The following is a 48,365-nucleotide window of genomic DNA, read 5'->3' as shown; positions in this document are numbered from 1 at the left end:
CGCGGCAACTCCAGATACTCCCGGACATAGGCTGTGATCTCAGCGATCGTGTAACCAGCACTAATACTCATGTTGTGAACCTCCTCCTCGGAAGTGACTCACACCCAGATTGGCATACAACGGTCAACGTCGGGCAGAGCGCTGTGAACGCAGAACAGAGCGCTGTCAGTGGTGGGGAGGGCGCTGTCAGCGGTGGCGAGAGCGCTGTCAACGCAGCGGGGCGAGATCGGCAGCGGTCGCCGGGTAGAATCGCACGTCGTGACCCTGCGCCTGTATGACACCGCCACCCGAGAGGTACGCGACTTCGTTCCGTTGTCGCCCGGGCATGTGTCGATTTACCTGTGTGGCGCCACCGTTCAGGGAGTGCCGCACATCGGTCACGTTCGCAGCGGTATCGCCTTCGACATCCTGCGCCGTTGGCTGCTGCATCGCGACGACGACGTGCTCTTCATCCGCAATGTCACCGACATCGACGACAAGATCCTGCGCAAGGCCGCCGACCATGATCGTCCGTGGTGGGAGTGGGCGGCCACCCATGAGCGGGAGTTCTCCTCGGCCTACGACGCGCTCGGCGTGCTCCCGCCGTCGGGGGAACCACGCGCGACGGGCTTCGTCACACAGATGGTCGAGTACATGGAGCGCCTGATCGACCGTGGCCACGCCTACGCCGCCGACGGCAACGTCTACTTCGACGTGCGTTCACTGCCCGACTACGGGGCACTGTCCGGGCACAAGCTCGACGACGTGCACCAGGGCGAGAGCGCCGGTACCGGCAAACGTGATCCGCGGGACTTCACGCTGTGGAAGGCGGCCAAGCCCGACGAACCCTCCTGGCCGACCCCGTGGGGACGCGGCCGTCCGGGCTGGCATCTGGAATGCTCGGCGATGGCCACCTCACTGCTCGGTGCCGAGTTCGACATCCATTGCGGTGGAATGGATCTCATCTTCCCGCATCACGAGAACGAGATCGCCCAGGCGCATGGCGCCGGTGACCCGTTCGCGCGGTACTGGCTGCACAACGGCTGGGTCACCATGGGTGGGGAGAAGATGAGCAAATCGCTCGGCAACGTCGTGTCGATCCCGGCGATGCTGTCGCGGATGCGTCCGGTGGAGCTGCGCTACTACCTCGGCAGCGCACATTATCGGTCGATGCTGGAGTACTCCGACGGCGCGCTCACCGAGGCCGCCGCCGGTTACCGTCGCGTCGAATCCTTTGTGGAGCGCGTGAATTCGCGCGTCGGCGACGTCGCGATCGGCGAGATCGCCGCCGACTTCGCGACCGCCCTCGACGACGACCTCGGCGTGCCCGCCGCATTGGCCGCGATCCACAACACGGTGCGGGCCGGCAACACCGCACTCGACGGTGGCGACGGCCCCGCGGCCCTGGCCGCGGCGTCGTCGGTGCGGGCCATGATGAGCATTCTCGGCGTCGATCCTCTTGATGCGCACTGGCATTCGGACGCCGCCGACGATTCGGCCGCCACCTCGGCGCTGGATGTCCTGGTGCGGGCGGAGTTGACCCGTCGTGCTCAGGCGCGGACGGACAAGGATTGGGCGACCGCCGACGCGGTGCGAGACCGGCTGGCCGAGGCCGGTATCGAAGTGACCGACACCCCCGATGGGGCCCAGTGGAGCTTGAAAGGTCGGGAGTAGATGGCGGGCAATTCCAAACGTAAAGGCGCCGTTCGTAAGACGGGGTCGAAGAAGGGGCAGGTCGTCGGCTCCGGTGGTCAGCGTCGTCGTGGCCTGGAAGGTCGCGGCGCCACCCCGAAGGCGGTCGACCGGTCCTACCATCCGGCGCACAAGCGGGCCAAGGCTGCGTCGAAAACCGCTGCGGGACGACCGAAGTCGCGCGCCAAGGACGACGGTCCCGAGTACGTTCTCGGGCGTAACCCGGTGGTCGAGTGTCTGCGCGCCGAGGTTCCGGCGACCGCACTGTACGTCGTCACCGGCGGCGATCCCGACGACCGCGTCGCCGAGGCCGTGCAGATGGCCGGTGACCGCGGCATCACCATCCTCGAGGTCGGTAAGGGTGAACTGGATCGCTTGTCGGCGAACGGCTTACACCAGGGTGTCGCGCTGCAGGTGCCCGAGTACCGCTACGCCCATCCCGACGACCTGATGCGCGATGCCATCAACAGTGGCACCCCGCCGCTGCTGGTCGCGCTCGACAACATCACCGATCCCCGCAACCTCGGGGCGGTCATCCGTTCCGTGGCGGCCTTCGGCGGTCACGGGGTGCTGATCCCGCAACGTCGGAGTGCGTCGGTCACCGCGGTCGCGTGGCGGACCTCCGCCGGTGCCGCGGCCCGGCTCCCCGTCGCGCAGGCGCCGAATCTCACTCGCACACTCAAGGAGTGGGCCGCAACGGGCGCTCAGCTGGTCGGCCTCGACGCCGAGGGTGATGTGACCCTGGATGACTACGACGGCACCGGCCCCACCGTCATCGTCGTCGGCTCCGAGGGTAAGGGGCTGTCGCGGTTGGTGCGTGAGACCTGCGACTCGATCCTGTCCATCCCGATGGCCGGCGACGTCGAAAGCCTCAACGCGTCGGTGGCCGCGGGCGTCGTGCTCGCCGAGTTCGCGCGGCAGCGTCGGATCGGGTAGCGCCCACTCGACGCGGAACGGCGCCCACTCGACGGGAAAGGGCGCACACTCGACGGGGAACGGCGCCCACTCGACGGGAGACGGCGCACACTCGACGGGAGACGGCGCACACTCGACGGGAGACGGCGCACACTCGACGGGAAACGGCGCCCACTCGACGGGAAACGGCGCAGCCGCTCAGCCGGCGCTGATCTCGATTCCCGAGCGCCGCAACGACTCCCGCACATGACGGGCGTGCGCGACGGCACCGGGGGTGTCGCCGTGCAGACAGATGGATTCCGCCGACACCGTGACCACCGCGCCGTCGACGGCCACCAGGGAGCCCGTCTCGACCAGGCGCAGCACCCGTTCGGCGATCTCGGAGCTGTCGGTGAGCACCGCTCCCGGTTCCGAACGTGACACCAGGGTGCCCTCCGGGGTGTAGGCGCGATCGGCGAAGGCCTCGGCGATCACTGGCAGCCCGGCGTCGGTCGCCCGGCGCAGCACCGGTGAATCGGCCAGACCCATCAGCGGCAGATCGCCGCCGAACTCGCGCAGCGCGGCGATCACCGCATCCGCCTGCCGTTCGTGGTGCACGATCGTGTTGTAAAGCGCCCCATGGGGTTTGACGTAGGTGACCGACGTGCCCGCCGCCCGGGCGATGGCGTCGAGGGCGCCGATCTGATAGACGAGGTCGGCGATGAGCTCGGCGGGGGCGATGTCCATGAAGCGACGCCCGAATCCGGCGCGATCGGGATAGGAGACCTGCGCACCCACCCGCACCCCCGACGCCGCGGCGGCCCGGCACGTCGCCAGCAGCTCGGCCGGGGTGCCCGCGTGGAACCCGCAGGCGACGTTGGCGCTGGTGACGATCTCCAGCATCGCGTCGTCGTCGCCGACGCCCTCGCCGAGATCGGCGTTGAGGTCGATGCGCGACGGCGCGTCCGCGGTGTGTGAGGTCACGGCCGCAGTGTAGGTCGCGACCCGGGTCGGGCGCATACCACCGCAGCGCGTACACCGCCGGAGTACGCATCTGACCGCGCGGTAGATTCGGGGGCATGGCTCTGATCGACACCAAGGTGACCACAACCGACGGCATCGTCGGTGGCGTCCGCGGTCGCCGCACCCGCCGCGGCACCATCAGCTGGCGCGGTATCCCGTATGCGGCCCCACCGGTGGGTAGCGGACGATTCGACGCCCCGCAGCCGGTCACCCCGTGGAACGGGGTGCGCTGGTGCACCGCGTTCGGTGACGCGGCCGTCCAGGACAAGCTGCTGACCGCGACCGGTCCGGGCCGGTTCCAGCCGGTCAGCGAGGACTGCCTGACCCTCAACGTCTTCTCCCCGGAGACCGAGTCCACCACACCCCGCCCGGTGATGGTGTTCATCCATGGCGGCGCCTACATCCTCGGAACCGCCGCCACCCCGCTGTACGACGGCACGCACCTGGCACGGTCGCAGGACGTCATCGTCGTCACCATCCAGTACCGGTTCGGGCCGTTCGGGATGCTCGACTTCAGCGGATATTCGACCCCGGAGCGGCACTTCGACGAGAATCCCGGTCTCAAGGACCACATCGCCGCCCTGCACTGGGTGCAACGCAACATCGGAGCCTTCGGCGGTGACCCCGACAACGTGACGATCTTCGGGGAGAGCGCCGGCGGATCGTCGGTGCTGATGCTCCTGGCCGCCCCCGCCGCCCGGGGACTGTTCGCGCGCGGCATCGCCGAGAGCCCGGCCGCCGATCTGACCATCTCCAAGGACAGCGCGGCGGTGTTCGCCGACGAATACCTGCGGTTGCTCGCCGATCCGGCGCGTCGCCGGGCCGGCGCCGGCGCCGACGAGCAGCGTGAGCCGATCACGCCGGCCGAGGCCGCCCGCCTCCTCGACGGGGCGTCGCCGACGCAGCTGCACAAGGCGGGGATGCGGTTGATGAAGTTCGCGCGCAACGCCCCCACCCCGATGGAACCGGTGCCCTTCGGCCCGGTGTACGGGGGCGAATCGCTGCCGTATTCACCGCTCGAGGCCGCCCGTAAGGGCCAGACCGCCGCGGTGCCGCTGATCATCGGGACCAACCGGGACGAGGGCCTGCTGTTCGACAAGTTCTGGAACATGCTGCCCGAACCGGAGCAGACGCTGCTGGCGGTGCAGGACAACGCGGCCCGCGACGCCATCATGAACAGTTACGCCGGCGGTGCCGCCGATCGTGTCCGGTTGGCCGCCGACGGCATCTTCTGGGCGCCGGTCACCGGCTTTGCCGACCTGTACCGCGCCATCGCCCCCACCTACGTCTACCGATTCGACTTCCACACCAAGGCGCTGGCCAAGGTCGGCGTCGGCGCCACCCACGCCACCGAACTGTTCGCCGTGTTCGGCGCCTACCGCACCCCGACATTCGCCGGTCTGGCCGCCGGCGATTGGCGTGCGGCCGGCGCGATGATCGAGCAAGTCCAGTCACGCTGGGGCGATTTCGCCCGTGGCGGGGAGCCGGGCGAGTGGCCCCGCTACACCGAGGAACACCGCGAGGTGCTGATCCTCGACCGTCGCGTCCGCGTCGAATCCGATCCGGATGCGACGCGCCGGGAGGCCTGGGACCGAGGTCGAGCCCTCGTCCTGCTGACCGGTGACGGCGACACCGAAGCACCTGCGCCCGCCGACCTCACGGACTCCACTCCCGCGGGGGCTCTGCTGCCAGAAACGACGACACCAGCGGATTGACGAGATCGGGGGCCTCGATCGGCAGGATGTGAGTGCCCGGCAGCACCGCGAACCTGCCGTTCGGCAGGGTGCGTGCCAATGCGAGGCTGTGCTCGAGGCGCACCACCCCGCGGTCGGCGGCGAGCACCAAAGTCGGTGCCGTGACGGTGGCGAATTCGGCCAGCGGATACTCGGGCCCGTCCCGCAGCAGGGCTTCGGATTTGCGGTAGATCTCGTCGAAATGATCTGGCCTGTCCGGACTTTCGGCCTGGTATCCCTCGCGGAGGAATTCGACGAGGGCGGGATCGCGCGCGGCGAGGCGGTCGAAGAAGCCGGCCGCGGCCCGACCGTCGGAGTTCATGTAGTGGCACATCAGTACCACCCGGGAGACGAGGTCGGGGCGGGCCCGGGCCACCAGCAATGCGCGCACCGCGCCGTCGCTCCACCCGACGAGGTGCGCCGGCCGGCCGACCACCGACTCCAGGTAGGCGATGGTCTGCGCGGTCATCGCCTCCATCGACCAGTCCGCGTCGACGTCCGGGCTGTGGCCGTGACCGGTCAATTCGGGGACGTGCAGCCGTAATCCGGCGTCGCTCAGCCCGGCGATCTGGGCACCCCACGTGGCCGCCGAGGCGAACGCGCCGTGCAGCAGGACCGTCGGGGCGCCGGCGGGGTCGCCACCGCAGAAATGCCACATCAGGTTTCCGTCGACGTCGACGTAGGAGCCGCCGTCGACGGTGTCGCCGGCATGGATGGTGTGTGCGGTGCCGACGGCGTGCGCGGCGCCGGTCGATGAGGACGCCGAGCGATTCTCAGGCATCGGCGACAGCAGGATCGAGCAGAAAAACGGGCAGAACGAGGGCTTGCATGAGGCCCATGCTCCGGACCCGCAATGTCTCACCGAGAACGATTCGGACTCGAAACGGCAACACTCGCTGTGGTCTGTCACATCCCGGCGAAGACGCGATCGTAGAAGCAACGCAAGCCGAATCATTACGCGATAGCGTGAACCCACACCGTTGGTGGGGGGCCTGATCCGAAGGAAGCATGAACGTCGTCCTGCGAAGTTCTCCTTTGTTGCGTGCTCTGGCTGTGAGTCTGCTCGTCGTGGCGATGGCGGCTGCGCCCGCCGTCGGCGTCGCCGCCGCGGCACCGGGTGACCCACCGCCGCCCCTGTCGCTGGACTCGCTCGGATCGTCGTCGGCGATCACCTTTCCCGGTCAGCAGGGACAGGTCAGCCTGTCGATCCCGGTCCCGCAGAACCTCACCCCCGATGTCCTGCGCGGCGTGACGTCGGTGCCGCCGTTCGTCACCGGTGGTGAGGTCGACGTCTATCAGGGGGAGCGGCTGATCTCCCGGACCCCGGTCGATCCGGCCCCGAACTCGCCGATCACGCTGCCCCTGCGCGGCCTGACCACCGACGGCAATGCCGCCGACATCACGCTGCGGTCGTATCTGACGGTGGACGGACTGTGCCGGTTCGATCCCGACAACGCTTTCCGGCTGACCGGCACCACGGTGACCTTCACCGGACGTGAGGCGATCCCGACCACCGTGGCACAGTTCCTGCCGCCGATCCTGCGCAACCTGTCGATCATCATCCCCGACGATGTGCAGCAGGCCGAAGGCGCCGCCGCGGTGAACCTCGCCGCCGCCGTCACCTCGCACTACCGCACCGCGCAACTCGGCATCACCACCGTCGCGCGGCCGCGTTCGGACCTGACGCCGACCACCGCGCCCGGACCGCTGGAACGGCAGATCGTCGTCGACTCGTCGGCCCCGACGGGCCTGACCCTGCGGGACGGCCCGGAGGGATCGAAGTACCTGGTCATCGGTGGTTCCGGCGATGACCTGGTGACGCAGAGTGAGTTCCTGACGACCGACCTCGACGCGATCGCGCTGAGCTCGTCGGCGGTCGCCGGACCGCTCTACGACGCTCCGCAACTCACGCCGGACGTCCAGACGCTCGCCGACCTGGGGGTCAGTGACCAGAGCGTGACGTCGTCGGCGTGGCCGAGCCTCACCTTCGGTGTCGACCAGACGCGCCTGGGTCGCCCGTCGACGAACATCCGGGTGCAGTTGACGGGTACCTACGCCCCGGCCGGTGGCGACAGCGCGGTGATCTCGGTGCGGATCGGTGACCGCGTGATCGCGACGCTGCCGACCGATTCGTCGGGGACCTACAACAGCTGGGTCGACATCCCGAACGAGCTCGCCGCGCGCTACACCGAGGTCACCGTGACCCTGGAACGCAACGGCCTCCTCGAGGGCTGCGGCAACGGCACCCGCGCGAACCTCACGTTGAGTTCGACCGGGCAGATCACCTCCGACGTGGCCGATCCGCCGCAGCCGTCGGGTCTCGGATCGGTACCGCAATCGCTGATGCCGTGGACGCAGATGGCCTGGACGACCGGTGATGCCGCCGACGTCGCGCGCGGAGTGGAGATCGCTGCCGGGCTGCAGCGTATCTCGGTGGTCCCGTTGGGGATTCGTGTGGTGTCGATGTCGGAGGCCTCGTCCTCGCAGCTGCCGGCCATCCTGATCAGCGCCGAGGGCAAGGACATACCGGACATCGACCTTCCGGTCAGCGCCGACGGCGGTGAGGTCACGGTGCGGTCGTCGTCGGGTTCCACCTCCTCGGTGACGCTGGATCCGGCGCTGCGCTACGGCGTGCTGCAGGCGACGCGGTCGGGTGATCGGACGGTGTTGTTGGCCAGTTCCACCGGCGATGCGCGAGACCTCGACGAACTGCTCGACTGGTTGGACGATGAGAACCGGTGGACGTCGGTCTCCGAGGACGCGATCGTCAAGGTCCGTGATCGGCAGCCGCTCTACATCGATGCGGAGAAGGCCGCCCCGGCCCCGCCGAAGGAAACCGCGAGCATCCAGGAGACCCTCGGCCTGGTTCTCGCCGTGGCCGCCGGTGCGGGGATTCTGGCCGGAGCGGTGATCCTCGTGGAGATCGCGCGGCGCCGACGTGGAACGCGGCGGGATTCGGAGTCCGGTTCGTCGGAAGATGCTGTGTCCGAACCAGATACGGTGGACGGCGGTGCGCCGGGTAGCGCTGGACCGGACACCGACGCGCCGGACACCGACGCACCGGGCACCGCTGCACCGGATCCGGGCACGCCCGACACCGATCGGTGATCGCCGCGTCATGACGGCGATCGCACCGCCCACCGAGGCGTCGCAGGGCAGCACACCGGTCGCGTGGCTGCGCACCAACCCGGGGGTGCTCACGCTGCGGTGGGTGGCGCTCGTGGCGCTGACGTCGATCGCGTTCTGGCGCACCATCGTCGCGGTCGTGGACGAGATGCGGTCGCTGACCATCATCATCTGTGTGCCGGTGCTGATCGTGCTGGCGATCATCGCGGCGATCGGCAAATCCTGGCGCCGGGCTCCGGAGCCGCCGATCTATGACCGGCAGACCGACGTGATCGTCGGGTTGGTCATCATGCTGATCGCGGTGGCGGTACAGGTCATGGTCAACCCGCGGTACGGGCAGGCCTACCTCACCACCCACATGGATCTGCTGGCGTTGTGGCTCTTCTTCCTCGCGGCGTCGATCGTGATGTTCGGGTTGCGGCCGGTCTCCCGGTACCGCTGGGTGTGGTTGCTGGCGTTGCTGATCTGGCCGGTCCCGGTGCGGGTGGTGATCCTGACCTTCGGTGGCGGACCGGTGGTCGCCGGTGCGGTGATGGTGGTGCTGGCCGCGGTGGCCACTCTGATCACTGTCGGAAGGTCCGGGCGCCGCGGCGCGATCGGTGCAGGTGTGGCGCTGATCGTGGGAATGATCCTGCTGTTCATCGGTGATGCGCTGTTGCCCGGGACCCGTCGCGCGTGGCTGGTGGTGATCCCCGCGATCGGCTCCACCCTGGTCGCCTCGATCACCATGTACGTCGACTACCGGGTGCGGCACCGCCTCGGATGGACCCCACTGGGGCGCGGGGTGCATCCGCCGACGCTCGCCCGCGTCGGCCGCCCGGCGTTCGTACTGATCGCGGTGTCGGTGCTGCTCGCCTTCGTCCCGGTCCCGGTCAAGGTGGGCGTCTGGCCCAGCCAGACCATCCCGGGGATGCCGCTCGGGCAACCACTGGCCATACCGGCGGACTGGCGTCAGGAGAGCGTGCAGCGCTACCCGTGGGTCACCAAGCTCTACGGCAGTGCCTCGGTGATGTACCGGCAGCTGGTGATTCAGGCGCAGGGCAGCCCCGAGTTCGACAAACAGTCGCGACCGCGTCGCGTCGCCGTCGACAGCGTCGACACCGCACGTCCCCTGTCCATGCAGGTCTACCCGTACATCTTCCGTTATGACCTCGTCGGTGAACGGGCCAGCAAATCCCAGGAGATCCCGATGCCGCACGGGGTGCGCGCCTGGATGTGGTCCATCGTCGATGACGCCCGCTACCTCAGCTACACGGTGGTCTCCTGGTGGTGGAACAACGGCTCCAAGGCCCAGCAGGTGATCCTGTGGGCGGTCGACAACCACGAGGACGACGCAAACTTCGTCCAACCGCAGTTCACCATCGGCCAGAACCTGAACACGATGTTCACGGTGCTGTTCCGCGGCAACGCCTCCATCGAGGACTCCACGCCCACCTTCAAGGATCGCGACCTGCTGCAGTCGCTGGCCTGGGGCATCGTCGACGTGCAGGTGGACCTCGCACGGCAGGAGACGGGGACATGAGTGCCGGTGCGCAGCGGCGCGTGGTGACGCAGACGCCGGTGCCGGATCCCCGTGCGCGGTGCACCCGGCCGCAACGGGAAGTGCGTGACCTGCTGGTCGACGAGGCGTATCGGGCCGACGCGCTGCACGACGCCGTCGAACGACTCCGTGACGCCGATCCAACGATGTCGGCGTCGGTGGCGTTCAGCCGGCCGCAGAAGTGGGGCGGAATCGCGGCGCTCGTGCTGATCGCGATCCTGACCATCCTGTTTCCGGTGCCGACGCTGGCCACGGTGGTCGGTGCGGCGACCGTCGTCTATGTGGTCGCCCTGATCGACCGGCTGATCATCTTCCGGCGGGGACTGGTCAACGGCGCCATCCGGGTCACCGACGAGCAGGCCCGCGCGATCGCCGACGACGACCTGCCCGCCTACACCGTCCTGGTACCCGCATACGGTGAGCCGGAGGTGGTCGGCGACCTCATCGAGGCCGTCGAGGCCATCGAGTATCCCCGCGACAAACTGCAGGTGCTGCTGCTGCTCGAGGAGGACGACGAACCGACCATCGTGGCCGCGCGGGCCATGGAGGACGAACGCGGCGTGGTCACCGTGGTGCTGACGCCGCCGGCGCAGCCGCGCACCAAACCGAAGGCCTGCAACTACGGCATGCACTTCGCCACCGGCGACATCGTCACCATCTTCGACGCCGAGGACAAACCGGATCCCCTCCAATTACGCAGGGCGGTCTGGGTTTTCCAGAACATCGACGACGACTCGGTGGTGTGCGTACAGGGGAAGCTGAGTTTCCACAACGCCACCGACAACATCCTGACCCGCTGGTTCACCGCCGACTACGGCATCTGGTTCGGGTTCCTGCTGCCCGGCATGATGGTCAGCCGGGCCCCGATCCCGTTGGGCGGCACGTCGAATCACTTCAAACGCGACGAACTCGACACCATCGGCGCGTGGGATCCGTTCAACGTCACCGAGGACGCCGACCTCGGGGTGCGGATCTCCGACAGTGGTTTTCGCACCGCGGTGCTGGATTCGGTGACCTTGGAGGAGGCCAATGTCGATGCGATCAACTGGGTTCGGCAGCGGTCGCGGTGGTACAAGGGCTACATGCAGACCTGGCTGGTGCACATGCGCCGGCCGAGGCAGTTGTGGCGCATCCTCGGGCCGATCGCCTGGCTGCGGTTCACCCTGCTGATCGCCGGGACGCCGCTGATCGCATGTATGAACATGGTGTTCTGGCTCATCCTGGTGATGTGGATCGCCGGGCAGCCACCGGTCATCGGTGAACTGTTCTGGGGGCCGATCTATTACCTGTCGCTGATCTCGTTGATCTTCGGCAACGGTGCCGCCCTGTACATGAATCTGATGGCCATCCGCGAGGAGGGTCGCAGCGAGTTGCTGCTCTCCGCTCTTCTGGTGCCGGCGTACTGGTTCTTGATGAGTGTGGCCGCGATCAAAGGGATGTGGCAGATCCTGTTCAATCCGTCGTACTGGGAGAAGACCTTTCACGGATTGTCGACGGCTACCCCGAAATCGGGTGCCGAGCCGGCGGACGACGGGGAGGGGGCACCATGACCCGCAATCGGGTGATCGCGCTCTTCGTCGTCATGTTCGCGATCTACCTCGGTGTCGGTCTCTACCTGGCCGTCGGCGTGCACTTCTACTTCGGTGATGCACTCTCCCGGGTGCAGTCGGCGCAGAGCGTGTTGTTCAGTCGCTCACCGCATCTGGCCGCAATCGGCTTCATCTTCACCCCGATGACCGCGATCGTGCAACTGCCGCTCACCGCGCTCACGCCGTGGATACCGCAGATGACCACCGATGCGGTGTCGGCGGTGGTGATGTCGGCGGCGTTCATGGCCGGGTCGGTGGTTCAGGTGTCCGGCATCGCCCGCGACCGCGGTCTCGACCGGGTGGTGGCCACCCTGATCACGGTCTGCTATGCGCTCAACCCGATGATCGTGCTGTACGGCGCCAACGGGATGAGTGAGGCCCCGTACCTGTTCTTCCTCGCCTGGGCGGCGCGCCGGCTGATGCGGTGGGTCGACACCGACGACGTCCACGAACTCGCCGTCGCCGGAATCGCTTTGGCCTTCGGCTATCTCACCCGCTACGACGGTGGTGCGGCGTCACTGGCCGCGGCGCTCGTCGTCGCATGGGTGACCTATCGGCGTACCGACACCGGCAAACGGATCAGCCGGGTGATGCTCGACGTGGTGCTGGTGGTGTCGCCGTCGGCGCTGGCCTTCCTCGGCTGGGCCTTCGCCAGCTGGCTGATCACCGGAAACGCGTTCGCGCAGTTCACCTCCGAATACGGCAATGCGGCGATCATCGAGCAGTCCGGCGGTAGCGGATCGTCGACGGTCAGCGAGGCCCTGTGGTTCTCGACGGTGGAACTGGCGATCCTGGCACCGCTGTTGCCGTTGCTGGGGGCGTTGGTCATCGGCATCCGGGTGGCGCGGCGGCGCATCCAGCCGTTGTTGCCGCCGCTGCTGATGATCGGCGCGGTGCTGTTCTTCCAGGTCTACAGTTACGCACGGGGATCCACCTTCGGGTTCCTGCGGTTCTACATGACGGTGATCGTGCTCGGCGCCATCGTCGCCCTGATCTCGGTACCCGCCCGCCGGCATCCGCCGTTCCGTCGGGAGGGACTGCATGCCGCCCTACCGCCGGTACGTCGGCGGGGTTCGCGGCGCGGCGTGTACGTCTTCGCCTCGGTGTTCGCGATCATCGTGATGACCGTCGCGCTGCCGACCACCGCATACGGGATGACGTCGCCGAAGTTCGCGCCGCAGGAGTTCGCGATCGGGTCGATCGTCTGGCCGCGCCCGGACTCGGTCTCGCAGCGCCACCTCGACGAACAGGAGGTGGTGCGGACCTTCTCCACCGAACGCACGCTCGCCGAATACCTTGACTCCCTGAATCTTCCGGACGGCGCCGTACTGACCGACACCGTCTACGGCTTCGCAGTGGTGGTGCAGTCGCGGCGGCCCAAACAGTTCGTGATCCCCTCCGACGGCGATTTCGCCCTGGTCCTCAACGATCCGGCGGGCCACGGTGTTCAGTACCTGCTCGCGGTGCCCGACACCGGCCGGGGAGCCTCAGACGCCCTCAATCAGCGTTATCCGACGCTCTACGAGAATGGCGCACAGATCTCGGTGCGCGTCCTCGAGGCGCGCAATCAGGGTGCGAACTCCCCGGATTGGCGGGTGTATCGGGTCACGGGGTAGGTGGGGTCAGTTGGTCGAGGTCGAGACCACGCAACGCGATGCCGGAAACCGGTTGCAGCGCAGCATCACTCATCACCGACCAGGACGCCACCGCTCATTCGCCGGTCGAGCCTCTCATCCCGTCGGTCGAGCCGCCTCGTGCGAGCTTGCGAGCTCGTGGCGTGTCGAGACCTCGCAACATGGGGCTGGACACCGATCAGAGCGCACGTTGCGGAGGCCTCGACACGCCGCTCGCCCTTGGGGGCTCGCGACGGCTCGACCAGCGGGAAGGCCGAGAAGCGAGGAGGAACTGGGCCTTACGTTGAGCTCCGTCGAAACGACGAGCCTCGAGACCACGCAAGCCGATGCTGGAATCCGATTGCAGCGCAGCACCACCCGACGGTAGTGACCTACCGTGGATAGGTGGTGATGGTCTCCCCGGTGACGGGGTCGCGCCAGATGACAGCCCGATCCGACAGCATGGTGGGGATCAACAACCCCATGTGCTTTCTTTGGTGGTCCGGGGTGCACAGCGGCATGAGGTTGAATTCCACGGTCCAGCCACCGGTGATCGGATCCTGGTGCACGAATTTGACCAGGTGATCGATCTGGCATTCACTGGCCGGTCGCCCGCAGTGCGGGTACCGGCAGGTGCCATCCAACTCGATGATCTTCTCCCGCAACCACGCCGGTATCCGATACGTGAGAGCACCCGATGGTGGGAGGAAATGTCCGCCGTGCCCGGTCGGGTCGATCGGTGTCGCGGGGAACGGATCGTCGAGACGACGCCACGCCGCCGGTATCCGATCGAGTGAGGTGGTGGTGTTGATGCTGGGGATGTCCAGGGTGGGAAACTCGGTGACGGTGACGAGCTGTCCCGAGCTGATCAACGAACGGGCGTGGGCGTCGTCCACCACGCCGAAGTACTCCAGCCGGGCTTCCCGCTGTCCGGACGGGTCGGTGATCAACGACAGCGACAACTGCGAATCGCTGTCGGTGTCGGTGTCGGGTTGCGCTTCGACGGCATCCGTTGCCGCACAGTCAGCGTCGTCGGTGATCGTCTCGGGATCGTCGGTCACGTCGGCGTCCGCATCGACATCGTCGGACGGATCAGTTGCGACGCCGTCGACATCGATGTCGAGGTCGGTCAGGCCACTGGGCTGTTCCGGCAACGGGATCGCCCGGGAGCAGTCGGCCCGCCCGCACTCGCACGAAAGCTGCGCGCCGGGCAGGCCTTGGATTTCGGCGAATGCCGCGACCTGCACCTGCCCCTGACGACGCGGATCACGTGGGCAGATCCGCTCACTGATCATCTTCGCGATCCGCGCCGCCAGATGCGCGCCCATTTCTCCGGGGGCATAGACGGAGATGCTGCAGTGCCCGTTGGTGTCCCGGCGGACCCGCACGTTCTGATCCCGTGCGGCGGCTTCCTCACGTCGGTCGGCGGCACCGTCGGGATCCAGCGCGATCACCATCTCGACGACCTGATCCCGCAGGGTCGTATCCGCCTGATTGCGTTCGGCCAGTTGCAGTGCACGGGTTTCGGCGAAGGCACGGACGTCATCGTCGGACAGGACGACGATCTCGTCGGCGATGATGCGGATACGTTCCAACGAGTGGTCACCGTCGAGGAACGCGGCGGTGACCGTCGGGAGCGTGGACAGCAGGAAGCTCAGCGTCATCCACGCCGTCGCTTGCGGCACCGACACACCCAGCGCGGTCGATACCTTGCCGGTGACGGCTTTGTCGACGGCGCCGGTGGTGTGCACGTTGGTCCGATGACCCGAGAGCAGCATCTCGTCGTACACGGTGTGCCCGATCCGCACCGCGGACAACACCTTCCGGGCGATCACCTGTCGTTCCTGGCGTTGCAGGGAGCGGGCGAGTGCGGTGGCCGCCTCGACGGGAAGGTGATCGATCATGGCCGCGTCGGCGGCGGTCATCGACAGTTCCGGCGCCTTGCTGCTGCCAATCATGTTGGTGGCCATGATGTTCACCTCCTCTGATCGGTCGGATCAACTGAACTGAGTCAAGTGTAGCGACGACTACCGACAACTTTTCTCGGCGCGGAATCGGTTGGCGGTAGCCCGGTTTCGATGTCCAGTTGCGGGGGTGGCCTCGACCTCGACAAGCTCGGCCCGGCGGATACACCGACTCGCAAGCTCGTCGGCACTCGGCCAGCGGGGATCAAGCGCGCTCGACCAGCAGGGCTGAACCGGTTGCTTACGTGATACTTTCACCTTGCGAGGGTGGTCTCCCTACGCGACGAGCTCGCTTCGCTCGCGCGGCGCACTCGACCAGCGGGGGTTACCGAACCGGTTGATTGCGTGATGCTTTCACCTTGCGAGGGTGGTCTCGATACGCGACGAGCTCGCTTCGCTCGCGCGGCGCACTCGACCAGCGGGGGTTGCGGAACCGCCTGTTTGCGTAAGGCTTTCACCTTGCGAGGGTGGTCTCGACCTCGACAAGCGGCCCGGGGGATACGCGTCTCAGCGGTTGAGGTCGGACACCACCTGCCAGAGCGGGTCGTCGAAGCCGATGTCGTAGGTGCATTCGGTTGGTCGTGGGTCGGGCACGAACGCCCAGAACAGGATTGCTGCGACCCCGGACCGTCGTTCGGCGAGTGTCTGCTCACGCAGAGTGTCATAGCGCTCCTGCAACGTCCGACAGGATCCGGCCTTCATGCCGAGTTCGTTGACCACCAGGGGTTTTCCGAGCTGCCGTGACTGAGACAAGCGGGTGGGGAGGTCGCTTTCGGCGGGTGGGGTGCCGTCGTCGTACCGGTAATCGTGGTAGTCGAGGATGTCGACGTAGGGTGAAGCGCCGACCGTCAAGATGTCGGTACCGGCGAGCGAACACTGGTCGCCACCGGTGGTGCCGGAGAAGATCGGATGGCGATCGTCGATCTCACGTAACTGTGCACCCGCGGAGTCGAAGAAGTCCCGCAGCACCTGCGCGGCACCCGGAGCGCACAGGCGTTGCTGCCACGCGCATCCGCCGGCACCGCAGGAACTGGCCTCGGGCTCACCGACGAGCTCCCATCCGGCCAGCGAGGTCCGCCCGGCCCAGCGTTTCACCGCGATCGACAGCCACTGGGCAAAGGTGAGTCCACCGACGTGCGGCGTCGTCCGCCACCCGTCGACATACCACTGGCGGTCCTTGAACTGGTTGTCTTCGCAGTCGCCGGAGGACCCGGTGAGCACCGGCAAGACCATCTGGTGATGACGCTCCGCGGCGGCGAACACCGCGTCGAGTGGCGCGAAGTCCAGGCCACCGGTCGTCACGCTCACCGCGAAGGCGGCATAGAGGTTGAACCTCGTGAGGCTGCGCGCGGGCAACGCCGAGAAGTACCTGTCGAGATCGACCTCGGCACCGCACCCGCGGTTGACCGACCAATCGGTACCCAGTTGATAGGCGTTGAATCCGACCGGCTGCCACGGGCTTCCGTCGAGCAGCAGCGAGTTCGCGGTGGTGTCGACGCGGCCACCGAAGTCGTGGGTGACCGTCGCCGACGTGGAACTGTGCGTAGCGCAGCCGGTGAGCAGAAGCAGCACCGCGATCAGTGCGACGGGCAGCATCGTCGGCGATGTGCACCACCGCCGCGAAGACCCCACACCGCGGAGCGTACTCCGACCGCTAGTCTCGCGAGGGTGACTCATCGACGGCTCCCGGTGGCCGGCCGCGGCCGGATCGTGCTCGGCGCGGTGGCGTGCGCACTGATCGTCGGGAGCGCGACGGGTTGCGGCGAATCGTCGACGACCTCGACCTCGACCCTGACCGACTCGGCCGCTGCCCCGTCGTCGACGACGTCGGATGCACCGAGCCCGAGCGTGCCGGTGCCGACGGCGAGCGCCCCGGGCTCGTATGCGCCGCCCACCCCGGACATCGACCCGGTCAACCGCCCGCCCTACGTCGACCACGTCGAATGGGTCTCGACAGCGGTCGGTCCGAGCCTGCAGATCCATCCGACCGCCAGCGGACGCAAGACGTACTCCGACGACGGCGCCGACGTCGCCTGGGCTGAGGTCCTGGAGCTGGCCCCCGACGCCGACACCCCGGGCATGCGGGCGCAGTTCGACTGTCACTGGACCTACGCCCGTCTGGTGGCACCGGACAAGCCGAGTTGGAACATCGAGCCGCAACGGCCTGTCGTCGATGAGCAGCAGATGGTGGCCACGCGCTGCAATCCGGGCGGCCCGGAGGAGTAGGGCTGCCGCGGATGGTTCGGCCATGTGCCGGGTCCTGATTCAGCCCCGCTCGGCTACCCGTCACCCGCCGGTCGAAACGCCATACTCGTCGGGCGTCGAACGTAATTGCCCGCAGCCCAAGCAATGTCGCCGACCTCGTACTCCGGGAACCGGGCCAGGATGGCCGTGAGGGTCTCCCGCGCCGCCATCCGGGCCGCCGCCGCACCCAGGCAATGGTGATCGCCACGGCCGAAGGTGAGGATCGCCCGTGGACGCCGTGCGATGTCGAGTTCGTCGGCATCGGGGCCGAAGGCGGCCGGATCCCGGTTGGCCGCGGCATAACACAGCAACACCTTGCGTCCGGCCGGGATCTCGACCGGACCCTCGGGAGTGTCGGGGTAGTGCACGGTGCGGGTGGACTGACGGCACAGTCCCTGCACCGGGGAGGTCAGCCGCAGGAGTTCGGAGACCGCGTCGGGGATGAGGTCGGGATCGTCGGCCAGGCGGGCCCGCTGATCGGGGTGGCGCGCCAGCAGATCGAGGGAACCGCCGAGCAGTCCCGTCGTGGTGTCGTTGCCGCCGGCGATCATCGTGAACACGAACGCCAGGATCGACACCAGCCCCGCGTCGTCGTCGGCCCGGCCCGCGGCGACGAGCGCGGAGACCGTGTCCTCGCCCACGGGGGTCCCGCTGTCCATCGCGTGCCGCCGCTCGGCGATCAGGTCGGCGAAGTACCCGAGGAGTTCGCCGGTTGCCGCGCCCGCGTCGGCGCCCGCCGAACCGGGATCGCCGACGGCGCCGACGATGGCCTCGGTCCAGACGTCGAACCGCTGCCAATCCCGTTCCGGAACGCCCAGATAGTGCGCGACCACCATGCTCGGCAGTGGTTTGAGGAGAAGGTCGACGATGTCGACCTGCCCGTCGGGACCGGTGAGCCGATCGATCCGATCGAGTCGCCGGGCGACGAAATCCCGGACACGAGGGGCGAGGGCCTCCACCTGGCGAGGGGTGAAACCGCGCGCGACCAGCGAACGGAACCGGGTGTGCTCGGGCGGGTCCTGCATCACCAGCGGCGGGTTGTCGGCCATGCCGATGGCCTCGATCTCGTTGTCGGTCACCGTCAACCCGGCCGCCGAGGAGAACGTCGACGGATCGGTGGCCGCGGCGCAGACATCGGCATGACGGGTCAGTACCCAGTAATCCACCGCCGCGCCGGTGCCGTCGTCGGTGACGTGATGCACCGGCGACGTCCGGCGCAGCCGCTCGTACATGGCGAAGGGATCACGCCACGTCGACCCGGACCGCAGCGCAAAGGCGGGTGCTCGCGACAGATCTGCCACCATCCTGCGATGGTGAGACACATCACCACCAGGTGTCAACGCCCGGGCGGCCGACGGGCGCTGCCCCGGTCGACACATCCGCCACGCCTTAAGCTGGTGGGATGACTTCGTCCCGGCCACGGCGTATCGCACTGATCTCGGTGCACACCTCGCCGTTGGCGCAGCCGGGCACCGGCGACGCCGGCGGCATGAACGTCTACGTCTGGCAGACCGCGCGGCGCCTGGCCCGCCGCGGGATCAAGGTCGAGATCTTCACCCGGGCGACGTCGTCGATGGACGCACCCGCGGTGGACGCCGCCGACGGCATCGTCGTCCGTCACGTGGCCGCCGGCCCGTTCGAGGGCCTCGACAAGCGGGACCTGCCCGCGCAGTTGTGCGCCTTCAGCGCCGGGGTCCTGCGCGCCGAGGCCATGCAGCGGCCCGGCTACTACGACGTGATCCACTCGCACTACTGGCTCTCCGGGCAGGTCGGCTGGTTGGCGCGCGAACGCTGGGGCGTGCCTCTGGTGCACACCGCGCACACGCTTGCCGCGGTGAAGAATGCCTCGCTGGCCAAGGGTGATGCGGCCGAACCGCGGCTGCGGGTGATCGGGGAGCAGCAGGTGATGGCCCAGGCCGACCGGCTGATCGCCAACACCGACACCGAGCGCACCGAGTTGATCACCATGTACGGCGCCGACCCGGCGCGCATCGACGTGGTGACCCCCGGCGCCGACCTCGATTGCTACACACCGGGTTCGGCGTCGGCCGCGCGGGCCGAACTCGGCCTCGACCCGGACGCCGCGGTGGTGACCTTCGTCGGCCGCATCCAGCCGCTCAAGGCGCCCGACGTGCTGCTCGCCGCGGCGGCGCCGCTGATCGAACGTTCCCGCGAGGACGGACGCCGGCCGGTCTGCGTGCTCATCGTCGGCGGGCCGTCGGGCAGCGGGCTGGATCGTCCGACCGCGCTGATCGACCTGGCCGCCGAACTCGGCATCGCAGACGACGTGACCTTCCTGCCGCCGCAACCGGCGACCCGCCTGGCGCAGGTGTACCGGGCGTCGGATCTCGTTGCGGTGCCCAGCTATTCGGAGAGTTTCGGCTTGGTGGCCATCGAGGCGCAGGCCTGCGGAACGCCGGTCCTCGCCGCCGACGTCGGCGGTCTCGGGGTGGCCGTCGCCGACGGACGCTCGGGGATGCTCGTCGACGGACATCAGATCGGCGACTGGACGAACGCGCTGGAGAAGATGCTCAGCGACCCCGACCAGCTCACCCGGATGGGGATCGCGGCGCGTGCCCACGCCGAGCAGTTCTCCTGGGAACACACCACCGACGCGCTCGTCGCCGGTTACGGTCGCGCCATGGAATCCTTCGCGCACACCATGTCGCCGTCGACGGTCGCCACGCCACTGGTGAGGGCCACCCGCCGGTGGCGGCGTCGCCGGTCGCGCATGACCATGTGATGCCCGGTCGTCGAGATATCCTCACCGCGGTGATCTCGATCGGCGACCGGTCCGAATCACTGGGTGACGCCAGGAGTTCACCGGACGTCGCCGTGCGGCATCGACGGTGACCGGATCGACGGTGACCAGAGAGGGAGAGGGACGCAAGATGAGCCACACCGATCACATCGACTTGTTGGAGAAAGTGCTCACCGAGCACGGAATCTCGTTCAGCCGCAAGAGTTCCGGCGGAGCGCAATCCGAGCACGTGGTGCTCGAACTGCCCGGTGAACGCAAACTCAAGACCACGGTGCTGCTCACCGCGAGCAATTACGGCGTGCGTCTGGAGGCCTTCGTGTGCCGACGGCCCGACGAGGACCACGAGGGTGTCTACCGGTTTCTACTCAAACGCAACCGGCGGCTCTACGGCGTGGCGTACACGATCGACAACACCGGCGACATCTACCTCATCGGCCGGATCTCCGGTGACGCACTGACCGCCGACGAGATCGACCGCGTCCTCGGGCAGGTCCTCGAGGCCGCCGACGGCGACTTTAACACCCTGCTCGAGATCGGCTTCATCACCTCCATCCGCCGCGAATGGGCCTGGCGGGTGTCGCGCGGCGAGTCGTTGCGCAACCTGCTGGCCTTCGAGCACCTCATCGACAAGGACTCGCTGCCGCAACCCGGTGAACCGCTCGAGGGACGGTATGTGCCCGGCGAGAGTGGTGCGTCCGTCGTCGACGACGCGCAGCGCGAAGCGGATGGTGGCGACGCCGATGGCCGCGACGGGGACGGGTACGAGGGTCACGCCTGAGTTCGGCGTCACGCGGCGTCACGGTGGGGGCGGGCTGGTAGCGCGCGACGGTATCGGACAAACCGGACCGAGGTGCGCATCACACCGTGGCAATGAGTGTTGATACGATTGCTCCGATCGTCCCGCCAACGGAGGTGCCATGAGCTTCGCCAGTCCCTTTCCCGACGTCGAGATCCCCGATGTCAGCCTGTACGACCTCCTCTTCGGCGACATCGCCGAGGAGTACCTCGATAGCACCGCGCTGATCGACCCGAAGACCGGCACCGAGACCAGTTACCGGCAGCTGATCGGCCAGATCAACGCCGCCGCCGGTGCGCTGGCGGCCCGGGGCATCGGCGTGGGCGACGTCGTCGGCATCCTCTCGCCGAACATCCCGGCCTTCGCGACGGTCTTTCACGGCGTGCTGCGCGCGGGTGCCGCCGCCACCACGATCAATGCGCTGTTCACCGCGGACGAGATCGCCAAGCAACTCACCAACTCGCAGGCGAAGATGCTCATCACCATCTCGGCGCTGGCCCCGCACGCCATCGAGGCCGCCAAGCGGGTGGGCTTCGCCGACGAGCAACTGATCATCCTCGACGGTGAGGGCCAGGAGGCAACCGGCCATCCCAACGCCGCGGACCTGCTCGCCCCCAACCTGCCGGCGCCCGACGTCAGCTTCGATCCCGCCACGCACGTCGCGGCGCTGCCCTACAGCTCCGGCACCACCGGCAACCCCAAAGGTGTTGCGCTGAGCCACCGTAACCTCGTCGCCAACGTCGTACAGATCAAGCCGCTGCAGGGCATGACCCCCGACGACGTGGTGATCGCGGTACTGCCGTTCTTCCACATCTACGGCATGACCGTGCTGCTCAACGCGGCGCTCTACAACCGCGGACGACTCGTCGTCATGCCGCGGTTCGACCTCGTCGAATTCCTGGAGAACATCCAGACCTACCAGGTCACCAACGCCTACATCGCGCCCCCGGTGGCGGTGGCACTGGCCAAACACCCCATCGTCGACAACTACGATTTGTCCTCGCTGACGATGATGATGTCGGGTGCCGCACCCCTCGACGACGAACTCGGCAAGGCCGTCGCCAAGCGCCTCGACCTGCACATGCTGCAGGGCTACGGCATGAGCGAACTCTCGCCGGTCAGCCATCTCATCCCGATCGACACCGCCGCGGCCCTCGGCCGCGAGGACCCGCCGCTGTCGTCCACCGGATGGGCCATTCCGAACACCGAGAACAAGATCGTCGATCCCGGTACCGGAGAAGAGATCCCGCTGCCCACCGAGGGGCTCTCGGCACCCGGTGAACTGTGGGTCAAGGGCCCCAACGTGATGCTGGGGTACCTCGACAACGAGCAGGCCACCGCCGACACCATCGACGCCGACGGATTCCTGCACACCGGCGACATGGCGCAGGTCGACCCGACCGGATGCGTCTACATCGTCGACCGCCTCAAGGAGCTGATCAAGTACAAGGGCTATCAGGTGCCGCCGGCCGAACTCGAGGCACTGCTGCTGACCCACCCGAAGATCGCCGACACCGCCGTCATCGGCGTCAATGACGAAGACGGCGAAGAGATCCCGAAGGCCTTCGTCGTCAAGCAGGCCGACGCCGACCTCGACGAGGCGGAGGTCATCGAGTTCGTCGCCGCCAAGGTCGCCCCGCACAAGAAGGTTCGTGCGGTGGAGTTCATCGAGGCGATCCCGAAGTCGGCCTCCGGCAAGATCCTCCGAAAGGACCTGCGCCGCTAGGGTCTTCGTCGATTCTCCTCAGCACGTCGAGTGGGCGCCCATTTCCGTCGAGTGGGCGCCCTTTCGCGTTGAGTGGGCGCTCTCTCGCGTTGAGTGTGCGGCCTCTTGCGTTGAGTGGGCGCTCTTTCGCGTCGAGTGTGCGCTGGTCATTCACCCGGCCGACATCCCGGAGCGTGGTTGGTGCACAATCGCTTTGGTGATCACGCTCAGGTCTGCGGTACTGGCCGCCTCGTTGTTGGCCACGTCGGCACTCACGGTGGGGCTCGGCGTCACCGATCCTGCTGTGCCGCTGTACTATCCGACGCGATTCCTGGTATGGAATCTGTTCTTGGCGTGGATTCCGATGGTGTTCGCCATCGGATTCGCGTCGGTGTCGCGGCGCGGATGGTTGATCCCCCTCGGACTGGGATGGCTTGCGTTCCTTCCGAATGCGCCCTACCTGGTCACCGATCTCGTGCACCTGCGTGAGGGATACGACCTGTGGCGGCACGTGCTGCAATACGGATTCGCGGCGTGGACGGGCATCATGCTCGGCGTCGTGTCGCTGCTGCTGGTGCATCGTCGGCTGGAGGCGGAGTTCGGAGCGGTCGTCGGGTGGATCGCGGCCGTTGCGTCGGTCGGGCTGTGTGCGATCGGCGTCGTCATCGGACGATTCCAGCGGTGGAACTCCTGGGATCTGGTGACCCGTCCCGACGCCGTCATCCACACCACGCTCGGGTGGGTGCGAACGCCGTTCGCGCACGTCGAGTCGACGGGCGTCGGGGTGGCCGTCGCCGCGTTCTTCGGGCTGGCTTATCTGACGATCTGGGCGGTCGCGGGCTGGACGGTCGAGGGACGGGGCCCTGTTCGGCGGTCGCCGGCCCGACGACGGTGACCGCTCGGGCACGGCGCCCACTCGACGGGATACTGAGCCCACTCGACGGGAATCGACGCCCACTCGACGGGAAAGGGCGCCCACTCGACGGGAAAGGGCGCCCACTCGACGGGAAAGGGCGCCTACTCGACGTGGGGAGAGCGTCGGGGCGGTCTATGGGAGACTATCGACATGAGCAACGGCACCCTGATCCTGATGCGGCACGGCGAGAGCGAATGGAATGCGTCCAACCAGTTCACCGGTTGGGTCGACGTGGCGCTCACCGACAAGGGCAAGGCCGAGGCGGTGCGTGCCGGCGAGCTGCTCGTCGAGCACGATGTGCTGCCCGACCTGCTGTACACCTCGCTGCTGCGACGGGCGATCTCCACGGCCCAGATCGCGCTGGATGCTGCCGATCGGCACTGGATCCCGGTGATCCGGGACTGGCGTCTGAACGAACGTCACTACGGGGCGCTGCAGGGACTCAACAAGGCCGACACCCTCGAGAAGTACGGCAACGAGCAGTTCATGCTGTGGCGTCGCAGCTACGACACCCCGCCGCCGCCGATCGATCCCGAGTCGGAGTACAGCCAGACCCACGATCCGCGCTACGCCGACCTGCCCGAGGTGCCGCTCACCGAATGCCTCAAGGACGTCGTCGTGCGTCTGGTGCCGTACTTCGAGGAGACGATCGCCGCGGACCTGAAGGCGGGGAAGACCGTTCTCATTGCCGCGCACGGTAATTCGCTGCGCGCCCTGGTCAAGTATCTGGACGGGATCTCCGACGCCGACATCGCCGGCCTGAACATCCCGACCGGCAATCCGTTGCGCTACGACCTCGACGAGAACCTCAAGCCGCTCAACCCGGGCGGTACCTACCTCGATCCGGAAGCCGCCGCCGCCGGGGCCGCGGCCGTCGCAGCACAGGGGCAGAAGTAGCCACTGGTGTGATCCGTAACACAATCGTCATGGTGTCTGTCGTGTGACGCGCGCTACATTGGGTGCATGGCAGATCCGGGGCACCTGCGCATCGCACACTCACCTGCGCGAGAGCGGTACGAGGCAGTTCTCAGCAATGACGCGGACGGTGACGAGGTCACCGTCGGGTACGTGGACTACGTATCCGAGCCGTATCAGGTCGTATTGACCCACACCGTGATCCCGGACGCATACTCCGGCCGCGGTTATGCCGGCAAGCTGGTGAAGGCCGTTCTCGACGACATCCGGCCAACGGGCAAACAAGTGGTGCCGGTCTGTTCGTATGTTCGGCATTTCATCGAGCGGAATCCCGAATACGCCGACATGGCGGTGCCGGTCCCGCAATAGCCGAATACCAGGCGAATTGGTGAGGCGTATGTGCCGGTTGGGTGGCTCAGGTCACGAAATGGTGGAACAGCACGTGAACGGCAGCCGAATTGTGCCGTCGGGAATGTTCGTGGTGTTTGCGGGACCGTAAGCTGCGACTGTGACCGCTGCATTCATTGCCGGAGTCGTCGCGGCAATCGTGCTCGCGATGATCGTCGGATTCGTGCTCGGTCGCGTCGATTGGTCGACACGTGGTTCTCGAGCCTGGTCGGCGTGGCGCGAGCGTGTCGCTCGTTCCACCAACGATGCCGACCCCACCGACAATGCCCCCGCCGACGATGCCCCCGCTGACGCCGAAACGTCGCGCAGCCTCGTCGCCGAACACGATCCCGGTGATTCCGCGGCCGAGGTTCCCCGCCCGGTACCGGAGTCGGCGGCCCTGCGGGAGTTCGACGTCCCCACCGTCACCGACGACGGCCGGATGACCAAGGCCGGACTGCTCAGCCTGATCGTGCGGCATTCCGAGGTGGCCGTCGCCGTCGTCGATGAGTTCCGCGACGTCGTCCTCTACAACCAGCGGGCCGTCGAACTGGGCATGGTCGCAGAACACCTGCTCGCCGAACCGGTCTGGCAGGCGTCGCTGGTCGCTCTGGAATCCGGGGATGACGAACGATTCGACTTCGTGCCGCCCACCTCGACGCTGGGTTTCCTGTCGACCGGCCGCGCGGCCAAACGGACCGCGGAATCGGTGCGGTGCCTGGCCCGCGTCGGCGCCTATGGCGACGAGCGCTACGTGATGGTCTACGGCACCGACGACACCGAGAACTTGCGGGTGGAGGCCACCCGCCGCGACTTCGTCGCCAACGTGTCCCACGAACTCAAGACCCCGGTGGGGGCGATCGGGCTGCTCGCCGAGGCGATGCTGGAATCGGCCGACGATCCCGAATCGGTGGAGCACTTCGGCCGCCGGGTGGTCGCCGAGGCCCACCGGATGGGCAACATGGTCACCGAACTCATCGCGCTGTCGCGACTCGAGGGCGGCGAAACCCCGGAGTTCACCTGCGTCGACGTCGACGAATTGATCGCCACCGCACTCGATCACGCGGCGATCAGTGCGGAGGCGGCCGGGATCTCGCTGCGTTCCGACGACCCGATCCACGTGACCGTCCGCGGTGACCGCATGCTGCTGCTGACGGCGCTGAGCAATCTGATCGTCAACGCCATCGCCTACTCGCCGGCCAAGACGACCGTCTCGGTCAGTCGCCGGGTGACGACGATGAACGGGGTCTCGATGGTGTCGATCGCGGTCACCGATCGCGGCATCGGCATCGGCCCCGCCGATCAGCAACGGGTCTTCGAGCGGTTCTTCCGCGTCGACAAGGCCCGGTCACGCCTCACCGGCGGCACCGGTCTGGGACTGGCCATCGTCAAACACGTCGCCGCCACCCACGACGGCAACATCAATCTGTGGAGTCAGCCCGGAACCGGCTCGACCTTCACCCTGTCCATCCCCCAGTCCAACCCCCAGTCCAACCCCCGCAGTGACGCCGACGTCCACGACGCCGACGCGGGTGGCGAATCCGTGAGACGACGTGCGGATCAGATCGCATGACCCGTCAGCCCGAACAAGTGAGGAGTAATTGGTGACGCACGTACTGATCGTCGAGGACGAGGAGTCGCTGGCCGACCCGCTGGCATTCCTGCTGCGCAAGGAGGGCTTCGAGGCCAGCGTCGTCAACGACGGTGCGCAGGCGCTGTCCGTGTTCGACCGGATCAGCCCCGACATCGTGCTGCTCGACCTCATGCTTCCCGGCGTGCCCGGCACCGAGGTCTGCAAGGCGTTGCGGGCCCGATCCAGCGTTCCGGTGATCATGGTGACCGCCCGCGACAGCGAGATCGACAAGGTCGTCGGGCTCGAACTCGGCGCCGACGACTATGTGACCAAGCCGTATTCGGCACGGGAACTCATCGCCCGCATCCGGGCGGTGTTGCGCCGCGGCGGGGAGGTCTCCGACGACGATCTGGCCCTGGTGGTGCTGGAGGCCGGCCCGGTGCGGATGGACGTCGAACGGCACACGGTGGCCGTCAACGGTGAGTCGATCACGTTGCCGCTCAAGGAGTTCGACCTCCTCGAGTATCTGCTGCGCAACTCCGGACGGGTGCTCACACGCGGTCAGCTGATCGACCGGGTGTGGGGTGCGGACTACGTCGGCGACACCAAGACCCTCGACGTCCACGTCAAGCGGCTGCGCTCGAAGATCGAACCCGATCCGGCGTCGCCGAAGCATCTGGTGACCGTCCGCGGCCTGGGTTACAAGTTCGAACCCTGATCGGCGTCTGGTCCACGCGGCGGTGCCACGACGACCCGGTCGCCGCCTTCATGTTTGGCCTCGTACATGGCCCGGTCGGCGACGATGACCGCCCCGGGTAGGTCGAGGCGGACGCCGGTGCGTCTGGTGACGCCGATGCTCGCGGTCACCACTCCGCCGGTTCGGTCATTGATGGCCGCGCGGATATGTTCGGCGACAACGGCATCGGGGAATGCCGGATTGCGGGCGATGATCAGGAACTCGTCTCCACCGAACCGTGCGACGAGGTGGTCGGCGGCGGCGATGTGTCGGATCGCGCGGGCGACGTCGCCCAATACCTGATCGCCGGCGAGGTGGCCGGCGGTGTCGTTGATCCGTTTGAAGCTGTCGAGGTCGATCAGCGTCACGCTCCACGTCGTACTCCGCTCGGCGTCACCGGTCGTTGTCCGGCTCAGTGCACGTTCGAGGCCGTTGCGATTGAGGAGGCCGGTCAGTCCGTCGGTCATCGACTCGTCGGCGGTACCGCGCAGCAGTGTGTAGGCGATGTGGATGAACGGCAGCACGATGACGATGGACAGGGTGATGATGCCCTTCGACGCCGCGACCGCCATGTCCTGCGTTCCCTGATCGACTCCGGCCAGAGCCACCGCGGCGGTCGTGATGCCGACGGCGAAGGCCAGGTGCGCGCAGTTGGTCCACGCGTTGTGGAACATCGTGGCGTAGATTCCGGTGAGCGCGAATAGCGGTGTCGCGGCCACCCCGAGGATCATGTCGACGTGAAGGAAGCATGCCGTCGCGATCCCGCGATATCGGCGGCAGCCAATAGGCCAACAGATTCCGCTCGAGTCGGCCACGGGCCCAACATCCAGCGCAGGGTCCAAGCCAGTCCGCCTGCAGCAAGTGCGAACATCACCAATTTCCCGTTGTGTCGCAGGAGGTCAGGCGGTCCGATCGCCGCAAGCAGTGCGCTGACGCCGATGACCAGACCGCCGACCGCGACCACGAAGCGTGCCCACCCGGCGAGGCCCAGCGGAGTGAGGTAGGCGCGTAGCCAGCCATATTCACGTGGCGCCCACCACGTGCGCGCAGCCGCGACGGAGGCGGACCGGAAGGAGGGGGGTGCGGTGTCGCTCATTGTCATCGGCGATTCGGATCCGAAGCTTCGGTCATCAGTTCGTGATGGTGAGGTTTCGTGATCAAGAGGGTTCGATGTCGAGCAATTCGTACTTGATGTCGCTGCTGCGGCGGGTGGTCGCGGCGGTGGTGGCCGGATGCACGGCGACCAGCCCCAGTTCGCCTCGCCGTCGGCAGGCATCGGCGAGGACGCCGTAGGCGGCGGCGCCGATGAGTTCGGTGAGCTCCGGCTCGTACGACTGCCACACCTGGGTGGCGCCGATGTGCGCGTCGGGCGAACCCGAGCAGTACCACTTGAGGTCGTGGCCACCCTCACCCCAACCGCGCCGGTCGTATTCGGTGATGGTGGTCTTGAGGATCTGGGTGCCGTCGGGACGATCCACCCAGTCCTGCACCCGGCGAACCGGAAGTTGCCAGCACACATCGGGTTTGACGGTCAACGGCTCCAGTCCGCGGCGCAGTGCCATGGCGTGCAGGGCGCACCCCGGGCCGCGGTCGAAATCCGGCCGGTTCAGAAAGATGCACGCGCCCTTGTGAAGTCGTGTCTTGAGGGCGGGCTCGTCGTCGATCTCGTCCTCGATCAGATACCCGCGCGGCCCGAGGGGATCCTTGCCGGAGCCCTTTTTGTAGAACTGCCAATCCTTTTCGGTGAGCAGCGACATCCCCTTGGCCAGACGCTTGCGGTCGTCCTTGTCCGACAGGTACGCACCGTGGGTGCAGCACCCGTCGCTCTCCCGGCCGTCGACGATGCCCTGACACGCCGGGGTGCCGAACACGCAGGTCCAGTGCGAACACAGCCAAGTGAGGTCGGCGCTGATGACGTGTTCGGCATTGTCCGGATCGTTGAACTCATACCACTCGCGCGGAAAATCGAGATCGACCTCGGGCGCGGGGGTGATCCGCTGGATGGGAAGGGGCTTGGCCACGAGGACAACGGTAACCGCAGGGTGGCCACGAGTGCAGAATCGCCGCACGCCGATCGGCCACCCGCGCGTAAAACGCAGGCGGCCCACCTCTTATCGTGTAACCGTGCGTTTAGGAGTGCTCGATGTGGGCAGCAACACGGTCCACCTGCTCGTCGTCGATGCCCACCGCGGCGGGCATCCCACCCCGATGAGTTCCACCAAGGCCGTGCTGCGTCTCGCCGAACACATCGACGGCCAGGGCCGCCTCGCCGACGGTGCCGCCGAACGACTCGTCGACTCGATCGAGGAGTTCACCCTCATCGCGAAGAGTTCCGGCTGCCAGCAGATGATGGCGTTCGCCACCTCCGCGGTGCGCGATGCCACCAACTCCGACGCGGTGCTGGCCCGGGTGGCCGCCAAGACCGGCGTCACTGTCGAGGTCCTGTCGGGACGCGACGAGGCCCGCCTGACCTCGCTGGCGGTACGCCGCTGGTACGGCTGGAGCGCCGGCCGGATCCTGGCCCTCGACATCGGTGGCGGCTCGCTGGAGATGTCCAACGGCGTCGACGAGGAACCCGACGTGGCGCTGTCACTGCCGCTCGGCGCGGGCCGCGTGACCCGCGAGTGGCTGCCTGACGACCCGCCGGACCGCCGCCGCATCGGGGTACTGCGGGATTGGCTGGACGCCGAGATGCGGCCCGTCGCCAAGGAACTCCTCGAACCCGGCAAACCCGACCTCGCGGTCGGCACCTCCAAGACTTTCCGCAGCCTCGCTCGACTCACCGGTGCCGCCCCGTCGGGTGCGGGGCCGCGGGTCAAACGCAGCCTGACGGCCAGCGGTCTGCGGCAGCTCATCGCCTTCATCTCCCGGATGACCCGCGACGACCGCGCCGAACTCGAGGGGGTCAGCAGCGATCGTGCAGGTCAGCTCGTCGCCGGCGCTCTTGTTGCCGAGGCCGCTATGCGTGGCCTCGGGGTCGATACACTGGAAATCTGCCCATGGGCGTTGCGCGAGGGGGTCATCCTTCGTCGTCTCGATGCCGAGCCTACGGACGCATCCGATCCGGCTGCTTCCGGCCTCGAGGCCCGCGACGTCCGCTGACAGATGCGACACCGGTCGCGGGTGACCGGCTCGGCGAGCCGGTCGCCGAGCTGAAGGACGGAGAACGCACTCGAATGGCGAACGACAGCCAACCGAACGAACCCGGATCCTCGGACGGGGGCCCACGCGACGACGCGACGGACTCGCGGCCGATCTCGGTGTCCGAACTGCTGGCCCGCACCCAGGCGGCCGACGCGCAGTCGTCGGGGTCGGCCGGGCGGGCCCGAGAGGGCCGCGGTCGACGACGAGCCGGCCGCAGCGGTGCCGTCTCGGTGTCCGAGCTCACCGGTGAGATCCCCAAGGTGACCGGCCCGGCCGCCTACGACACCCCCGAATCCGACGCCCCGCAGTCCGGCACCCCGCGGTCCGGCACCTCACAGCCGGATGGCCCGCAGTCGGGCACCGGCGCGGCACCGGCCGCTGCGTCGACCCCGGCTCCCGCTGCGCCGTCGGCTCCTGCCGCATCGACCCCGGCTCCTGCCGCATCGACCCCGGCTCCTGCCGCGCCCGCTCCGGCATCGCCGCCCGGGCCGCCGACCGGGCCGCCGACCGCCCCGTGGTCACCGTCGCCGGAATCCCGCTCGTTCCCGCGGGCCTCCGATCCGCTGGCCCGGCGCGGGCAGGATGCGGTGCCCGCACCCGATCAGGCATCCCGCACACCGGCACCGACGGCACGCACGTCGAGCGGTATGCCCGGGTTCACCCCACCGCCGACCCGCGACTTCAGCTCCCGTGCCGTGTCGGGTCGTCTCGGAGCCGAGTCGCCGGACATCGGGGCAGCCGAGAACACCGGCAACGACGAGGTCGAACCGTCCAACGCGGTGACCGGGATCATCCCGGTGGTCGACAGCGCCGACGACGCTCTCGCCGAGGATACCGCCGCCGCGGGCACCGCGGCCGGGCAGTCGGAGAAGGCGCCCACGAGCAGCAGATTCTCCGAGGTCATCGACGACGACTTCGAGGCCTATCGGTCGTTCGCCGACGTGGAACCCGAGGCCGACGCACCGGGTGGCGGCAAGAAACGACGCTGGTTCTCCCTCCGCAAGAAGTCGGCCGCAGCCGCCGCCGCGGGAGCGGCCGGGGTGGCCGCCGCCGCAGCGGCAGCGAAATCCGGTTCTGCACAACAGGATTCAACGGACTCCGGCGTCGTGGCGCCGGAACCCGATGACCTCACCAAGGATCAACCCGACGATGTCGCCGCGGATGCGGTCACCGGCATCATCCCGATCGTCGACGGTCCGGAGATCGGCGAGGACGTCGTCATGGTCGATACCGACGACGTCGAGGGTGTCGACCTCGCGGGCCCGCAGGATCGCTTCGCCGAGATCATCGATTCCCCCGAGATCGACGTCGCAGACGACGTGACACCGGATACCGACGACGCGGCCACCTACGACGCGGCCACCTACGACGCGGACACCGATCTTCCCGACACCGCCCCGGCCACCCCGGTGGACGTCACCGAAGACCTCGACGCCGCGGCCATCGAGACGGGAACCGACGAACCCGCCGACACCGTCGCCGCCGGTGTGTCCGAGCCCGATGTGCTCGAGCCGGAATCCGACGACCTCGCCGACGATGAGGACGGTGACTCCGGGGTGAGTACCGCGGCACTCGCCGCGGGCGGACTGACCGGGGTGGCCGGCGCCGCCGCGGCTGGTCGGGCACTGCGCAGCGACGACGAAGCCGACGAGACCGCCGACACCGCCAAGAGCACCGACACCGCCAAGAGCACCGACGACACCACCGGCAAGACCGACGCCGCCACCACGAAGGCCGAGCAGCCGAAGAAGAAGAAGCGGGACAAGCGCGAGCCCGGGAAGAGTGAGTCGCACGGACACTCCCCGGCGCTGTCGTGGCTCGCGATCGTCGCCGAGGTCGTCGTGGGGCTCGTCGTCGGCGTCGGTCTGTTTTGGGGCTTCACCGAACTGTGGCGCTGGAACCCGTACTTCGCGCTGATCCTGGCCGTGATCGTCATCTTCGGCATCGTGACCTTCACCCATCTGGTGCGGCGCACCAACGACCTCGTCACGACGTTGCTCGCGCTCGCCGCCGGACTCATCGTCACGATGGGGCCGCTCGTGCTGCTGGCGACGTGACCGAGGCGTCGGGGCGCGCGCCCGTCGACCCGGTTGTTCGCCCGGAGATCGCCGTCGGGTTGTCCACGGCGTCGGTGTATCCGCAGAACACCGAGGCCGCCTTCGCCTACGCGGCCGAACTCGGATACGACGGCATCGAGCTGATGGTGTGGGGTGATCCGGTCAGCCAGGACGTCCGCCACGTCGAATACCTGTCGAACAAGTACCAGGTACCGGTCCTGTCGGTGCACGCCCCGTGCCTGCTCATCTCGCAGCGGGTGTGGGGGCGTGATCCGATCGCCAAGTTGGCGCGGTCGACCGAGGCGGCGGAGATCCTCGGCGCGGCCACGGTGGTCGTGCACCCACCGTTCCGGTGGCAGCGCGCCTACGTCGCGGCCTTCGACGACCTGGTCGGGGAACTGTCGGAGTCCTCCGGCGTGGGTGTCGCGGTGGAGAACATGTTCCCGATGCGCGCGGACCGCGCGTTCGGCGCCGGAACGCGATCGGCGCGTCGCCTCGCCCGCCGCGGCGGCACCCCCGGGCCGGCGGTCTCGGCCTTCGGCAAGTCCATCGACCCCACCGACGACGGTTACGGCCACTACACCCTGGACCTCTCGCACACCGCGACGGCGGGCGCCGACGCGGTCGGCCTCTACGAACGCATGGGTGCCAACCTGTCGCATCTGCATCTGGCCGACGGTTCGGGTGCGGCCACCGACGAACACCTGATCCCCGGCGACGGGTCCCAGCCGTGTGCCGACGTGTGCCGGCGCATCGCCGACAGCGATTTCGCGGGCGCGGTGGTGTTGGAGGTCACCACGTCGTCGGCGCGGACCAAACCCGAGCGTCAGGCGATGCTGGCCCGTTCGCTAGATTTTGCCCGGCAACATCTCAAACGGGAGTCGAGCCGCGCGCGGTGATCCGCGGTGGTGAAGAAGGTGACATGACCGACAAGCTGGCCGAACTGCTGGATCTGCGGGTGATCGGGCCCGCGGCCGATCGTGGGGACGGGGCCGGTCCGGCGATCACCTACGGCGTGACGATCGACGACGCCTTCACCGTCGGACCGAAGGTGCACGGCGGCAGCATGCAGATGATCATCGCCCGCGCCGCCCGGTTGGCCCTCGACGACCTCGCACCCGCGGGTGCACCGGACACGGCGATGCACACCGCCGACGTGGTGCCGGTGGCGATCTCCAGTGACTACCTCGCCGCACCCGACCCGGCGCAGGTCGAGCTGACCGCGACGGTCCGCAAACGGGGCCGCACCGTCACCCTGGTGCACGTCGACCTCACCCAGAACGGCCGCGTGATGGTGTCGTCGTCGGTCACGCTGGCCCGCCCCGACACCGGGGCGGCGCATCATTCGGCGCCGACGGTGCTCGACGATCTGCCGGCCGAGCCGACCGCCGACGCCATCTCGGTGGGCGAGACGCCGCTGTCGGACGTGATGCATCTGGGTCAGGCCCTGGATCTCGGCCTGGACCCGGCCACCTTCCCGGTGATCCGCGGGGAGAAGGGCGACCCGGTCATCCGGGGGTGGGCCCGCCCCCGCGACGCCGCACCCGACTCGTATTTCTCGGTGCTGGTGTGTGACATCTCGCCGCCGGTGGTGATGAACCTGGCACTGTTCGGGTGGGCGCCGACCGTCCAGTTGACCACCTACATCCGTCGGGAACCGGCGCCGGGCTGGCTGCGGTTCGCCGCGACCACCGTCGAGGTCGGTGCCGGCATGTTCGAAGAGGACCATCTGGTGGTGGACTCGACGGGTGCGGTGGTGGCGCAGTCGCGTCAGCTCGCCCTCATCCCACAGCAGCAGCGGTGACCTGTACCGATCACCGCCCCACGCCCCTCCGACCATCGGAGACGATCGGCCCGTCCACGGGCAGATCGCAAGTGCAGAAAGGCTTTCCAGCAGTGAGTGAACGTATCGCGATCATCGGCGGCGGCAAGATCGGTGAGGCCCTGCTGGCCGGCCTGATCGCCGCCGGCACGCCCGCCAAGGACCTCGTCGTCGTCGAACGGGTCGCCGACCGCGCCGCCGAGATCGCCGACGAGTACGGGGTACTCGTGACCGAGGACGTGTCGGTGGCCGCCGAGAGCGCCCAGTATGTGTTCCTCGCCGTCAAACCCGACGACGTCGAGCCGGTCATGCGCAAACTCGCCGCCGCCGAGGACAACGCCGAATCCGAACGGGTGACGGTGTCATTGGTGGCCGGTGTCCCGATCTCCAAGTTCGAGACGATCCTGCAGGCCGGATCGCCGGTCGTGCGGGTCATGCCCAACACCCCGATGCTGGTCAACGAGGCGATGTCGGCGGTGTCGGCGGGTCGGCACGTGGACGCCGGGCAGTTGCGCGCGGTCACCACGCTGCTCGGCAGCGTCGGCCGGGTGACGGTGCTGCCGGAGAAGCTGATGGACGCGGTGACCGCGGTGTCGGGTTCGGGGCCGGCGTACGTGTTCCTTCTGGCCGAGTCGATGATCGATTCGGGGGTGGCGCTGGGGCTGACCCGCGCCCAGGCAAGCGAGCTGGTGGTACAGACGATCCGCGGTGCGGGGGTGCTGCTCAGCGATTCCGGTCTGTCGCCGGTGGATCTGCGTGCCGCGGTGACCTCGCCGGGCGGCACGACCGCCGCGGCCATCCGTGAGCTGGAAACCCATGGTCTGCGTTCGGCGATGTATGCGGCCACCAAGGCGGCCTCGGATGTGAGCCGCGCGGCCGGACGCCGCGTCGAGGGCGAGGGTGTGTAGCGCGACCTCCCGGGAATCGGCGAAAGAATGCCTGGTTCACGTCGCGATGTCGAGCTGACATTGAGGGTTGGTGGAGCTGACACGCCGGGGCATGTTTCCCACAATTAGTGGTCGTCGCGCCCGAAACCCCAGTATGTTGTGGGCGAGGGCGCCCGAAATGGAATTTCCTGGCCACTCACGTCGCTTTTTTCACATCTGCCACGCTAAGCTCCTTTAAGCACGTGCGTGTCTGATGTCCGCCGGAGGGGAAGCCGGCGGCCGCGACGCGTGCTCCGGAGGTATGAGAATTTCATGACGCCTGCAGAGACTCCAGGAGACAGGTCGGCGGCCGGCAATGCCGGAGCCGGATCCCAGTTCCTCACCGTCGCAGAGGTCGCATCCCTGATGCGTGTGTCCAAGATGACCGTGTACCGCCTGGTGCACAACGGTGAACTGCCCGCGGTTCGCGTGGGCCGTTCGTTCCGTGTGCACGCCAAGGCCGTGCACGACTACCTCGAGACGTCCTACTTCGACGCCGGATAACACCGATCCCGCCCGACCGGCCACGGTGCGCGAACAGCGTCCCCGGTGGCCCCGGGCGGGCATGTTCTCCTCCGCTGTGACCCATCGGGATGCGATTTCTGTTCCGTGGGGTCGGGCCGGTAGTGTGGACAATCGGCTACCCGATCCGGCCCGCAGGCTCCCGGTGTCACCGGGGTGCTCAGCCATGTGGATGCACAGTTGTGGGTGCACCACGTGCGGTGGCCGGCCCGCAGCAACCTGCGGGGTAGGAAGAACATTGCACGTGAAGTGAGGAAGTACCCCGATGGGCTCAGTGATCAAGAAGCGCCGCAAGCGCATGTCGAAGAAGAAGCACCGCAAGCTGCTTCGCCGCACCCGCGTGCAGCGTCGCAAGCTCGGTAAATAGGCTCGGTAAATAGGCTCCGGCCCCGCGCGGCACACCCGCGCGGGGGAGACCGCCACGAGAACCCGCCCGCGTGCGGGTTCTTGTCGTCGATGGGGGCGGTAGCCCTGCAACCGGGCACTGCGGCGAGCCGACCCGGGGCGCCCCGGCTAGCCTGGTCCCATGCCCGACTCCCCAGACCAGCTGCCCCGATCGGTTCTCGTGACCGGTGCGTCGACATTTCTCGGCGGCTACCTGGTGGCCCGGCTGGCCGCCAATCCCGAGATCGAGCGGGTGATCGCGGTGGACTCGCGGGTGCCCCGTAAGGACCTGATGCGCCGGATGGGTCGGGCGGAGTTCCTGCGTCTGGACATCCGACGGCCGGCCATCGCCAAGGCGATCGCGAACTACGAGGTCGACACCGTCGTCCACGCGGCCACCTCGATCATGGACACCGCGCCGCACTCCACCGCGATCAAGGAGTTCAACGTGGTCGGGGCGATGCAGGTGTGCGCGGCCGCGCAGCGCAGCCCGTCGGTGAAACGACTGATCCTGCGGTCCACCGCCATGGTCTACGGCGCGAGTGCAAGCGATCCCTCGCACTTCTCCGAGGAAACCCGGGCACGCCGCGAACCCACCCGCAGCTACGGTCGTGACCTCCTCGACGTGGAGGGGTACGTGCGCGGGCTCGGCCGTCGACGCCAGGACATCGAGGTGACCATCCTGCGGCTGCAGGCCATGCTGGGACCGCGGATCAACACCCGGATGGGCTCGCATCTGTCGCTGCCGGTGGTGCCCACCGTGTTCGGTTTCGCGCCGCGACTGCAGTTCCTCCACGAGGAGGATGCGCTCGCGGCGATGGAGCATGTGACCCTGGTGAGCCGGCCGGGCACCTACAACGTCGCCGGTGACGGCGTCGTGACACTAGCGCAGGCGGTGCGCCGGGTGGGCCACGTCCCGCTACCGGTGCCTGGCCGGCTGCTCGCACCGATCACCGGCGTTTTGCAGGATCCTCGATCGGCCAAACTTCGAAGTTCCCAAACTGAGTTCTTGACTTATGGGCGGGTTTTGGACACCACCCGAATGCGGACCGAACTCGGGTTTGCACCGCGCTTCACCACAATGGAGACCCTGGATGACTTTATCGCCCGTGGTGGGGTGAATCCTGTTGTGAGCGCGGCGAGTTGGCGTGGACTGGAACGACGCGCGGTGTCTCTCGCGCTTGCGCTTCGGTGATTGTCGCTAACCCACGGGATGGGAATCGACTTGTGTGGCAGGAGTTGTCGGGTCGCCCAATACGGGAACGCGGCTGCGAAACGCTGCCGCGTTCCGTATCATGAAGTCTCTACGTGTCGGGGCGTCGAAGGGCTCGTTTCCGGTGCATTGTCGCGTTGAATGAGAATTTTCTCTGAAGTGGAAGAGTGGGGTGAGAGCGTGGCCGGTGGTTCGGTACCCGATACGCGCACCGCGAACGTCATTCAGCTCTACGCGAGCTCAGGGGGGCATGGTGGTCGAGGTTTCGACGCGGGCAAGGGACGCCACCCGAGTCAGCAGGTCGCCCATCCCCGGCAGCCCGGCCCGATCACCCATCCCAACACCGACGGCTTCGGCAGTTCGCCGGCCTCGGTGACACCCATCAGCGACGAGGTGGTCGTCGACGACGGCCTCGGCGTCGAGCATCAGGTGCGCTCGTCGCCACTGTTCAGCCTCGGTGGGATCCGCAGTGCCGTTGCCGATTCACTCACTGCCACAGCAGGTTTCATTCGCGAGCGGATGACCGGTGATTACGAGATCGACGATTTCGGATTCGATCCGCACTTCACCGAGGCGGTCTGGTTGCCTGCGGTGCGCCAGCTGTATCAGAAGTGGTTCCGCGTCGAGGTCACCGGCATCGAGAACCTGCCCGTCGAGGGTGGTGCGCTGCTCGTCGCCAACCACGCCGGCACCATCCCGGTCGACGCGATCATGACCTCGGTGGCCGTCCGCGACAATCATCTGACCGGTCGCCATCTTCGAGTTCTGGCCGCCGATATGGCTTTCGACACCCCCGGTGTCAGTGAGGCCGCGCGCCGCATCGGCGCCACCCTCGCCTGCACCAGCGACGCCGACCGCCTGCTCCGGCAGGGTGAACTCACCGCGGTGTGGCCGGAGGGCTACAAGGGGATCGGCAAGCTGTACAAGGACCGCTACAAATTGCAGCGGTTCGGGCGCGGCGGATTTGTCACGACGGCTTTGCGCAACGCCGTCCCGATCGTCCCGGTCTCGATCGTCGGATCCGAGGAGATCTACCCGATGATCAGCGACCTGAAGCCGCTTGCGCGGGTGCTGGGACTGCCGTACGTGCCGATCACCCCGTTGTTCCCGTGGCTCGGTCCGCTCGGCGTCATCCCGCTGCCGTCCAAGTGGCACATCCACTTTGGGCGTCCCATCGAAACCGACGGATACGATGCCTCCTCGGCCGAAGACCCGATGGTGGTCTTCGACCTCACCGACCACGTCCGCGAGGACATCCAGCAGACGCTGTTCCGGATGCTGTCGCGGCGCGGAAGCGTGTACTTCGGCTGAGCGCGTGACCCGAGCGTCGCGGTGCGCGCTACTGTGACAGGCATGAGTTTTGACGCCGATCTCGGCCCCGTCGACGTCGTCGTTGTTCGATTCCCGACCCTGCCGATTCCCGCGTCGGGATTCGATCTGCTCGACGATCGCGTCTCCTCCGGCCGGGTGAACGTCCTCGACATCGAGTTCGTCTCCCGCTCCGCCGACGGCGCGGCCATCCGGCTCGACGCCGGCACCGTCGGCCTCGAGACGCTCACCGGAGCCGACAGTTCTCTGATCGATGAGGGCGGCATTGCCACCGCCGCAACAGAACTCGCCGACGTTGAGGCCGCCGCGATCGTCGTCTACGAGGATCTGACCTTCCTTGCGGTGATCGGGGCGATGGGCCGCCGACGGCGGGTCGATCATCACCAAGGGACCTGTGCCGGTCGACGATCTGATCGGCGCGCTCGACGCCGCCGAAGGGAACCGAGCATGAGTTTGATCCGCACCGCCACCCGCGCCGCCGTCGCGAGCTCGGTTCACGACCGGGTTCAGCGTCGCCAACAGCAACGCTCGGCGCAGCAGGCACCGGCCCGGCCTGCGGTGCCGCAGCCGGCGCCGGTCCAGGCCGCCGAATCGGCCGCCGCCGCCCCCACGACGGCTCTGATGAACGACCTCACCTCGTTGCGACCGGCCGGCGTGGTCACCGACGCCGAGTTCGCCGACATCTCGTCTATCTTCGGCTGATCAGGAGGACAATGTGCGTGCAGTCATCTGTCACAAGGGCGAACTGACGGTGCAGGAGGTCGACGCACCCGAACCCGGCAAGGGGGAGGTGCTGCTGCGGGTCCGGCGGGCCGGGATCTGCGGCTCTGATCTGCACGCACGATCCGATGGCGACGAGACCGCCGACCTGGCCGCCGAGATCGGCTATCCCGGCTTCATGCGGTCGGAACAGTCGGTCATCCTGGGCCATGAATTCGTCGGTGAGGTGGTCTCCTACGGACCGGGATGCCGCAAGAAGTGGGCGCCGGGGACCGCGGTGGTGTCGCTGCCGATGCGCCGGCACGACGGCCAGCCGCATCTCACCGGTCTCGATGAACTCGCGCCCGGCGCCTTCGCCGACTTCGTCGTCGTCGCCGAGGACATGACGATGGATGTGCCGCACGATCTTTCGCTGGACGAGGCGGCGCTCACCGAACCGCTGGCGGTGGCCTACCACGCGGTGCGACGCGGGGAGGTGGGACGCCGCGACGTCGCCACCGTGATCGGTTGCGGCCCCATCGGACTCGCGGTCATCGCGATGCTCAAGGCGACCGGGGTGCGCACGGTGATCGCCAGCGACCTGACCGCCGGACGCCGCGAACTCGCCCGCCGCGTGGGTGCCGACGTCGTCGTCGACCCAGGCGTCGAGTCACCCTTCGACATCACCGCCGAGAAGGGCCGCTACGTCTCGACGGTGCCCCAACTGTTCGACGCGGCCTTCGACGGGATGCGTACCCTACGCCGGATTCCGTTGGTGCCGTGGGCATCGGTGTTCCACCTCGCCGACCGCCTCGGGGCCACGCCGACGGGGCCGGCGATCTTCGAATGTGTCGGCGTGCCCGGCATGATCGAGCAGGTGCTCACCGCCGCGCCGTTGCGGTCGAGGATCATCGTCGTCGGCGTGTGCATGCAGGCCGACCGCATCCGGCCGGCGATGGCCATCAACAAGGAACTCGACCTGCGTTTCGTGTTCGGCTACGACCCGGCCGAATTCCACGACACCCTGCAGATGATCGCCAAACGCGAGGTCGACGTCCGCCCACTGATCACCGCGACCATCGGCCTCGACGGAGTGGCCGAGGCCTTCGACGTGCTCGGTGCGGCCGAACAGCATGCGAAGATCCTCATCGATCCGGCCAGTGAGGTCAGCGCGCTCTCGTAGCGTTTCTCACAGATCAGCGCTTACGCAACAGCTTCGTCGCCGCTGCCGCGGTGCCGCCGGCCGCGCCGATCACCAAAGCCGTTCCGGCGCCGTACTTTGCGGCCTTGCGGGCGGTGCGGAAGTCATACATCTCCCAGCCGCGGACCTTCGCGACGTCACGCAGGTCGGCATCGGGGTTGATGGCGACGGCCGTGCCCACCAGCGACAGCATCGGCACGTCGTTGTGCGAGTCGGAGTAGGCGGTGCACCGTTTGAGGTTGAGTCCCTCGCGAATCGCCAACGCACGCACGGCATGTGCCTTACCGGGACCGTGCAGGATGTCACCGACGAGGCGACCGGTGAACACACCGTTGCGGCTCTCGGCAACCGTGCCCAGTGCACCGGTCAGGCCCAGGTGATCGGCGATGGTCTGGGCGAGTTCCACCGGGGTGGCGGTGACCAGCCACACCTGCTGCCCGGCATCGAGGTGCCGCTGCGCCAAAGCCCGTGTGCCCGGCCAGATCTTGTCGGCGATGTACTCGTCGAAGATCTCCTCGCCGAGTTCGGCGAGCTCGGCGGTGGGGCGTCCGGCGATGAAACTCAACGCCTTCTCGCGGCCCTCTGCGACGTCGTTGGCGTTCTCCTTGCCGGTGATCCGGAACTTCGCCTGCGTCCACGCGAAATCGAGAATGTCGCCGTAGGAGAAGTACTTTCGGGCGGCGAGGCCACGCGCGAAGTGCACGATGGAGGCGCCTTGGACCAGGGTGTTGTCGACGTCGAAGAATGCCGCCGCGGTCAGATCGCGTGGCACCTCGGGTTCGGTGTCGGCCGGTGGCCGGGCCCGCAGGGTGTCCAGGGCGGCCTTGGCGCTGGCCTCACCGGCGAGCGACTGCCGCAATTCCTGTGCGGTCTGCCGGAACCGTCCGCCGGCGGCGCTGGCCCGCTCGGTCAGCCACGCGGTGACCCGATTGCTCTCCTCGTCGGGATCGTGCGGTTCGTCGGCGTCGTCGTGGTCGTCGTCCGCGGCGGTCGAACCCCCGTCGACACGGTCGGCGTGTGCCTCCCAGTCGTCGGCCGAAGGTTCGGCACCCTCGGCCTCGACGGGCGCGGACACCGGTGACTCCGACGGCCCCGAGTCCGAGGCCTCGTCGGAGCCCGGGACGCCGACCGGATTCGTGTCACCGTCCGAAGACACACCCACAGTTCACACCTCCGAGACGGCCCTGTGCGGGCGGTTGGGGCTCGACCCCTACAGCCTAGCGGGGCTGTCAGACTGGACCGTGCAGCCGGGCGTGCCGACGCCCACCGAACCCTCGCCGCGACCGGAGGTCCCCATGCCGATCACCCTGCTCAGCCGCGCCGGATGTGCCGCGTGTGTCGGTGCACGTACCGACCTGGAACGGATCTGCGCCGATTTCGGTGAACCGGTCGAGGTCGTCGACGTCGACGCCGCCGCCGAGGCGGGCGATCCGAGTCTGCGCGCCGAATTCGGTGACCGGCTGCCGGTGATCCTGCTCGACGGTGAGGAACACGGCTACTGGGAGGTCGACGAACCGCGCCTGCGCGCCGACTTGACCGCTCGGGCCGCGCGTCACGACGCCTGAGACGCCGGTTCCGACCTCCGGGTTCCGGTTCCGGTCCGTCCCCGCCACGTTGACAGCGCTCTCCAGACCGCTGACAGCGCTCTCTCCCACGTTGACAGCGCTCTCTCCCACACTGACAGCGCTCCCACCGGATGTGACGTTGCCCGTCCGCGTTGCGAAATCGTCGTCGGCGGGGTAGTGGCGGGGGCGTACCCCGTCCGGTATACGCTGATCGACATTCGACGCGGGCACGCCACGGCTGCCCGCCTGGCGGACGGAAGCGGGTGTGCGGCAGTGAGCGTCGGTTCGGTATCCGGTGACATCCCCGACCCCACCGTCGCCCGTCTCGCCGCCTATCTGCACGTCCTGCGGTCCTTCTCCCAACGCGGCGTCGTCGTCGCCTCCAGCGGCCAGCTGGCCACCGCTGCGGGGGTCAATCCGGCGATCCTGCGCAAGGATCTGTCCCACGTCGGCGCCAACGGGGTGCGCGGCGTCGGATACGACGTGAGCAAACTGACCGCGCGGATATCGAACGCGCTACACACGGACGTCACGGTGACGGTCGCCCTCGCCGGCGCCGGTCGCCTCGGGCGCGCCCTGCTCACCCACACCGGCTTCGGCCGCGGATTCGAGGTGTGCGCCCTCTTCGACGACGATCCCGACGTCGTCGGCACCGTTCTCGACGATGCGACACCGCAGGTCCAGGCCCTCGAGGCGATCGCCGAGGTGTGTTCGGATCCGATGGTCGGGCCGGTGGAGATCGGGGTGGTGGCCACCGCCGACGACCAGGCCCAGACGGTGGCCGACGCGTTCACCCGCGTCGGTGTCCGGCAGCTGCTGAACGTGACGCCGGTGAGCCTTGTGGTGGACTCCGATGTCGTCGTCCGGCAGGTTGATCTAGCCTTGGAACTACAGGTGCTGGCCTTCACCGCGTCACGGACCCCGGTCGCGGAGCGTCAGGGCCGGGATTTGCGTGCAGTGGTGGACCGATAGGCGATGAAAACGGTGGCGGCGTGAGTGTCTTGTTGTTCGGTGTCTCGCATCGAAGTGCACCAGTGGAGGTGCTCGAGCGAATCGCGGTCTCCGACCACGAACGGCCCAAGCTCGTCGACGAGCTCCTGAGCTCGCGGGCGATCAGTGAGGCGATGCTGGTCTCGACGTGCAATCGCGTCGAGATCTACGCCGTCGTCGACGCCTTCCACCCCGCCCTCGAGGCCGTCGGCAACGTCGTCGGCGAGCACTCCGGCATGACCATCAACGACCTCACCAGCCACGCCTACGTCCGGTACTCCGAGGCGGCCGTCGAGCATCTTTTCACCGTCGCCGCCGGCCTCGACTCGCTTGTCGTCGGTGAGCAGCAGATCCTCGGGCAGATCCGCAATGCCTACCTCGACGCCGACTCCAACCACAGCACCGGACGCGTGCTGCACGAACTCGCGCAGCAGGCCCTGCGCGTCGGTAAGCGGGTGCACACCGAGACCGGCATCGATCGCGCGGGCGCGTCGGTGGTGTCGGTGGCGCTGCATCGCGCCCAATACCTGCTGGCCGGCGCATCCGGGTCGAGCGACGAGCCGGCCATGCGCTCGGCGGTGGTCGTCGGTGCCGGCGCGATGGGGGGCCTGGCGACCGCACACCTGGCCCGCGAAGGTGTCCGCAGCATGGTGGTGGTCAACCGGACCGTTGCCAACGCCGAACACCTCGCCGGCAACATCACCGCCAACCACGGCATCGAGGTGCGCGGCGTCGGATTCGACGACCTGCCCGCGGTGATGGCCGACGCCGACGTCGTCGTCGCCTGCACCGGGTCGGTCGGTTCGGTGATCGGCGTCGGTGACGTGCATTCGGCGCTCGCCGCCCGCGGGACCGCCGGAAACGCCGGGAAACCGCTGGTCATCTGCGATCTCGGGTTGCCACGCAATGTCGACCCGGCGGCCGCGCGGCTGCCCGGTGTGCACGTCGTGGACATCGCCGGGCTGCGTGGCATGGCCGAGGCCAAGGCCGCCGAGGACGACACCCTCGCCGCCCGGTCGATCGTCGCGGGCGAACTCGCCGACTACCTGACCGCACAACGTCAGGCCGAGGTCACGCCGACCGTCGCGGCCCTGCGGCAACGCGCCGCCGACGTGGTGGAGGCCGAGATCCTGCGCCTGGAGACCAAACTCCCCGGACTCGACGATCCGCAACGCGACGAGGTGGCCAAGGCCGTGCGACGCGTCGTCGACAAGCTGCTGCACGCGCCGACGGTGCGGGTCAAACAACTCGCGTCCACCCCGAACGGTGACCACTACGCCGAGGCGCTGCGCGAACTCTTCGAGCTCAAGCCGGGTGCCGCCGAGGCCGTCAGCGCTCCCGAGTCCGGGCTCGCAGAGTCCGGCCATCTGGCCCAGTCCGGGCTCGCAGAGTCCGGCCATCTGACCCAGTCCGGGCTCGCAGAGTCCGGCCATCTGACCCAGCCGGGGCTCGCGGAGTCCGGCGATCGGGGCATCACCGCATCGGAGCAGGCAGAACAGTGACCGACACCGACACCCGGGCCGTCATCCGCGTCGGCACCCGGGGCTCCCTGCTGGCCCGCACCCAGACGCAGACCATCGTCGACGCGCTGATCGCCGCCGGGCATCCGGCCGAGCCGGTGATCATCAAGACCGCGGGCGACGCCTCGGCCGCACCGGTCGCCGAGATCGGCGTCGGGGTGTTCACCACCGCGCTGCGCGACGCGCTGCACAACCGCGAGATCGACGTCGCCGTGCACTCGTACAAGGACCTGCCGACCGCACCCGATCCGGGGCTGGTGATCGCGGCCGTCCCACCCCGCGAGGATCCCCGAGATGCGCTGGTCAGCAAGGGTGGGCAGGTCCTCGGGGAACTGCCGCCCGGGTCGACGATCGGCACCTCCGCCCCGCGACGGGCGGCACAGCTTAAAGCATTGGGTCTCGGTTTGGAAATCCGCCCCCTACGAGGCAACCTAGATTCTCGGTTGGGCAAAGTCGCCAGCGGCGAACTCGATGCGGTCGTCGTCGCGCGGGCCGGGCTCGTACGAATCGGAAGGGCCGACGAGGTCACCGAGGCGTTCGATCCGGTGGTCCTGTTACCGGCTCCGGCGCAGGGCGCGTTGGCCGTGGAGTGTCGCAGCGACGATGCCCAACTGGTGAGAACTCTCGCCGAGTTGGACGACGCGTCCACCCGTGCGTCGGTCGACGCCGAACGTGCGGTGCTCGCGGCCCTGGAGGCCGGGTGTACCGCTCCGGTCGGAGCGATCGCAGAGGTGGTCGAATCGCTCGATGACGACGGGCGCATCTTCGTCGAACTGTCGCTGCGTGCGGCGGTGGCGGCCGAGGACGGATCCGATGTGATCCGCGCTTCGGTGGTGGGTCCGGTGGAACGTGCCGACCAGCTGGGCAGGGATCTCGCGGCCGAACTGCTGGAACTGGGAGCAGGCGAACTCGTCGACTCTCCCTAGTTCCGGCAAGGAACACACAGCCCTCACCGTACGAGGGCAGGAGAGTGCGAACGCATGAGCCGTACGACCAAGAAGGCCACTCCGGGGCGGATCTTTTTCGTGGGGTCCGGGCCCGGGGACCCAGACCTGCTGACCGTGCGGGCGCGGAGTGTCATCGCCTCCGCGACCACGGCCTACGTCGACCCGGATGTCCCCGCCGCCGTGGTGGCGATGATCGGCGGGGCGCATCGTCCCGAACCCGCCGACTCCGGCCGCCGGGCCGCCGCCAAGACACCCAAGAACGAGACCGGCGACGACGTGCCCGACACCGACGTCGCGCCGACGCCGGAGGAGACCGAGGAGCAGGTCGTCCATCCTGCACTCGGAGATCCCGGCGAGGTCGCCAAGACCCTGGTCGCGGCCGCCAAGGCCGGAGACGACGTCGTGCGCGTCGTCTCCGGTGACCCGCTGACCACCGATTCGGTGCTCACCGAGGTGCACGCGGTGGCACGCACCACCATCACCTTCGAGGTGCTGCCGGGTCTGCCGGCCGCATCGGTGGTGCCCAGCTACGCCGGCATGCCGCTCGGCTCGAGCCACACCCAGGCCGACGTGCGCGCCGAGGGCGTGGACTGGGCCGCGCTCGCCGCCGCCCCCGGCCCGCTGGTGCTGCACGCCACGTCCGGGCATCTGGCCGAGACCGCGAGCGCGCTGACCGAACACGGCCTCGCCCCGCAGACACCGGTGGCCATCACCGTCAACGGCACCACCTGCGGGCAGCGCACCATCGAGGCCACCCTGGTCACGCTCAACGAGTTGGGTAACGCGTTGTCCGGACCGTTGATCCTCACCGTCGGCAAGGTGGTGACCCAGCGCGGCAAGCTCTCCTGGTGGGAGTCGCGGTCGCTGTACGGCTGGACCGTGCTGGTGCCCCGCACCAAGGATCAGGCCGGCGACATGAGCGATCGCCTCGTCTCCCACGGCGCCATCCCCAAGGAGGTGCCCACCATCGCGGTCGAGCCGCCGCGCAGCCCGGCCCAGATGGAAAGGGCCGTCAAGGGTTTGGTGGACGGCCGCTACCAGTGGGTGGTGTTCACCTCCACCAACGCGGTGCGTGCGGTGTGGGAGAAGTTCGCCGAGTTCGGTCTGGACGCGCGGGCCTTCTCCGGCGTCAAGATCGCCTGCGTGGGCGAGGCGACCGCCGAGCGGGTGCGCGCCTTCGGGATCAACCCGGAACTGGTGCCCTCGGGTGAGCAGTCCTCCCTCGGCCTGCTCGAAGACTTCCCGCCGTACGACGACGTCTTCGACCCGGTCGATCGAATCCTGTTGCCGCGCGCCGACATCGCCACCGAAACCCTGTCGGAGGGGCTGCGTGAGCGGGGCTGGGAGATCGACGACGTGACCGCGTATCGCACCGTGCGCGCTGCCCCGCCGCCGGCCGAGACCCGCGAGATGATCAAGACCGGTGGCTTCGACGCGGTGTGCTTCACCTCGAGTTCCACCGTCCGCAATCTCGTCGGCATCGCCGGAAAGCCGCACGCGCGCACCATTGTTGCGTGCATCGGACCCAAGACCGCGGAGACCGCAACGGAATTCGGGCTGCGCGTGGACGTGCAGCCGGAATCCGCGTCGATCCCCGACCTCGTCGACGCGCTCGCCGAGCATGCCGCCCGGCTGCGGGCCGAGGGGGCCTTGCCGCCGCCGCGCAAGAAGTCGCGGCGGTCGCGGTCCTAGGGGGTCGGTGATGGCTCCGGTGATCCGTCCCCGACGGCTGCGTACGAGTGCCGCGATGCGGCGACTCGTCGCCGAAACCGTGCTCGCGCCCGGCGATCTGGTGCTGCCGATGTTCGTCGCCGACGGCATCGACGCGCCCCGGGAGATCTCGTCGATGCCCGGGGTGTACCAGCACACGCTCGACTCCCTGCGCAAGGCCGCCGACGAGGCGGTCCGCGCGGGAGTCGGCGGGCTGATGCTCTTCGGGGTGCCCGCCCCGGCGGCGAAGGATGCGTGCGGTTCCGGCGCCGACGATCCCGACGGCGTGCTCAATCGTGCTCTGGCCGTGCTGCATTCGGACCTCGGTGACTCGACCGTGCTGATGGCCGACACCTGCCTCGACGAGTTCACCGATCACGGGCACTGCGGCGTCCTCGACGACGCCGGCCGCGTCGACAATGACGCGACCCTCGATCGCTACATCTCGATGTCGTTGGCGCAGGCCCGATCCGGCGCTCACCTGCTCGGTCCGAGCGGCATGATGGACGGTCAGGTCGCCGCGATCCGCGCGGCACTGGACGCCGAAGGGTTCACCGACACCGGCATTCTCGCGTACGCGGCGAAGTACGCGTCGGCGTTCTACGGTCCCTTCCGCGAGGCCGTCGGATCGTCGTTGCAGGGCGATCGGCGCACCTATCAGCAGGACGGTGCCAACCGCATCGAGGCACTGCGCGAGGTGCGCCTCGACCTCGACGAGGGCGCCGACATCGTCATGGTCAAACCCGCGATGAGCTACCTCGACATCGTCCGCGACGTCGCCGAGATGGCCGACGTGCCGGTCGCCGCGTACCAGATCTCCGGCGAGTACTCGATGATCACCGCCGCCGCCGAACGCGGCTGGATCGACCGCGACGCCGCCATCGCCGAATCGCTGCTCTCCATCAAGCGGGCCGGCGCGAAGATCATCCTGACCTACTGGGCCGCCGAGGTCGCTGCCGCGCTGCGCTGACGGCGCTCTGGTACGCACTGACAGCGCTTTGGTTCGCGTTGACAGCGCTCTGGTTGGCGTTGACCGGTGAGTGTCAAGCTGTGGTGAGTCAGTTCCCGATTTTGTTGTGTTATGCGGTGGGTTGGTGGTGCAGGTTGATGGCGACGCGTTGCTGCGGTCGTTTGACTGTGGGTGGTTGGT

At 68.1% G+C, this 48,365-nt stretch carries 41 protein-coding genes; 33 read left to right on the top strand and 8 right to left on the bottom strand.

Features of this window, described 5'->3' with window-relative positions:
• Nucleotides 1-258: 258 nt before the first annotated feature.
• Together cysS and rlmB are read left to right on the top strand one after the other, a co-directional pair.
• Nucleotides 259-1,653 carry a cysteine--tRNA ligase gene (gene cysS / locus ABLE92_RS24795; RefSeq protein ID WP_348807472.1) on the top strand — a complete coding sequence of 465 codons (1,395 nt, stop codon included), beginning with the start codon at nucleotides 259-261 and terminating at the stop codon, nucleotides 1,651-1,653.
• Entirely contained in the window at nucleotides 1,654-2,607 is a 954-nt protein-coding gene (gene rlmB / locus ABLE92_RS24790) for a 23S rRNA (guanosine(2251)-2'-O)-methyltransferase RlmB (protein WP_348807470.1), read from the top strand.
• 177 nt (nucleotides 2,608-2,784) lie between these two features.
• Here the strand turns inward: rlmB and ABLE92_RS24785 are convergent, their stop codons facing one another.
• Nucleotides 2,785-3,549 carry a LamB/YcsF family protein gene (locus ABLE92_RS24785; protein WP_348807468.1) on the bottom strand — a complete coding sequence of 255 codons (765 nt, stop codon included), beginning with the start codon at nucleotides 3,547-3,549 and terminating at the stop codon, nucleotides 2,785-2,787.
• 95 nt (nucleotides 3,550-3,644) lie between these two features.
• Between ABLE92_RS24785 and ABLE92_RS24780 the strand changes: the two genes are divergently transcribed.
• Nucleotides 3,645-5,303 carry a carboxylesterase/lipase family protein gene (locus ABLE92_RS24780; protein WP_348807467.1) on the top strand — a complete coding sequence of 553 codons (1,659 nt, stop codon included), beginning with the start codon at nucleotides 3,645-3,647 and terminating at the stop codon, nucleotides 5,301-5,303.
• On the opposite strand, the gene ABLE92_RS24775 is transcribed toward ABLE92_RS24780, so the two are convergent.
• Nucleotides 5,245-6,102, bottom strand: a complete 858-nt coding sequence (locus ABLE92_RS24775) for an alpha/beta fold hydrolase (protein ID WP_348807466.1) — start codon at nucleotides 6,100-6,102, stop codon at nucleotides 5,245-5,247. The genes ABLE92_RS24780 and ABLE92_RS24775 overlap by 59 nt on opposite strands.
• A 227-nt stretch (nucleotides 6,103-6,329) precedes the next feature.
• Here ABLE92_RS24775 and ABLE92_RS24770 point away from each other — a divergent pair, with 227 nt between their 5' ends.
• The 4 genes from ABLE92_RS24770 to ABLE92_RS24755 are packed head-to-tail and all read left to right on the top strand — an operon-like array spanning nucleotide 6,330 to nucleotide 13,192.
• Nucleotides 6,330-8,429 (top strand): hypothetical protein, encoded by a 2,100-nt coding sequence (locus tag ABLE92_RS24770; RefSeq protein ID WP_496560848.1) that lies wholly within the window; start codon nucleotides 6,330-6,332, stop codon nucleotides 8,427-8,429.
• A gap of 10 nt (nucleotides 8,430-8,439) precedes the next feature.
• Nucleotides 8,440-9,969, top strand: a complete 1,530-nt coding sequence (locus tag ABLE92_RS24765) for a hypothetical protein (RefSeq protein ID WP_348807464.1) — start codon at nucleotides 8,440-8,442, stop codon at nucleotides 9,967-9,969.
• Nucleotides 9,966-11,537, top strand: a complete 1,572-nt coding sequence (locus ABLE92_RS24760; RefSeq protein ID WP_348807463.1) for a glycosyltransferase — start codon at nucleotides 9,966-9,968, stop codon at nucleotides 11,535-11,537. The genes ABLE92_RS24765 and ABLE92_RS24760 overlap by 4 nt, the downstream gene beginning before the upstream one ends.
• Nucleotides 11,534-13,192, top strand: a complete 1,659-nt coding sequence (locus tag ABLE92_RS24755; protein ID WP_348807462.1) for an ArnT family glycosyltransferase — start codon at nucleotides 11,534-11,536, stop codon at nucleotides 13,190-13,192. Before ABLE92_RS24760 ends, ABLE92_RS24755 begins: the two co-directional genes overlap by 4 nt.
• Before the next feature lie 389 nt (nucleotides 13,193-13,581).
• Here the strand turns inward: ABLE92_RS24755 and ABLE92_RS24750 are convergent, their stop codons facing one another.
• A complete protein-coding gene (locus tag ABLE92_RS24750) occupies nucleotides 13,582-15,159 on the bottom strand; it encodes an HNH endonuclease signature motif containing protein (RefSeq protein ID WP_348807461.1) in 1,578 nt (525 codons plus the stop codon).
• Between the two features lie 501 nt (nucleotides 15,160-15,660).
• Nucleotides 15,661-16,749, bottom strand: a complete 1,089-nt coding sequence (locus ABLE92_RS24745) for a beta-mannosidase (protein WP_496560849.1) — start codon at nucleotides 16,747-16,749, stop codon at nucleotides 15,661-15,663.
• A 72-nt stretch (nucleotides 16,750-16,821) separates the two neighbouring features.
• On the opposite strand from ABLE92_RS24745, the gene ABLE92_RS24740 reads away from it, so the two are divergent.
• Entirely contained in the window at nucleotides 16,822-17,379 is a 558-nt protein-coding gene (locus ABLE92_RS24740; protein WP_348807459.1) for a DUF2599 domain-containing protein, read from the top strand.
• 53 nt (nucleotides 17,380-17,432) lie between these two features.
• On the opposite strand, the gene ABLE92_RS24735 is transcribed toward ABLE92_RS24740, so the two are convergent.
• Nucleotides 17,433-18,701, bottom strand: coding sequence for a cytochrome P450 (locus tag ABLE92_RS24735; RefSeq protein ID WP_348807458.1), 1,269 nt, complete (start codon nucleotides 18,699-18,701; stop codon nucleotides 17,433-17,435).
• A 98-nt stretch (nucleotides 18,702-18,799) separates the two neighbouring features.
• On the opposite strand from ABLE92_RS24735, the gene mshA reads away from it, so the two are divergent.
• The 8 genes from mshA to ABLE92_RS24695 all read left to right on the top strand — a co-directional run bounded on the left by mshA (nucleotide 18,800) and on the right by ABLE92_RS24695 (nucleotide 27,168).
• Nucleotides 18,800-20,140, top strand: a complete 1,341-nt coding sequence (gene mshA, locus ABLE92_RS24730) for a D-inositol-3-phosphate glycosyltransferase (RefSeq protein ID WP_348807457.1) — start codon at nucleotides 18,800-18,802, stop codon at nucleotides 20,138-20,140.
• 148 nt (nucleotides 20,141-20,288) lie between these two features.
• Nucleotides 20,289-20,936: a type III secretion system chaperone family protein gene (locus tag ABLE92_RS24725; RefSeq protein WP_348807456.1), complete on the top strand. Its 648-nt coding sequence runs from the start codon at nucleotides 20,289-20,291 to the stop codon at nucleotides 20,934-20,936.
• A 139-nt stretch (nucleotides 20,937-21,075) separates the two neighbouring features.
• Nucleotides 21,076-22,680 (top strand): AMP-binding protein, encoded by a 1,605-nt coding sequence (locus ABLE92_RS24720; protein ID WP_348807455.1) that lies wholly within the window; start codon nucleotides 21,076-21,078, stop codon nucleotides 22,678-22,680.
• Between the two features lie 196 nt (nucleotides 22,681-22,876).
• On the top strand, nucleotides 22,877-23,554 hold the full coding sequence (locus ABLE92_RS24715) for a DUF1361 domain-containing protein (protein ID WP_348807454.1): 678 nt from the start codon (nucleotides 22,877-22,879) through the stop codon (nucleotides 23,552-23,554).
• 171 nt (nucleotides 23,555-23,725) lie between these two features.
• Entirely contained in the window at nucleotides 23,726-24,472 is a 747-nt protein-coding gene (locus ABLE92_RS24710) for a phosphoglyceromutase (RefSeq protein WP_348807453.1), read from the top strand.
• A gap of 66 nt (nucleotides 24,473-24,538) precedes the next feature.
• Entirely contained in the window at nucleotides 24,539-24,859 is a 321-nt protein-coding gene (locus tag ABLE92_RS24705) for a GNAT family N-acetyltransferase (RefSeq protein ID WP_348807452.1), read from the top strand.
• Nucleotides 24,860-24,998: 139 nt separating this feature from the next.
• On the top strand, nucleotides 24,999-26,450 hold the full coding sequence (locus tag ABLE92_RS24700) for a sensor histidine kinase (RefSeq protein ID WP_348807451.1): 1,452 nt from the start codon (nucleotides 24,999-25,001) through the stop codon (nucleotides 26,448-26,450).
• 31 nt (nucleotides 26,451-26,481) lie between these two features.
• Nucleotides 26,482-27,168, top strand: coding sequence for a winged helix-turn-helix domain-containing protein (locus tag ABLE92_RS24695; protein WP_348807450.1), 687 nt, complete (start codon nucleotides 26,482-26,484; stop codon nucleotides 27,166-27,168).
• On the opposite strand, the gene ABLE92_RS24690 is transcribed toward ABLE92_RS24695, so the two are convergent.
• The gene (locus ABLE92_RS24690) at nucleotides 27,150-27,905 is read right to left on the bottom strand and encodes a GGDEF domain-containing protein (RefSeq protein ID WP_348807449.1); all 756 of its coding nucleotides are present in this window, start codon (nucleotides 27,903-27,905) and stop codon (nucleotides 27,150-27,152) included. The genes ABLE92_RS24695 and ABLE92_RS24690 overlap by 19 nt on opposite strands.
• Nucleotides 27,906-28,343: 438 nt before the next feature.
• Complete coding sequence (locus ABLE92_RS24685) at nucleotides 28,344-29,180, bottom strand: DUF3109 family protein (protein WP_348807475.1); 837 nt, start codon at nucleotides 29,178-29,180, stop codon at nucleotides 28,344-28,346.
• Between the two features lie 130 nt (nucleotides 29,181-29,310).
• Here ABLE92_RS24685 and ABLE92_RS24680 point away from each other — a divergent pair, with 130 nt between their 5' ends.
• The 11 genes from ABLE92_RS24680 to ABLE92_RS24630 all read left to right on the top strand — a co-directional run bounded on the left by ABLE92_RS24680 (nucleotide 29,311) and on the right by ABLE92_RS24630 (nucleotide 40,465).
• Entirely contained in the window at nucleotides 29,311-30,288 is a 978-nt protein-coding gene (locus tag ABLE92_RS24680) for a Ppx/GppA family phosphatase (RefSeq protein WP_348807448.1), read from the top strand.
• A 74-nt stretch (nucleotides 30,289-30,362) separates the two neighbouring features.
• Nucleotides 30,363-32,387: an Rv0497 family membrane protein gene (locus ABLE92_RS24675; RefSeq protein WP_348807447.1), complete on the top strand. Its 2,025-nt coding sequence runs from the start codon at nucleotides 30,363-30,365 to the stop codon at nucleotides 32,385-32,387.
• Nucleotides 32,384-33,286, top strand: coding sequence for a sugar phosphate isomerase/epimerase family protein (locus ABLE92_RS24670; protein WP_348807446.1), 903 nt, complete (start codon nucleotides 32,384-32,386; stop codon nucleotides 33,284-33,286). Before ABLE92_RS24675 ends, ABLE92_RS24670 begins: the two co-directional genes overlap by 4 nt.
• A gap of 23 nt (nucleotides 33,287-33,309) precedes the next feature.
• The gene (locus ABLE92_RS24665; protein WP_348807445.1) at nucleotides 33,310-34,191 is read left to right on the top strand and encodes a thioesterase family protein; all 882 of its coding nucleotides are present in this window, start codon (nucleotides 33,310-33,312) and stop codon (nucleotides 34,189-34,191) included.
• Between the two features lie 92 nt (nucleotides 34,192-34,283).
• A complete protein-coding gene (gene proC / locus ABLE92_RS24660) occupies nucleotides 34,284-35,117 on the top strand; it encodes a pyrroline-5-carboxylate reductase (RefSeq protein ID WP_348807444.1) in 834 nt (277 codons plus the stop codon).
• 291 nt (nucleotides 35,118-35,408) lie between these two features.
• Complete coding sequence (locus ABLE92_RS24655) at nucleotides 35,409-35,639, top strand: helix-turn-helix domain-containing protein (protein ID WP_348807443.1); 231 nt, start codon at nucleotides 35,409-35,411, stop codon at nucleotides 35,637-35,639.
• Nucleotides 35,640-35,922: 283 nt separating this feature from the next.
• The gene (locus ABLE92_RS24650) at nucleotides 35,923-36,024 is read left to right on the top strand and encodes a 30S ribosomal protein bS22 (RefSeq protein WP_003402602.1); all 102 of its coding nucleotides are present in this window, start codon (nucleotides 35,923-35,925) and stop codon (nucleotides 36,022-36,024) included.
• Between the two features lie 159 nt (nucleotides 36,025-36,183).
• Nucleotides 36,184-37,236 (top strand): NAD-dependent epimerase/dehydratase family protein, encoded by a 1,053-nt coding sequence (locus tag ABLE92_RS24645; RefSeq protein ID WP_348807442.1) that lies wholly within the window; start codon nucleotides 36,184-36,186, stop codon nucleotides 37,234-37,236.
• 159 nt (nucleotides 37,237-37,395) lie between these two features.
• Nucleotides 37,396-38,565 carry a lysophospholipid acyltransferase family protein gene (locus ABLE92_RS24640; RefSeq protein ID WP_348807441.1) on the top strand — a complete coding sequence of 390 codons (1,170 nt, stop codon included), beginning with the start codon at nucleotides 37,396-37,398 and terminating at the stop codon, nucleotides 38,563-38,565.
• 42 nt (nucleotides 38,566-38,607) lie between these two features.
• On the top strand, nucleotides 38,608-39,285 hold the full coding sequence (locus ABLE92_RS24635; protein ID WP_348807440.1) for a hypothetical protein: 678 nt from the start codon (nucleotides 38,608-38,610) through the stop codon (nucleotides 39,283-39,285).
• Nucleotides 39,286-39,298: 13 nt separating this feature from the next.
• Nucleotides 39,299-40,465 carry a zinc-binding dehydrogenase gene (locus tag ABLE92_RS24630; protein WP_348807439.1) on the top strand — a complete coding sequence of 389 codons (1,167 nt, stop codon included), beginning with the start codon at nucleotides 39,299-39,301 and terminating at the stop codon, nucleotides 40,463-40,465.
• Between the two features lie 13 nt (nucleotides 40,466-40,478).
• On the opposite strand, the gene ABLE92_RS24625 is transcribed toward ABLE92_RS24630, so the two are convergent.
• Nucleotides 40,479-41,645, bottom strand: coding sequence for an HAD family hydrolase (locus ABLE92_RS24625; RefSeq protein WP_496560847.1), 1,167 nt, complete (start codon nucleotides 41,643-41,645; stop codon nucleotides 40,479-40,481).
• Nucleotides 41,646-41,778: 133 nt separating this feature from the next.
• On the opposite strand from ABLE92_RS24625, the gene ABLE92_RS24620 reads away from it, so the two are divergent.
• The 6 genes from ABLE92_RS24620 (at nucleotide 41,779) to hemB (ending at nucleotide 48,185) form a co-directional block, all read left to right on the top strand.
• Nucleotides 41,779-42,048, top strand: a complete 270-nt coding sequence (locus tag ABLE92_RS24620) for a glutaredoxin family protein (protein ID WP_348807438.1) — start codon at nucleotides 41,779-41,781, stop codon at nucleotides 42,046-42,048.
• A gap of 273 nt (nucleotides 42,049-42,321) precedes the next feature.
• A complete protein-coding gene (locus ABLE92_RS24615; protein ID WP_348807437.1) occupies nucleotides 42,322-43,020 on the top strand; it encodes a redox-sensing transcriptional repressor Rex in 699 nt (232 codons plus the stop codon).
• Nucleotides 43,021-43,040: 20 nt separating this feature from the next.
• Complete coding sequence (locus tag ABLE92_RS24610) at nucleotides 43,041-44,540, top strand: glutamyl-tRNA reductase (protein WP_348807436.1); 1,500 nt, start codon at nucleotides 43,041-43,043, stop codon at nucleotides 44,538-44,540.
• Complete coding sequence (gene hemC, locus ABLE92_RS24605) at nucleotides 44,537-45,484, top strand: hydroxymethylbilane synthase (protein ID WP_348807435.1); 948 nt, start codon at nucleotides 44,537-44,539, stop codon at nucleotides 45,482-45,484. Before ABLE92_RS24610 ends, hemC begins: the two co-directional genes overlap by 4 nt.
• Before the next feature lie 54 nt (nucleotides 45,485-45,538).
• Nucleotides 45,539-47,197 carry a bifunctional uroporphyrinogen-III C-methyltransferase/uroporphyrinogen-III synthase gene (locus ABLE92_RS24600; protein WP_348807434.1) on the top strand — a complete coding sequence of 553 codons (1,659 nt, stop codon included), beginning with the start codon at nucleotides 45,539-45,541 and terminating at the stop codon, nucleotides 47,195-47,197.
• A gap of 10 nt (nucleotides 47,198-47,207) precedes the next feature.
• Complete coding sequence (gene hemB / locus ABLE92_RS24595; protein WP_348807433.1) at nucleotides 47,208-48,185, top strand: porphobilinogen synthase; 978 nt, start codon at nucleotides 47,208-47,210, stop codon at nucleotides 48,183-48,185.
• Nucleotides 48,186-48,365 lie beyond the last annotated feature (180 nt).

This window comes from Gordonia oleivorans (assembly GCF_040044975.1).
In the GTDB taxonomy this organism is placed as follows: Bacteria; Actinomycetota; Actinomycetes; order Mycobacteriales; family Mycobacteriaceae; genus Gordonia; species Gordonia oleivorans.
The sequence above is the reverse complement of the archived record's forward strand: the minus strand, read 5'-3'. Positions and strand labels throughout refer to the sequence as shown.

Bases quoted from the DNA above. Each gene is read 5' to 3' on its own strand.
- ABLE92_RS24720 (WP_348807455.1), top strand. From the start codon at position 21,076: ATGAGCTTCGCCAGTCCCTTTCCCGACGTCGAGATCCCCGATGTCAGC.
- ABLE92_RS24775 (WP_348807466.1), bottom strand. From the start codon at position 6,102: ATGCCTGAGAATCGCTCGGCGTCCTCATCGACCGGCGCCGCGCACGCC.
- ABLE92_RS24675 (WP_348807447.1), top strand. From the start codon at position 30,363: ATGGCGAACGACAGCCAACCGAACGAACCCGGATCCTCGGACGGGGGC.
- ABLE92_RS24770 (WP_496560848.1), top strand. From the start codon at position 6,330: ATGAACGTCGTCCTGCGAAGTTCTCCTTTGTTGCGTGCTCTGGCTGTG.
- ABLE92_RS24750 (WP_348807461.1), bottom strand. From the start codon at position 15,159: ATGGCCACCAACATGATTGGCAGCAGCAAGGCGCCGGAACTGTCGATG.
- ABLE92_RS24765 (WP_348807464.1), top strand. From the start codon at position 8,440: ATGACGGCGATCGCACCGCCCACCGAGGCGTCGCAGGGCAGCACACCG.
- ABLE92_RS24620 (WP_348807438.1), top strand. From the start codon at position 41,779: ATGCCGATCACCCTGCTCAGCCGCGCCGGATGTGCCGCGTGTGTCGGT.
- mshA (WP_348807457.1), top strand. From the start codon at position 18,800: ATGACTTCGTCCCGGCCACGGCGTATCGCACTGATCTCGGTGCACACC.
- ABLE92_RS24760 (WP_348807463.1), top strand. From the start codon at position 9,966: ATGAGTGCCGGTGCGCAGCGGCGCGTGGTGACGCAGACGCCGGTGCCG.
- ABLE92_RS24635 (WP_348807440.1), top strand. From the start codon at position 38,608: ATGAGTTTTGACGCCGATCTCGGCCCCGTCGACGTCGTCGTTGTTCGA.
- ABLE92_RS24710 (WP_348807453.1), top strand. From the start codon at position 23,726: ATGAGCAACGGCACCCTGATCCTGATGCGGCACGGCGAGAGCGAATGG.
- ABLE92_RS24600 (WP_348807434.1), top strand. From the start codon at position 45,539: ATGAGCCGTACGACCAAGAAGGCCACTCCGGGGCGGATCTTTTTCGTG.
- ABLE92_RS24705 (WP_348807452.1), top strand. From the start codon at position 24,539: ATGGCAGATCCGGGGCACCTGCGCATCGCACACTCACCTGCGCGAGAG.
- rlmB (WP_348807470.1), top strand. From the start codon at position 1,654: ATGGCGGGCAATTCCAAACGTAAAGGCGCCGTTCGTAAGACGGGGTCG.
- ABLE92_RS24755 (WP_348807462.1), top strand. From the start codon at position 11,534: ATGACCCGCAATCGGGTGATCGCGCTCTTCGTCGTCATGTTCGCGATC.
- ABLE92_RS24650 (WP_003402602.1), top strand. From the start codon at position 35,923: ATGGGCTCAGTGATCAAGAAGCGCCGCAAGCGCATGTCGAAGAAGAAG.
- ABLE92_RS24735 (WP_348807458.1), bottom strand. From the start codon at position 18,701: ATGGTGGCAGATCTGTCGCGAGCACCCGCCTTTGCGCTGCGGTCCGGG.
- ABLE92_RS24665 (WP_348807445.1), top strand. From the start codon at position 33,310: ATGACCGACAAGCTGGCCGAACTGCTGGATCTGCGGGTGATCGGGCCC.
- ABLE92_RS24640 (WP_348807441.1), top strand. From the start codon at position 37,396: ATGAGAATTTTCTCTGAAGTGGAAGAGTGGGGTGAGAGCGTGGCCGGT.
- ABLE92_RS24655 (WP_348807443.1), top strand. From the start codon at position 35,409: ATGACGCCTGCAGAGACTCCAGGAGACAGGTCGGCGGCCGGCAATGCC.
- ABLE92_RS24725 (WP_348807456.1), top strand. From the start codon at position 20,289: ATGAGCCACACCGATCACATCGACTTGTTGGAGAAAGTGCTCACCGAG.
- ABLE92_RS24645 (WP_348807442.1), top strand. From the start codon at position 36,184: ATGCCCGACTCCCCAGACCAGCTGCCCCGATCGGTTCTCGTGACCGGT.
- ABLE92_RS24745 (WP_496560849.1), bottom strand. From the start codon at position 16,749: ATGCTGCCCGTCGCACTGATCGCGGTGCTGCTTCTGCTCACCGGCTGC.
- hemB (WP_348807433.1), top strand. From the start codon at position 47,208: ATGGCTCCGGTGATCCGTCCCCGACGGCTGCGTACGAGTGCCGCGATG.
- ABLE92_RS24780 (WP_348807467.1), top strand. From the start codon at position 3,645: ATGGCTCTGATCGACACCAAGGTGACCACAACCGACGGCATCGTCGGT.